The sequence below is a fragment of the Brevibacillus brevis genome, from assembly GCF_900637055.1.
GTDB lineage: Bacteria > Bacillota > Bacilli > Brevibacillales > Brevibacillaceae > Brevibacillus > Brevibacillus brevis.
In genome coordinates this window covers 1,983,267-2,040,937 of record NZ_LR134338.1, presented here as the reverse complement: position 1 = coordinate 2,040,937, position 57,671 = coordinate 1,983,267, and the positions used below count along the sequence as shown (strand labels likewise).

The window sequence follows — 57,671 nt, the reverse complement described above, 5'->3', positions numbered from 1 at the left end:
GCAGCCGTTAATTTCCGTCTCCTCCAGGAATACTTGAAGCATCGAAGGAACAAAGTGCATGGTGGTGATTTTCTCTTTTTTGATCAGGCGTGCCAGATAAGTCGTATCTTTATGACCTTCTGGACGAGCTACTACCATGCAGGCCCCCGTCATTAACGGCCAGAAAAATTCCCAAACCGACACATCAAAGCTGAAAGGCGTCTTTTGCATCACTCGATCGGTTTCATTCAGCTGATATTGTTCCTGCATCCATAAAAGTCGGTTGACGATACCGCGATGAACATTCATCGCACCTTTTGGCTTGCCAGTAGAGCCTGAGGTGTAAATCATGTACGCCAAATTGTCGCTGTTGACTCCACTTGCAGGTGCCACACGGCTCTCTATGCTGATTGTCTCCCAATCTGAATCGAGGCAAATGAGTTGGCCACCGTATTCAGGGAGCGTGTTCTTCAGCCCTACCGCAGTCAAGAGGAAAGAAGGATTCGCATCCGTGATCATAAAGGCGACCCGATCTTGCGGATAGCTTGGGTCTAGGGGAACGTAGGCGCCGCCTGCTTTGAGGATACCTAACAGGCCGATGACCATCTCAAAGGAGCGCTCCATATAAATGCCCACAAGCGTTTCCGCTCTTACACCCATTTTCCGGAGATAATTAGCCAGTTGATTCGACCGTTGATCCAATTCACGGTAAGTGAGTTGCTCCTCTTCAAAAATAACGGCTGGGGCATCTGGTGTTTTGGCAGCCTGCGCTTCAATAATTTGATGAAGGCACATATCTTGCTGTGGGTAGTACGTCTTCGTATCGTTCCATTCAACTAACAGCTTTTGCTCTTCAGCAGCGGTCAAAATCGGCAGATCTGAAATCGGCTTGTCCGGATTCGCGACAATCCCTGCCAGCACGATTGTAAAACTTTCTAACATACGACTGATTGTCGATTCATTAAAAATATCGGAATTGAACTCAACGTCTAGGTCAAGGATATCTCCTTTTTCTACAACCTGAATCCAGAGGTCAAACTTGGATGTGTTGTTACGGAACTCTTCAAATTTGACCAAGGAAAAGCCCAATGCAGACATGTCCGATTTTTTCGGCATAGGGAAGTTCTGCAACACAAAGCAGACTTCAAACAGTGGGTTTTGACTCATATTACGTTCAGGCTGCAATTCATCCACCAATCGTTCAAACGGTACGTCTTGATGCCTGTATGCGCTGTTCGCCGTTTCTCTCACACGTGACAGCAGCTCTCTAAAGCTTCGATTGCCGGAAACATCTGTTTTGAGGACCAACGTGTTTACAAAAAAGCCGACCAAATTCTCCATTTCCACTCGGTTGCGGTTCGCTACAGGCACTCCCACCCGGATATCATTTTGCCCGCTGTAACGATGCAGCAATATCTTTAATGCGGTGATCATCACCATATACAGGGTGGCGTTTTCTTGCTCGCTCAGCGCTTTTATGGCATGAGAAAGGGAAGAGGGAATTTGTAGTTTTAGGCTCCCTCCTTGAAACGTTTGGATGGGAGGTCGTGTACGGTCTACTGGCAGCTCTAACGCACTGCTTTCTTTTCCAAGGGTTTCTCTCCAGTAAGAAAGCTGTTTCTCAAGCACTTCACCTTGAAGCCACTCCCGTTGCCAAATGGAAAAATCAGCATACTGGATCGGAAGCTCAGGCAATGGTGACGGCTTGTCCGCGAGATAGGCCTGATAAAGCAGAACCATTTCTCTAAAGAAAACTCCGACTGACCATCCATCGATGATGATATGGTGAACGTTCAACAGCAGAATATTCAAATCCTCGCCGAGTTTGAATAAAGTAACACGCAGCAAGGGTCCCTTGGTTAGATCGAACACATACGTGCTTTCCTCTTTCGCGAGTCGGCGAAACTCATCTTCCCTCTCCGCCTCCGGATGGCCTGTAAGATCGACAATGGGAAAAGGAATTTGCAAGGCAGGAGCAATGAGCTGATACGGCTCTCCGTTCGCGACTTGAAAGGTGGTTCGCAGGGCTTCATGGCGCTTCACTATCTCATTAACGCACCGCTGCATGATGTTTGTGTGAAGCTCACCCGATAGATGGAAGGCGGCAACCACATTATAGGCTGGACTGTTTGGTACCAATTGGTCTAAGAACCATAATCTCTGCTGGGCAAAAGAGAGGGGCACGAAGCCCTCTCTTGAACGCCGCGGAATACCAGTCTTTTTCGTCTCCAATTTTGAGCCTTTCAGTTTCTCCAGCAATGCCAGTTTCTTCTCGGAAAGCTTCGATCTGCTCTCGGCAAGTATCTCATCTCTTGATTTAGATGATTCCTTATCGTTGATCATCGGATTGCTCCTTCCCACATGTTGATTCTGTTGCCTTTCTTAGAGATGAATGCATCAGCTTAATAGCTCCAAAATTGCCTCTTCCGGAAGTTCATCAATAACAGCAATCAGTTCCTCTTCAATCAGCTCCGCCATTCCTGCAACGGTTGGCGCCGAAAAGAGATTGTCTAGATTCAAATCAACCGGGAAGCTATTCTTCAATCTGGAAATAATCTGAGTGGCCATGATTGAATCACCGCCCAGGTCTTGGAAGTTTTTGTGGATGTCAACCTTTTTCACTCCAAGTACCTCTTCCCAAGCAGCAGCAATTTTTCTCACTAGCTCGTTACGTGGTGTATCGTCTTCGTCAGCCTGTATGGCATCATGATGGATAATGGAGTTTTGGATTTCTGTCTCCCTCCCATCAGCTTCTTCTGTCTGGACACGAGGTACCTCCGTTGATTTGGCTATGTCTGCTGCTCTGTGTTCTTTTTCTGCTGTCAGTTCGGAGGTGGCGGCTGCTTCTTGATGGGTACGGTTGCCTATGACAACTTTGGGTAAACGGTATCGTTCCTTGGCAAAAGGATAGCTTGGCAGACCTGATAGACGGCTCACCATTCCTTTTGAATAGAGAGCTTCCCACTCTATTTCGTTGCCATGAACCCATAGCTCCGCCAGCTTTTTGATCTTCTTGTTCAGAGCGAGATTGCGGATAAAATCTCTTCCCTCTTCTGTATCGCCGATCTTGATTCCGCCCGTTTTGTTTATTTCTCCGATAAACATATCTGCCGTTTTTGCCCCATTACCTTGTATGAATTGCTCTAGAAGCCCAATCAACTGTTCTTTCCTGTTGATCACGACTGCTAATCGATGAGACATGGATTCCCTTGCAGTCTGATAGGTATAAAGGAAATCTGCCAGTTTCACATCATGATGCCTTTCTATAAATGCCTTTGTTTTCTTGGCATAGGCCACTAATTGCTCGCGAGATTCGGCTGACAGCACGAAGACTCCCGTCGTTATCTCTTGCCCCTCAACAGGAGCAGCGGATCTGGTCTTGCTTCTATCCAACTCTTCGATCACCAGATGAGCATTGGTGCCACTGAAGCCAAAAGAGCTGACCGCAGCCAAACGAGAGCCTTTGGAATTGGTCTGCCAATCTTGCAGCTTGGTATTCACATAAACAGGGCTGTTTTCAAAATCAATGTGTTCATTCTCTTTGACAAAATGGATCGAAGGGGCCATCTTCTTGTTTTTCATGCTGAGCAAAACCTTGATGACACTCAACACCCCAGCCGCTGCTGTGGTATGCCCGATATTGGCCTTTAAAGAACCAATTGCGCAGAATCGTTTCTTCGGCGTGAATTGGCGGAACGATTCGCTAAGCGCATGAATCTCTACAGGGTCCCCTAATTTGGTTGCGGTTCCGTGCGCCTCGATATATTGAATGTCTTCCACATCAATCTGTTTCTTCGCGTAAATAGATTTTTGAAGGTCGCTTTGCGCTTGGAAGCTAGGCACGGTAATGCCCAATGTCCGTCCATCCTGATTGGTTCCACTGCCACGGATAACACCATAGATGTTGTCGTTATCCCGTAATGCATCTTGCAATCTTTTTAAAATCACAACGCCAACGCCATCCCCAACGACAATGCCATTGGCACCATTGTCAAACGGACGACACTCTCCTGTAGGAGAAAGCATCTTTGCGTTACTCATCGAGATAAACGGAGCAGGATGGGAATAAATCGTAATTCCTCCGGCGATGGCCAGATTGACCTCTTCTGTCTTCAGCTTTTGGCAAGCAATATCAATCGCAACCAAAGAGGATGAGCAAGCAGTGTTAACAGCCAAAGCTGGTCCTTTTAGATCAAGGAAATAAGCGATGCGCGAAGCAAGTATACTCGTATCCGATCCGAGCATGCCAAAATGAGAGAAATCTTGTTCTACCGTCATTCCCGCCATAGCGCCAATGATAGTTCCAACCGGTTGCCCTCTCAGCATGGATGGGGTGTAGCCTGCGTCCTCTAATGCTTTATAGCTCTCTTGTAAAAGGATGCGCTGCGTGACATCCATCGACTGGGCTTCAGTAGGAGAAATTTTGAAAAACGCTGGATCAAAATATTCAATATCCTCCATCGCCCCGTATTTAATTGGAATATCGACGAGTGCATTTTCTTTGAAAAAGGCGCGCCAGTCTGGGTTGGTCACTTCTTTGATGCAATCTTTGCCCTGACTGACAAGCTCCCAGAACTCATCTTGCCCCTTCGCACCTGCTGTGCGGCAGGAAATCCCAATGATCGCGATATCATCAGGAGCTACTTTAGGCGGCTCGTAGGCAATATTTGGCGTTGGGACTCTCTCTGTATATACAGGCTTCTCTTCAAGATTTCCGATTCTATGATTTTGGTTAAACGATTCTGTTTGCTCTACCTGTCGCTCTGGCAGATGAGTAGCGATGTAGCTCGCCAATGCTTCTAGCGTATTATGTTCAAATACAACGCTTGTCGGCAGTTTCAGATGGAACTTGCTATTGATGGCTTCGGACAATTGAACGGCATTGAGAGAGCCGATTCCCAAATCCTTTAGGGACTCCACTTCTTCCAACTCTTCTTGTCTCAAGCCTAAAACAGTAGAAAAGACCTCGATCAGGCTCGCTTTGATTTTTGTCCGATCTGGAATGGACTGATCTGCTGCCAAATTGCGTTTTGGTTCAGAATATTTAGATGACAGTGGTTGATTTTGAGCATCCGACATGAATGGTTTACTTGAATGGAGCTGGCTAGGCTCGACTTGCTGCAAATGGCTAGCAATATAACTTGCCAAAGCATCTAACGTATGATGTTCAAACACAACGCTGGTCGGTAGTTTCAGATTGAATTTGCTGTTAATCATTTCGGATAAGGCAACAGCGTTAAGTGAGCCAATTCCTATATCCTTCAAGGTCTCTACTTCTTCCAGTTCTTCTGGTTGAATACCTAAAACGGCGGCAAAAGACTCGACCAAGGATTCTTTGATTGTTTCCCTATTCCAATGAAAGCTGTGGTCAGGCTGATTTGGATTCGGGAGAGTTCTCGTTTGCTTTTTCGGATAAGGAATATAACCGCTGTTTACCATTTCCGCTAATGCTTCTGGATATGGTCTTTTCTTCGCTATTTTGCTGGCGTTCCATTCACAACGCTTCGTGTACGCAAGATGCGGAGCTTTTTTCAGCTTAAACAAGCAATAGCTGATCCACCCTCTTTCAAGAGAGATGGACTGATTCACCGTATTGATATACAAATCTTGAACGGCTTTAGGCAGATGCTTAATGTACTGTTCCACGTCAGGATCATGCAAGGCGTTCGCAATCTGTGGCGATACGTCGATGATTTCATCGATCACTAACTGATGCTCCGCTAAAAGCTCAATCCATTCCTGCACGGTGGGAATGCTGACTTCTACGTTCTGGTCTACGATCGGTCCTCGCGTATTGGCTATGTAATCGATCAGCAGAACGGTTCCCTCTTCGTTCAGAGAAGAGGAGATATTTTGAAATAATCCATGTTTATTTCGAATATGAAAGCTCACTTCAATTCCGACGATAATGTCGTAGAGAGCGGGAAAGGCATCCTTGGAGCTGTCTTTGTTGAAAATTTTCGCACGAGCCCCCAGGTTTTTCTGTGCGATTCGTTGATTGCCAAGCTCTGCTTGCGCCTTGGTAATCGTAAATCCATGGGTTTCAATATGCGGATAGAGCTCTGCTATTTGAATCACATCTGTCCCATGACCGCATCCGAAGTCCAACACTTTTTGCACACGAGAGAAATTTTCTTTGCAAAATAGTACTTGGCGCATCTCTACTTGCTTCTCTCTTACCATTTCTCTTTCCAACGGATATTTTTCAGGGTTCAATATGACACGGCTCATTGAAAAGCCTGGAATCTTCCTTTCAAATGGACATACGGTCAAGTAATCCTCTGAAAACTCCGCTTCGCTGCTGTTGGCGCTATATGTGTAAATCTCAACAGCTTTGTTTTCGAATTCTGGATGAGCGGATGTCATGCTCGTCTCCCTCCTAGAGCGATTCGTTTGATTGCGTTCTATCCAGCACGTTCTCCTCTTAAATGGATAGGTTGGGAGCTTAGCGACTCGGGATAACTCCTTCCCTTCATGCAGCTTCTGCCAAGGGATAGGATTGCCTAGAACCCATAATTTTGCCAGTTCACCTACATCTTTTGATTCGATTGCCCGCGTTACCCGGTCTGACAACAATTCTTTGTTTTCTTTGAGATCGCCAAAAAAGCAATGCTCCGTCTCTGCTTGATGTTCCAACCAGCGCTCTAGTTGCTGTAAAAGCTCTGTTTGACTATCGGTGATAACAGCCAAACGGCAAGGCATTTCTTCTCTTCCGTTTTGAAGGGTGTAGGCTGTATTCGCTACATCGATATGCCGGTTCTTATGCAAATAACCAATCCAGCGATGAATGTACGCTTGCAATCTCTCTTTATTCTTTGCCGAAAAGACAAACAGCTGAGGCTCTGAATCATTTACACTGCTTCGTGAAATTCGGTTGTATTCCTCAACGATAAGATGGGCATTCACTCCACCGCCGCCAAAGCTGGTAATGCCTGCTCGTCGGGGGACTGTCTGCCCATCTACTGTGACCTGCTTCCATTCCGATACCTCTCGCTGCAATTGAAACGGGAGTTGATCAAAATGAATATTCGGATTCCATTCGTCAGGAATCAGGGTTGGAACCAGCGTCTGATGCTGTAAGGACAATATCACTTTCATCAGCTGCGACATGCCGGAAGCCGATTCACAATGCCCGATATTCGGTTTGACCGAACCGAGTCGATAATCCCCATCTGCTCCTTGACGATTATGAAAAGCTTTCGTGACCGCTGTCATTTCCACGGCATCGACTATATCTGACCCATAGGCAGAAGCTTCCAGATAACTAATGGTTCGAGGGTCCAGTCCGTTTTCTTCCAACGCCTCTCCAATCACATCTGCAATTGGGTTGGGGCTTGGTGTCATGTAGCTATTGGCTTTGCCCTTATGATTGACAGCAGTTCCGCGTATCACGGCATAGATATAGTCTCCATCCCGCTCTGCCTGATCGTAATCCTTGAGAACAACAGCACCCACTCCCTCTCCAGGCACAAAACCTATTCCGCCCTTCCCAAAGGCAGCACTGTCTGAAGTATGAGAGATGAGCTGTCCCACTGTCAGCCCAAAGTAGGTAAGCGGATGGGTGTACAGATTCACTCCACCAGCAATCGCCATGCTTCCCTTCCCGTTTCGGATGTATTCACATGCTTCATGTATCGCTACTAATGCTGAGGAACACATCGTATCGATCGGGATACTCGGACCCTGCAAGTTTAGATAGTACGAAGCCCGATTTACCATCGATGAATACGAGGTTGTCGGAAAGTGATGGGTGGTTTCCGTGCTGTACAAATGAAATCCTTGTTTCGTAATGCCACCAAATACCCCTGTTCGCTTGCGCAGCTCCGCAGGCATCTTCGATGAGGCATAGCCTGCATCTTCTAACGCCTTCCAACACTCTTCTAAATACAGCCGCTCTTGGGGGTCTATGTTTTCCGCTTCTCGCGGAGTCATCTGAAAAAATAACGGATCAAACTGATCAAATTCCTCTAAGAAAGCACCCCATTTACTATAGCTTTTTCCTTGGGAAATGGCTTCCTCCCGATTTGGATGATAATACTCTGTCCAATCCCAACGCTCGGCTGGAATTTCTGAAATAGACTTTTTACCCTGTACCAAATTCTCCCAAAACTCGTCCAAGGTGTTCGCTTGAGCAAAGCGCCCACTCATGCCAATAATCGCTATTTTACCGGAGGACGCGGGCTTGGACGCCGTCATTTGCGAATGAGCAGATGACGCAAATGCTCTTGTTTTTCTTGGACTTTGTTTCCCTTCGGTTTTCGGCAATGGGGCAACCTCAACATGATCTTCCGTTCGATTTGGCTCCTGCTTGTGATTATCCAATCCTGTGAGTGAAATCAGCGCTTCTCTTTGTGTCTCTAGTAAATGCTCGACTAAGTCCTCTACCGTCTGATATTCAAACAACAAAGTACCGCTGATGGTTTCGCCGAAAATTTTCCGAAATTGATTGATCAGTTGTACAGATAAAATGGAATCCATACCATATGCCTCTAAAGGTTCGGAGGCATCCAATCGGTTACTCGGCATTTTTAGCGTTTCAGCGATCAGCTGTTTGATGTATTCCGTACTTTTTTCGCGCAGTACATCCTGGATTGCCCTTCCTTCAGGAGCGGAAGGTATTTCCACTCTCTTTGCTTTTGATTGTTCAGCATGTACGCTCGGCTTAGGTTTAGGCTGTTTTATTTGCTGTTGGCGGATCACGCCGTCGCTTTCGGTAACAATAATCTGCTGTCCCATCGCGTGCGCCTCTTCTGTCGGGAAAAAGACCGACTGAAACCCTTCTTCCTCCAATACTCTCTGCCACGTTGACGAAGATAACCCAGGGCAGCCTGAAAGGCGCAGCTCTGGGTCTTCGTACAGCCACCATCCCTCCAGCAAACCAAAGGTAAGATGGAGGAAGAGGGTGTTTTTACTCATTTCATTTAGAAGAAGCAAGCCGTTCTTCTTTAGAACGGCTTTCGCATTACGTACGGTCTGGCGAATATTTTTGGTGGCGTGCAGGACATTTGCTGCAATGACAATATCATAGCCGCCAAGATCAATTCCTTGTCCCGTCAACGGCTCTTCTACGTTAAAAATCTGATAGGTCAAATAAGGATTGCTTGGGCCATACTCTTTTTCTGCATGCATGAAAAAGGCTTTGGAGAGGTCAGTGTAGCAATATTCCTGGATATGCTCTTGATACGCCTTTATTTTTTGGAAAACGACGGCACTCGTTCCTCCCGTACCTGCACCAATCTCGAGAATGCGAATTCGGGCCGCAGAATCTTGGTTCAGCCGTTCCTCAACAAAAGCAACCACTGTATCAGCAAGCACTTCATTGAAGTAGTCGGAGACCGTGTTATTTTTGTAGACCTTCTCGACTAATGCCATCGACGAATTGGGAAAGATGACCTCCGTGGCCCGCACTTTTCCAGTGAGAATTTGTGGTAAAGCACGCAGGGTTGCCTCGACTAGCTTGACTTGCGCATTCGTATCCGCAATTTTTAGCCAGACTTCTTTTTCTTGCTCCCATTCCTGCCAGGCAGCAGCACTAGAAACGGGAGCAGTATCGATCACGGTAGATGTTGCGCTATCGTAAACGAGATAATCATTCCGGGCCAAAACAGAAGCCGTTTCTTCGAGCCACATGTCATATAAGTCAAGCAGACCGCCTTGTCTTTTGAGATCGCTGAGCGCTTGATTCTTTTCCGTAAAGCAGCCGAGCGACTGCATTTGACCCCACAGTAACTTTAAGAGAAGCTCGTCCATTTTGTTCATCCTAGGCACTCCTTCGGCTTACACGTATAGAACCGGTTTGTCCTGTTCTCTTGCTGATTGAGATTTCAGGGTGGTATTGACTAGAAATTCAGTGATGTGCTTAAGCGTTGGATAGTCCATCATCACAGCAGGTGTCAGTTCAAGCTGGTACTTCTGATTGATTTTGGTAGAAAACTCGGTGAGCTTGACTGGGTCGAATCCGTACTCCTTTAGTTCAATATCCGTATCGATTTCTTCGCTCTCTACCTTCAGGATTAGAGAGGCGAGTTGAATGATCGTTGCTTGTACGTCATCAAACAAGCTGTCCGTATCCATTTCTGATGCAAAATAGGCTGCTTTGGGCAAATCTTTTACTTTTAATTTATTTTTAATGCTTGCCATGCTGGAGGGAATTTTGTTTGAAACGACTGCAACAGATTCACTTGTATTGATTCCGTCCATCTCGAGTGGCTTGGTCGTTTTCATCAGCGCCACTTGATTCATCGGACCTGATAACAAGGCTTCCAATGCCTCCATCCCTTCTGAAGGTTCAATCGAGCCAATGCCGATCTGTTCCATTCGTTCCTGATAGCCTTTGGACGCAACGATTCCAACACTGCCCCAATATCCCCAGTTCATTACTTTCACCGCACACGTCCATTCCTTGGCAAGCTGATGGGCGAAAGCATCTTTAAAGGCGCAGCCTGAAGCATAATTGCTTTGTCCAGGCGATTTCGTAAACGAGTTAATCGAGGAGAAAAACAGGACGAAATCCAATGGCTCCTCACCAAACACTTGGCTCATCCGCACACTTACCTCTACTTTTGGTACAAGTCCAGCTCGGAAGGTCGTCTCGTCCATATTCGCCAGACTTCTATCAAGGAGAACAATGGCGGAATGAATCACCCCGTTAATCTTGCCAAATCGCTTCTTGCTCTCTTCGCAAGCAGATTGCAGCGACTCGCGATCCGTAGCATCGGCTTTGATGTAGAGCGGTGCAGGTCCTAGGGCAGCAAGTTGATTTATTTTGTTCTGAATCGACTCATCTTTGTTGCGGCGACCGATCCAAATGATTTGTGCTTGATAGGTGCGGATCATGTATTCGCTCCACGCTTGTCCAATACCGCCCGCGCCTCCAATCACAACATAGACTCCATGTTGCTTATAAACCGTTTGACTGATAGAAGGACTCTGCACGGGCATCAGCTGTTGGCGATACCACGCGTGTCCACGATATGCCCAAGCGTTTCCATGAGCGTCGGCAGGCAAAGCAACAATATCACGAAGCGGCCACTCGGCATGCGCCTCCAAATCGACGAGTCGTACCTTCCAGTTCGGATATTCCTTCGCCATCGATCCGATCAATCCGTGGATGCTGGCATGCGTTGGACGGACCGTATCTTTTTTGGAGATAGCCTGCGCCTGAACAGTAATGATCGTCCAGCCCAAGTCTCTCGTCTGATACCCCAACGCAAGCAAAGCCTTGATCAAGCGGAAAGCTTGAATAACGCCCCGTTCCTGCTCGATCATCAAGGACTCCTCTTTTACGGATTCCACAGAGCTGTCAGGAGCCACCCACATGATATGATCGATCACACCCTGCTCTTCCAGCTTTCTTGTGATTACCTCGATAGAATCCTTTGACTGAAGCGGCAAAACAGCAGCTTGAGGGTAATGACGTTGAAGGAGACTTCTGTCCCCTTCTTCGGCGCAAACGATGACTACCTTATCACTTGTTGCTGGAATGACTTCCCCTTTTTCTACAGACACGGCGTTCCATACTGGAGTGAGCATCGTGGTTCCCATCAGCGAAGGAGTGGAAGTCACTGTTTCCTGGGTCTCTCTCACCGTTACACCCAATTTTTCACTTCCAACTGCAAAACCTTTCATCCTCACGCCTATTCTGCCTGTCTCATCACATAAATCGATATCTACTTTAGCTGCCTCCGCCTCCGCTTTATCACTGGATCGAATGAGAGCATACATCACAGCAGGATGATTCTCGAAGATCTCCAGCTCTTCAAGCGTAAAACTACCATCTGGTTGGATGGAGCTGATGCTGTCAGATGATGTAGCCTCCGTGATGAGATAACGAGATGACTGCATCAGAGACTCCAGCAGGCTTGGATGGAGAACGAATTGTTCTGCTGTCTCCATGGCAATCGAAGGCAAGGAGAGTTTTACCAGAACTTGTCCCCGCGCCCTGTATACTTGGTCAATCCCTTGAAAATTCGGATGATCATCCATTCCACGTTCTTTTAACAGCTCGTAGCATTGTCGGGCAGTAAGCATCTCGCTGCTCTCGGCTTGCAAGGCAGGCAGATCCAAAATTGGTGCTTCAACAAGCGAAGTGAATTCGACCATACCTTGGCTATGTACAGACTTGGTATCATCTTCATTCGATTCGCTGTAGATTTCATAAGCAAGCACGCCAGTGTCCTTTGGATAGATACCTAGATGTACGTGAACCAGATCATCGCCCACAAATAGTGGATGATCTGTCGCAACATGGGTCATTCGAATTCCAGATAAACTCCTCTCTCTATCTCCTGCTGCCTGTTTCACTGCCGCCCGTGCCATTTCCAGATAAGCAGTGAGTGGAAAGAAGCGCTGCCCGTTTCCAAGAGGGTCAGCCAAGAACGGCTCTTGCCCTGTGAAACTTGAACTGTATCTCAGTTCATAGAGGTCAGAGGTGTTCTTGTGAAGCAATGGATGGAGGATATCCCCTCTAATCGAAGATGCTTCGGGCATACCTGTTGCCATTGGCTTTTGAACGTCTATCCAGTAACGCTCCTTGGCAAAAGGATAGGTAGGCAAACTGATGCGACGCGGCTTTTCGTTACTATATAGCTTATTCCAATCAAAAGAGACGCCTTTGACCCAAAGGTTCATCAGTTTTGCATATTTCCCCTTGGCAATCCATGTCTCCACGGTTTTCTTCATATCTTCATCAGCAAAAAGAGCTACCGTGTCATGGTTGCGTTTCACTCGCCCACGATACAGCTCGGCAATGTTCTCTGCGCCTTCTGCAAAATGCGTTAGCTTTTCCGCGAGCTCACCCACTGATCTGACGATAACAGCCAAGCGTTCTTCCAGCGCTTCACGCCCTACTTGAAGCGTAAAGGCGATATCACCCAAATGGGCATCGGTGAATGCTTCTTCTGTGATCGCCTTCAATAATCGATTCACTTGAGCGAACAGCCTCTCTTCGTTCTTCGCTGAGAGCACGATGATTTTAGGCTGCTGTGGCTGAATGCTGCTCTCGGGCTGTCTATCCTTTTCGTGATACTCTTCGATGACGATATGGACATTGGCTCCACCCGCCCCGAATGACGATAGCCCCGCGATTCTCGGATACTCCTTGGTTACTCCGTTGCTTTCAATGATGGGTCGTTTCCATTCTGCCAGCTTTTGTTGAACTTCAAAGGGGGTATCACTGAAATCAATGTTTGGATTCATTACCTCAGCGTGCAAGGATGGTGCGATTTGACCATATTTCATCTGAAGCAGTATTTTGGTCAAGCCTGCAATTCCTGCCGCGCTCTCCGTATGTCCAATGTTCGACTTGGCCGAGCCGATGGCGCAGAATTGTTTGTCTTTCGTATATTGTCCAAATGCGCGAGTCAGTCCCGCAATTTCGATTGGATCGCCCAAAGCGGTACCTGTACCGTGCGCTTCGATATAACTGACGGCACGAGCATCCACTCCCGCCCGCTGCAATGCCTCGTGGATTACCTGCGACTGCGCGATGGGGTTTGGTACGGTATATCCATTTGTTTTGCCGCCTGCATTGAGCATGCTTCCCTTGATCACGCCGTATATGTGGTCTCCGTCGGCAATCGCCTTTTGCAGAGGCTTCAATACGATAGCTCCCACACCTTCCCCATCTACAAAGCCATCCGCTTGATCGCCAAACGACTTGCAGCGGTCACCAGCAGATAGCATAGTCGCTCCCGACAGTCGAATATAGTGAAACGGATCGACAATGAAATTGACCCCGCCAGCAATGGCACATTCACTTGTACCGCTGTACAGGCTTTCCAAGGCTAAATGAATCGCCGTCAAAGAAGAGGAGCACGCCGTATCCACTGCCAGACTTGGTCCTTGGAAATTGAACAAGTAGGAAAGACGATTCGCAATCGACCAGTAGCTCGTTCCTGCTGGATAATTTCCGTTCATGACACCAACAAACACACCAATTTTTCTGCTGTCTCCTAAAGTGGCAGGAGTGTAGCCCGCATCTTCCATACTGGCGTATGCCGTTTGTAAAAATAAGCGCTCCTGAGGGTCCATCTGCTCCGCTTCGTTAGGCGAAATTTGGAAAAATAGCGGGTCGAATTTATCCATATCCTCGATGAAACCGCCCCATTTGGTGTACATGTATCCTCTTTTTCCTTTTTCTTCGCTGAAATATTCTTGCCAATTCCAACGATCCTTCGGCACTTCCGTGATGCAATTCTTCCCTTCTTTCAGGCGAGACCAAAACTCCCAGACATCCTCCGCTTGCGGATAACGGCCTGCAAGACCAATGATCGCGACATCCTGTCTGGACGGCGCTGTTTGTTTTTCCGCTTCCGTATCAAGAACTTGCAGGAAACGGCGGGACTTTGCCTTTCGAAATGTCGACCCGGCTTGCTCTCTGGTTGGCTTTGCAGAAGCTGCTGCGTTGGTTATTTGCTTTTGAACAGGCTGCTGTTCATCTATTCCTACTAATGCAAACAATTCATCCGCTTGTGTTGTCATGAAATGCTCGACCAGCGCATCGATCGTTTGATATTCAAAAAAGAGCGTCGTGCTGATCTGATGCAATTTTTTTCGTAAGACATTCGTCATTTGCACAATCATAATCGAATCAATGCCATACTCCTCGAGGGCGGCAGAAGAATCGATCTGGTCGAATGGAATTTTCAGTGTTTCTCCGACCAATTGCTTGAAATAGGCTATGCTTTTCTCCCGAAGCATATCCTCTGTGCTTGTTCCTCTGTCAGCATTTGAAGGAATGGGTAGAGGAGAAGCTGAGGTCCCCATTGATTTCTGCTGTTGTTTGGACTTGCGGACAACGCCGTCACTTTCAGCAATCATCAACTGTGGATAGGAGACAACTCGGTAGCCCTCATCTCTCAATACTTTCTGCCAAGCTTCCAGAGGTAGTGAAAGACCTGCTGCGAGGTCTTTCACTACGTTTTGAGCGGTCATCTCTTTTACTAGAAGCAGGCCATTCCTTTTTAAGAGATTCTTGCAGTTACGCAGGGTTTGGCGAATTTGTTGAGCGGTGTGCAGTTTATCAGCTGTGAGAATCAGGTCGTAATCACCAGCATTCATTCCTTGTTCACCTAACGCCGCTTCTGGATCAAAAACTTGGAAGCTCACAAAAGATTGATAGGCATGTAATTTTTGTAAAATCAAGGAACTGGCAGATTCTGTACCTGCTCCGATTTCGAGAATCCGGATTCGCGCTGATGGATCCTGCTTCAATCTCTCCTTGATAAAGGCAGCCACCACATCAGGAAGCCCTTCATTTTCATGGGCGGACAACTGTAGCAAGGAAGGATAACGTTCAGAGTGAATATCCACCCATTCTTCTACCTTCATCCCTTCAATGACAATAGGCTTTGTGATCTTCATGAAAGCAACGTGATCCATGGCTCCTGCGAGAAGTGTCTCTATCGCTTGCATTGCTTCTGGAGGCTGAATAAGGCCAATGCCGATTTGCTCCAAACGACGATACGTTTCTACCATCTCTTGATGAGACTCTTCCACTTGCCCACTGCTCCAATATCCCCAATTGATCAGTTTCACCGCACATGGCCATGCTTGGGTCAATTGATGAGCATAGGCATCCTTAAAGGTACATCCAGCCGCGTAGTTGCTTTGCTTCGGAGCTTTCGTAACTGCCATGAGCGATGAGAAGAATAAGACAAAACCCAAAGGCTCCTTCTCAAACACCAAAGCGATGTTCACACTCACATCTACCTTAGACGAAAGCACTGCTCGGAAACCTTCCTCTTGCATCGTTTCCAAGCTTTCCTCAACCAAGACCATGGCAGAATGAACAACTCCGTCAATCTGTGTATACGTTTGTTTTATCTGTTCATAAGCTTGTTGCAAAGCTTTCTGCTGCGTTGCATCCGCTGCTATATAGTCTGGTGCTGGCCCAAAAGCGGCAAGCCTATTAATCTTCGCTTGAATCTCTTCATTTTTTTGACGACGCCCCATCCATATGATCTGGGCTTGATAGGTACGAATCATATATTCGGTCCACGCTTCGCCGATGCCACCAGCACCGCCAATCACCAAATAAATGCCACCCTGCTTCATACGAGTCTGATTGATCGGAGGATGGTCGACGGTAAGCAACTGCTGGCGATACCATTCACCCTGGCGATAAACCCACGGACGCCCCTGACGATCTCTTGGCATCCTCAACATATCATCCAATGGCCATTCAGATTCGTCCTCTACATCCATGAGTCGAATCTTCCAGTTTGGATATTCCTTTGCCATCGAACCAATCAACCCATGAATACTGGCGTGGCAAGGATTCACAACATCTGTCTTACGAATGGGCTGGGATTGAACCGTGATGACACTCCACCCCAACTCCTTACTTCCGTATCCCAAGCGAAGCAAGGCTTTAATCGTTCGGAAGCATAGAATCACTCCCTGATCTTGCCCTGCGATTAATCGATGATCCGCCAAGGAATCTATCGCATCAAAAGGAGCGATCCACACCATATGATCAATGGAATCAAGCTCTTCCAGTCGGTGTACGATTTCCTCAATCGTATTCTCAGCCTGAATGGACAACACTTTTGCTCGTGGATAGTGTTGTTGAATGGCGCTCGCATTCTCTTCATTTCCGCCCACAATGACAACCTGCTCATCAGCAGCAGGGAAAAGCTCCCCCTTCTCAACTGGAGTCACATCCCACACAGCGGACAGCATGAGATTCCCCACCGGAGGTTCCAGTGAGGTTGCGGAGGAAGCGCTGCTTGAAGAGACGTGGCTCGCTGGCTTCCCGTCCTCCAGCACTCGCATGGAATATCCCTTTATTCGTACACAAACAGTTCCTTTTTCATCGCACAAATCAATATCCAGCTTCTGCACCTTGTCAGCTGCGCTGCTGTTGGCACTGTAGCGAACGTACGCCCACATCGAGGATGTGCACTTGTCGTGAATTTCGACTTCCTCCATGGCAAAAGGCAAGGAGGGCTTGCGGCTGGAATGATCATCCGCTGATGGTGTATCTTCCCCGACCATCATGATCCCGATAGATGCCTGCAATGCAGAATCCATTAGGCTTGGATGCAGGACAAAAGAGTTCTCCATTTCGGAGACGGAGGCTGGCATGGACAGCTTGGCTAATACTTTGCCCTCCCCTACATACAAGGTGTCAATTCCTTGATGTGCCGAACCATAATCCATTCCTATTGAATGAAAAATGCTGTAGCATTGTTCGGATGAAAACTCACGTTGACTGCACTCTGCTTGTAAGGACGGCAGATTCAACACATGTTTCTCAGCAACAGAATGAAGCATGACGCTGCCCTGACTGTGTACGACAGGTTCTGCATCCATAGCCTCCCACTCGCTATAGATTTCAAAAGTAATCTCACCATTCTCTTCGGGAACAAGACCGATATGTATCTGTGCAGGTTGGTCACCCACAACCATTGGCCGTGTCCAAACCACGTTTTTGAGTTGAATCTTGGCTGGTTCTTCTGTCAAGGCAGCCGTTGCTTGCTCTGCTGCTGCTCTTGCCATCTCCAGATAGGCAACTCCCGGCAAGATTCTCTGATTCTTCACAACATGATCTGATAGGAAAAACTCCTGACCTGTAAATGTCGAACTGAACCTCTGTTCAGAAAAGTCAGAAGTATTCCGCTGCAATAGTGGATGAATCGCAGTTTCGCTCGTGAATGGAGTGGCTGTCTTGCCGCTTACAGATTTATTTTTGCTCTCTGGAATCCAATAACGATTCTTCGCAAATGGGTACGTCGGCAGGGGAACACGTCTTGGTTTGTGATTCAGGTAAAGCTGCTCCCAATCCATTTCATAGCCTGTCACCCATAATTCAGCCATTTTTCTGATGTTGCCTTCTGCAATCCAGCTTTGGATAAGCTGTTGAGAGTCGTTGTTCGGCTTCAAGCTTCCTTCCCAACAATGATCGATCGTATTCTCGCCTTTCGAATAAGCTTCCAATTTTCCGATCAGCTCTGGTATATTCTCGACGACAAAGGCTACTCGTTCTTTCATCCCTTCTCGTCCAACTTGCAGGGTATACGCCACATTTTCCAGATCGAGTTGCGTTTCTGGATCAGCAAAAGACAAAACTTCTGCCTCTATATCATCTCGATGGTTATCCATGAGAGAAGCGATAACAGAAGCAATGGAGCTGCTTTGATCGAACTCCTTGATATCTAACTGAATTTGCAGCTCCTCTTGCATTTTTTGCTTGAGCTGTGTGAGTTGAACGAGGTCTACTCCGTATTCATGCCACTCTTGTTCGATCTCAATGCTGCTTTCTGCCACATGAATAATACTGGATAAAATATTGCGAAGCTTCTTCTCCAGCATTTCTTGAAGCTGATTTCGCTTCTCTTCCGCGCTTGGTTGAGGGGGATTGTCAGTTGATGCCCCTTTTAGAAACTCCGCTACTTTTTGCGCATAAGCTTGCAATCGTTCCTTATTTTTGGCAGATAGCGGAATCATCACTGGGTTATTTCTACCACCAATGGCTTGCGCTTTCGGCTTTGTTTCAGCTGGAATGTATTCTTCCAAAATAATATGGGCATTGGACCCCGAAGCACCAAACGAGCTTACCCCTGCTCGTCTCGGAACGGTGACTTCTTGGCCGTTTTCTATGATCACCGATTTCCATTCTTCTGTTTGTTGCTGTACATAAAAGGGTGATTGCGCAAAGTCAATAAACGGATTTAGTTCCTTGGCATGTAAGGAAGCAACGAGCGTTTTATGGTGAAGCTGAAGAACAGCTTTTTGCAGACCGCTGATACCCGCGGCAGATTCTGCATGCCCGATATTTGATTTCACCGAGCCAATTGCGCAAAACTGCTGATCCTCTGTATATTGACGAAACGCTTTCACCAATCCTTGAATTTCTATCGGATCGCCTAAAGAAGTTCCAGTCCCGTGCGCCTCTACATAACGAATCGTTCGCGCGTCCACACCGCTCTTTTCCAGGCATGCTGTAATCACTTCTGCCTGAGCAACAGGGCTTGGTACGGATGGCCCGCTCACCGATCCGACGTGGTTCACACTGCTTCCTTTTACCACGGCATAAATATGATCTCCATCCTCAATCGCTTTGCGCAATGGCTTCAACACGACCGTACCGACGCCTTCTCCAGAAACATACCCATCGCCATCCTTGCCAAAGGTATGACAATAGCCATCACTCGAGTGCATATCCATCATGCCGTATGACAAATATTTGCCAGGATGCAAGGATAAATTGACGCCCCCCGCCAATGCTACCTCACATTCACCGCGCTTGATGCTCTCCAGCGCCAAATGAACAGCCGTCAGCGAGGATGAGCATACCGTGTCAATCGCCATGCTCGGACCATGAAAATTGCAGAAATACGAAACGCGATTAGCAATCGGTGCATAGTTCAAGGATAGCGGGAACATTTCTCCCCGAGACATCGCTTCCGCTCCGATGAGGGAATAATCCTTGTGCATCACGCCAACAAAGACACCAACCTGCCGCCTGTTACTGCTCCCCCGCGGCGGAACAATCGTCTTCGGCGTATAACCCGCATCTTCCATCGCTTCCCAGCATGTTTCCAAAAACAAACGCTCCTGGGGGTCCATCGTTTCTGCTTCCCGCGGCGATATTCTGAAAAAGGGAGAATCAAAGCAATCAGGGTCTTCAATAAACCCTCCCCATCTCGACATCTGCTTCCCAGATGGGGATTTGAGTTCTCCAAACTGCTGCCAATCCCAGCGAGATTTCGGGACTTCTTTGATGCAGTCTTTGCCCTCTTTTAAATTCATCCAGAATTCATGGAGATTTCTTGCCTCTGGATAACGCCCTGCCATCCCAATGATCGCAATTTCTTCATCGGCATTCGCTGCATGACTCTCAGAGGTTGCTGATGAATCTACGACCCTGGCAGGTTGCGGCAGCTCTTGTCTGCCTTCCTGTTTCATCGAATCAAGCCCGCTGAATATGGAAGCATGATTCTCAGCAAGATAGGCGGCCAACTCAGCGATATTCGTATATTCAAACAATAAAGTAGGAGCCAGCGGCGTTCCTACTTTCTCTTCGACAGCCTTCACAACTTCCAACAAGCCCGGTGAATTAAGCCCCATTTCATAGTAACCAATCTGCGTATCAATCAACGCGGCGGGAACTTGTAATCGAGCTGCCAGCAGTTGTTGTAAAAACGTTTGTGCTTTACTCACTAAGGCAGATTGCGATTCATTCGCCTCTTGAACAGCTCCTTTTGACAGAGATACCGTTTGCTTCGATGGTTGGATCTCCGCTCGAAGCTGAGGTACTTCTTTTTTATTGGGATTGATCAGACCAGGATCACGAACTAACTTGCCCGCAAAATTTTGCAAATGTGCTATTTTTCTACCTGATCGATCAAAGAACTCCATCGTCATATACATCAGTTCATTTTTTCGTTGAATGGATGAAGTTTGTACTCTGGCAAAGCAATGCTGCTGTAATAGAGCTGTAGCACGAAAAGATTCATAAAAAAGCGGCAAAAATAGCCGTTGTTCTTCTTGGACTACCGAGGTGAACAATACCATCGAGCCGATCGCAGACCCATCGATCAGTGTCGGGTGAAACATGAACCCTTCCGCACTGGGAAGGGCATGTTTACCGAGTGAAATCTCCATTACCGCCGCTGAATCTGTTTCGTAAATCGTACCTTCTGCCTTCATAAAACCTGTGTGCACCAATTCCTGACGGCGGCATTGCTCATATACGTCATGCAGATTGACCTTTTTGGTTGCCGCCTGCTCTAGCATGAGAAGATCCAGCGTTTCATCGAACTGCGTAGAGGCACGTTGATGCATTTCAGCAGTGACATACAGTTTTTTCTCCGAGTCTACAATGCCGTTGCGCTGTGTCTGACCCTCCATCCGAATCTGCCACTGTCCTGCTTTGCCTTGCGTGCACCAAATGCTCAGCATGACATCATAATCTTTTCCCACCATGATCGGATGATAGATCGTTAGATTACGAAGCTCAAGCTCGCTGTAATCATGACCATTTTCTCGAAACATTTGATACAACAGATCAATATGGGCTAATCCGGGCAACAGCTCCTGACCGTGCGCTTTATGATTTTTGAGGATTGGATGGTTGATCGTTATGAGAAACTGATCATGCACTTTTATCCCTCCACTATTTGTCGCTTCCAAATACTGGTCGTATGATTTGGTTTCTGGCTCAGAAATGTCATTGTTTTTGTTGAACGACCTGCCTCTTCACGGTAGACGTCAAATCGGTTTAACGTCGGAGGTGCAATCGAATGTCGTTTGTTCGGGCGTGAGACTGCCTCCTCCCAGGATTGTAAAACGACGTTGGCGTTGGTTCCCCCATCTGCAAAACAATTAATCGCTGCTATTCTGGGCGAATCGTTCCATTCAGAAAGCTGTCGCTGAAAATAAAAAGGCGTTGACTCCATATGGAAATGGGTCATCGGCTCTTGCCCTGACAGGAACGGAACCAATTGTTGGTGTTTGAGCATCAGCACAACTTTTATCAAACTGGCAATCCCTTCTGCACATAATGGATGACCGATATTGGGTTTGATCGATCCCAATCCGCAAGCGGCCGTATGAGATGAGCGATAGACAGACTGAATGGCTTTTAGCTCAAGTAAATCTGTAACCTCTGAACCCGAACCATTTGCTTCAATATAGCTGATTTGTTCCGGCTTCACACCAGCTTTAGCCAGTGCTGACTGCATAACCTCTTTTTGGGCTTGCAAATTCGGAGTGGCAGGACCTGCCGTTCGTCCGTCATTGTTGACCGCTACTCCCTTGATGACGGCATGTATTTCATCACCATCAGCCAGTGCTTGCGCCACGGTCTTCAATAGAACCATTCCTACGCCTTCTCCCAATACGAGTCCGCCCGCACGCTTGTCAAAAATATGGAAGGCTGGCTCTTCGCTTAAAATTCCTCTTTGATGGAACATCCGATGCGCTTCATCACCACTTAACACGTTAACCCCGCCTACGATAGCAGCCTCAATCTCTCCACTGCGAAGGGAATGAATCGCCATATTCATCCCGACCAGCGCCGAAGAGCATGCGGTATCGATGACCATACTAGGACCTCTAAGATCGAAGTACTGGGAAATATTTGTGGCCAAATAGTTTTGTCCCACGGTCATAATCGGGTTTTGTGTTTGATGAAGACGATCTTCGCTTGGGCGGTGATTACTTCTTGCCCCGATGTAGACGCCTACCGCTTTTCCCTTGATTTCCTTCGGTGTGTATCCTGCCTGATGCCATAGATGAAGACTTTCCTCCAATACCAATAAGGCTTGCGGGTCCATGGCCTTGGCATCTTCTTTTGCTATCAGGAAGTAAGAAGGATCAAAAGCAGTAATGTTGTCCAGAAGTCCTGCATGATAGGAATTTTCATAACCCCAGCGTTCCTTGGGTACAGCACCAATGGCTGAACGGCCCTCCGCTAACAGCTTCCAATATTCTTCGACGTTACGCGCACCCGGAAAACGGCAAGAGAGCCCCACTACTGCAATGTCAGATGGATTTACCTCCCGATATTGGGTAGCCTGATTGCTCACCAACTGGCTTTTTACAGTTTCACGACTGATAGGCTGACTCTTCGGATGGTCGTTCATTTTAGGAAAAGTCAGCACGAGATCGTCAGCGATGGAATCGCCGTGATTGCTGGTCAGCCATTCTGCAAGTGTTTCGATGGTGGGATATTCATATAAAATCGTCGGCTCCAAGTCCTTGCCCAGCCATTTACTGATCTCATTCATGACTTGAGCCAGTAGCACCGAATCGATCCCATAGTCTGGAAACTCTTTGTCTATCTCCAATCTGGCAGGATCTATTTTCAACTCCTTCGCAAACAGCTCAATCAATCTTGTTTGCGCTGTCTTCACAAGATCCACCAAGTTTTGCGTCGGCTTGTCTGCTGTTGAACGATGAGACGACAGGTTCGCAGCAGAAACTTCTTGCTTTTTGTGTCGCATCAGCTGATGGGGTTCCCACAGCTCTTCGTTAATGGCTGCCGGGAAAACAACCGGACCAATCTTTTTCAAAAGAATGTGATCCAGTAATCGCAGTCCTTGCTCGTCAGTGATGTGTACGAGTCCTGTTTGTTGATAGGCTTTGGTCGCGACTGCACCGATTCCCGTTTCCTTCCAGCTCGGCCATTGAATGCTAATGATCGGGCAAGAATCAGCATGTGCTTCTGCAAAATAATCCATATAGGCATTGGCTAACGCATAATCACTCTGACCCGCAGCCAAGGATGGAATGATTGCCGAAACAGATGAAAAGAGAACGAAAAATTGTAAAGGCTCGTCCTTGCAGATTTGGTATAGCGTATGCAGCCCAGCCACTTTCGGTTGTACGACCTGCTGAATGCCATCCGTCGATTTCCGAATAAACGCAGGATTTTGATCATCGCTAAAACCAGCGCAATGAATCACCCCGCCAATCGGACCCATCGTCTGTTTCAATTCGTCCAAATGCCGTTGCCAAGCCTCTTCATCAGTTAAGGATACAGCTAAGACTCGAACCTGTACGCCTTGCGCTTCCAAAGCTTGTATCGCCTGAATTTTCTTTGCTACGGGAGTACCTTGCTGCTGATAGGCTTCCCATTGCTCGCGCGGCGGCAGACTTTCTCGCCCTGTGAGCACCAGTTTTTTGACACCATAGCGCTCTACAAAATGCTTGGCACATAAATACCCAAGCCCTCGTGTACCGCCAGTGATCAATAGAACATGGTTCTCAGGGAAAACAAGCGCTGGCTCCTGACTGTCTGTTACCAGCTCTTCCTGAAGATAAGCACTATAACGCCCACCTGATCGATAGCAAACCTCTGTTTCCTGATCATCAATGAGAAACTCTGCTGCAATCTGTTGCGCAAGTTGTTCTTCATCAGCCAATGGATCTAGATCCACATGGCGTGATTGCAGATGCTTATATTCACTTTGCAGCATACGGTACAAACCAACACGTGAGGCGCCCGCCAAATTGACAGAGTCATTCTCGAAAGACTCCAAGCCTCTTGTCACACCCAATAGCTTCAAGCCTTCCTTATGACCATTCTCAATAAGTTGTTGCAGCCATGGAATCCAACCCAGCAAATCGGTCTGCTGATATCCAGAACCGACCAAATCTACGATGCCATCATAGTTTTTCCACGCCGTCTCATCCTGATGGAATCGTGATTCGAGCTCGTTCAGCTCTAGGATTTCACTCTGAGCGAAATGGTTGGACAGTTGAATCGCCAATTGCTTCGTTTCATCCGTTGTGAAAATACCAATCGTTCGATGAGCTACCTTGGTTGGCATCGCTGGGCAAGCCTTCCATTGCTTTTTCACGATGCGCATGTCTGGCTGAGCAGGAATCTCCTCATAGGTGGATAGGGATGTTGCACCTGTAAATGACGTATAACCACCTGGCACCCAATACACTTCTCTGCTAAATGGATAGGTTGGAAGACTAATCCGTCGGGGCTTCCTCTCCCCATACAAGCTGTTCCAATCAATGTTCAGCCCTTTCACCCAAACGTCCAACAATTTGCCGTATTTTCCTTTGTTCATCCAGGAATCAATCATTTGCGGCATATCATCATCTGCTGCAAAGATGGCCAAGGTCTCTTTATGACGTTTTACCTGTCCGTGATACAGGTCCTCAATGTCCTTCTGTCTTCCTATGAATTGCTTCAATTTCTCTTCAAGTTCAGTCATCGAGCCCGCGATCACAGCCAAACGTTCTTCCATCGCTTCTCGTCCCACTTGAAGGGTATACGCCATTTCAGCTAAATCCGCATCGGACAATCCCTGTTCTTCAATGGCTCTGAGCAGTCGTTGTACCCGTTCATGAAGCTGTTCTTCATTCTTAGCCGATAAGAGGATCAATGCAGGATTTTTCGGACTTGCCATTACCGTAGGCTGCTCTTGCCTTTTTGGAATATATTCTTCAATCACTACATGGGCATTCGATCCACCCGCTCCAAAACTGCTCACACCTGCACGTCGTGGAACTTCCCGTCCGTCAATGACAGGGCGTTTCCACTCCGCCAGCTCTTGCTGAACAACAAACGGCGTCACGCTGAAATCTATATTCGGATTGAGCACTTCAGCATGCAGGGATGGTGCTAATTGTCCATGCTTGAGCTGCAATAAGACCTTTGTCACCCCAGCAATGCCCGCTGCACTCTCACAATGCCCGATATTCGACTTCGCCGATCCAATGGCACAAAACTGTTTGTCATTTGTATACGCTTGGAAAGCCTTCGTTAAGCCCGTCATTTCAATGGGATCGCCTAAAGAGGTCCCCGTACCGTGTGCTTCCAGATAGCTGATCGTCCGCGGATCGATTCCGGCTTTTTGGAAAGCACGTCCAATAACCCGAGCTTGGGCATTCGGGCTAGGTACATTGTATCCATTCGTTTTTCCTCCATGGTTAACGGCGGTTCCTTTTATCACACCATAAATTTGATCTCCATCGGCAATCGCTTTCGCCAGAGGCTTGAGCAGGACTGCTCCCACCCCCTCGCCAGGAACATACCCGTCGCCACCGATGCCAAAGCTCTCGCATCGTCCCTTGCTGGATGCGAATTTGCCTTGTCCAAGCATCAAGTATTTATTAGGGTGAATCGATACATTAACACCACCTGCAATCGCAGCCTCACATTCCCCTTGCTGTAGACTTTGGCAAGCCAAATGAATGGTTGTCAGGGAAGAAGAACACATGGTATCTACCGCCATGCTAGGTCCATGGAAGTTGCAGAAATAAGAAACCCGATTCGCAATGGAGGCTGGACTTCCTGCCAGCGCCATCGGTCTGCCAAGCATCGTTTCTTGGGCTCCGTAGAGCTGGTATTCTTCGTACATGACTCCGACATAAACCCCGACATTACCGCCCAGGCCCATGCCAGGTGTCGAGCCGAGAGATTCACGAGTATACCCGGCATCCTCTAACGTTTCATAGACGCATTCCAAGAACAAGCGCTCTTGCGGGTCCATGATTTCAGCCTCTCTTGGTGTGATATTGAAAAATAACGGGTCAAATTGATCAACACCGTCCAGGAATCCTCCCCACTTGCTGTAGGTTTTTCCTTGCTTTTTCTTATCTGCATCAAAAAACAGGCTGTGATCCCAACGCTCTTCGGGAATTTCTGTGACACAATCCTTGCCATCACGCAGGTTACGCCAGAACTCATTCATATTTCTAGCTTTCGGATAACGACCGGAAACCCCAATAATCGCAATGTCTAAGGCGTCGTTTGCTGGTTTGGTTTCTCTCGTCGTTTCTATCAATGCGTTGCCTCTGCTCCTGCGGTTGTTGATGATCGGTTTTGGTGTTGCTGCAACCATCGTTTGTGCAACGCTCGCCTTTTTAACAGGGGATGCCGCTGGTGCTTCTTTCTCATCCAAACCAAAGATACTCATCATTTGATCCGGGTGCGCTGCCAGGAAGTATTTTGCAATTTCTTCGATGGTTTGATATTCGAAAAATAATGTTTTCGACAACGAACCAAACGTTTTTTCTAATTCATTCGTTAATTGCATGACCATAATCGAGTCAATTCCGTACTTTTCCAACAAGGCGTCTGCTTCGATCCGGTCTATTGGCAGCTTGATGACGGAAGAGACAAGCTTTTTGAAATAATAGATCGCTTTTTCCTTTGGCAAATGATTACTTGATGGTTGTATGACGGGAGAAGCTTTGACTTCTTGTTCCATTGTCTGCGGTCTTCCCACCACTGCTGCGCGGAGGCGTTGTAAATTTCCTTCCATTACCATCACCTGATCTTTTCGAGAAGCTACGGCTTCGTAAAAAGCGCGAATACCCGTCGCGGTCTGCAAAGCGATCATTCCTACCCTTTGTTTCACCATCTCCTCAACCGCTTCATCTACTTGCATCCCGCCCTCTTTCCAGAGCGGCCAGTTGATGGAGACTGTTTGACCCTGACGTTGCTTTGCCTGCACCCGTTCATTTCGATCTTTCGCATAGCCATCCATAAAGGCATTCGCGCAAGCATAGTCTGCCTGACCAACATTTCCTATACTTCCTGCTATCGAAGAAAAAAGGACGAAGAAATCGAGAGGCTGATCTTTACTTGCCTCATCCAAATTCGTGAGACCGGCAACTTTTGGCGCTACCACTTGGTTCCATTCTTCTGTCGTTTTCTTGAGGATGAAGTTATCTCGCACGATACCCGCGCTATGGATGATGCCGTGAAGACCTCCGAATTCCTGTTGAATACTTTGGAAGAGCTGGAGTACTTCCTGCTTGTCCGTCACATCAACTTGACGGTAGACAACCCTTGCCCCTGACTTTTGCAAATCATGAAGCATCGCTTGTTTATCTGCTGGCAAAGGAGAACGTCCTGTGAGAATTAAGGTTGCCTGTTTCGCTTGACTCACGATTTCCCTTGCGAAAATCAACCCTAAACCGCCTGCTCCACCCGTAATCAGATAGGTTCCTTGATCTTTCCACGGAATGGTCACCTCATCATGCAATGGCTTGGTTTCGCACCAGCCCAGTACATAACGTTTGCCCGCTTGATAGCGAATTCGGTCATCCATAGGATGGCAGGCATTCTCTTGCAGCTTGTTTACGATTTCAGCTGCTTGTTCACCTGGGTTTATTTCAATGAATTGGCCGATTAGATTTGGATTCTCCTGCTGAGCTGTTTTCAGCAAGCCAGAAAGTCCGCTTAGGTATGCCTGCTCCGCTTTGTCGGGAACGACGACCTGCAACAGCACCTTGCCATGTATCTTTTGTTGGACAATGCTTTGGATTTCCAAAAATAATTGGGAAGCATAGGTCTCGAACCTCTCCGCAATGCCATCCTGTTGGGATTGCAAAGGAATCAAGCGCACTTCGTTCATCTGTGCTGATATGCTTGCAAGCGACGATTCAAAGCCTTCCGCAATCATCACGATATGCTGTGCATAGGCAGGAGTCTCTGTTTCCTGAGTACCTGCTTGTTCCTTCCAGCAAGGATGAACCATCAGCATTCCTTGTCTCTCTGTAGCTTCGAAGTCTACCGCTTTACCGTCCAGCTTACGAGAGGAAAATCGCTTCATTCTGACACAAACGTTTCCGTGCTCGTCACATAAGTCAATATCCAGCTTCTGCACATGATCAGATGCGTTGCTGCCATCACTGTAGCGAATATACGCCCACATCTGCGGCGTGCATGGATTGAAGATTTCCAGCTCATCCAGCGCAAAAGGCAAGATTGGCTTTAGTGAATCAAGATGATCGGAGAGACTCCAGTCATCTGCCCCCATAAATAAACCAATCGCAGCCTGCAAAGCAGAATCCATCATACTTGGATGCAGTAAAAACTGTTCTTCTGTCCCCAAAACAGCGAAAGGTATGGACAGCTTTGCCAACACCTGCTCCGTACCCTTATGCACTTGCTCAATTCCTTGCAGCGCTGGACCATACTGGATTCCCATTGCTTTATAAATCTCATAGCATTGGCTGCCACTCAAAATACGATGGCTGCACGCGGCTTGCAACATAGCAAGATCAAGCGTTGGAGTCTCGGCAACCGTATGGAAAACGGCACTTCCCTGACTATGCACAATCTCTTCTGCTTCATTTCCTGTAGGCTCACTGTAGATTCGATAGCCAATCTCCCCACTGTCTTCCAGCTGAAGACCAATGTGAACATCGACTGGCTGATCATCGACAGCAATCGGCTTGGCCCACACAATATTTTTGAGCGTCATGCCATTCTGTCCCGCTTTCAAGGCTCCCGCTGACTGATCGATTGCCTCGCGTGCCATTTCGAGATAGGCAACTCCCGGTAAGAGCTGCTGTCCATTCACAACATGATCTGCCAAGAAAAATTCCTGTCCACGGAAGGTAGAACTATACCGCTGTTCCAACAATTCAGACGTGTTTTTCTGGAGCAATGGGTGAAGGAAGAGCGTCCCTTCTGATGCTGCTGCCACTTCGCGTGCAAATTGCGTATCCATCTGAGGAATCCAATAACGTTCTCTTGCAAACGGATACGTAGGCAAGCTCATGCGACGAGGCTTCTTCTCACCGTAGAGCTTGTGCCAGTCAACCACGCCTCCACTTACCCACAGATCAAGCAGCTTGGCGTATTTTCTTTTGCTTATCCAAGCATCGATTGCCTTTTGCAAATCTTTATCCGCTTCAAACACGGCGATTGTCTTTTTATTGCTCTTCACCTGTCCTCGGAATACATCTGTGATGCTTTCCTGTCCATCTACAAATTGCGTCAGCTTTTCCTGAAGCTCTTCCATGGAGCTGGCCATCACAGCCAGGCGCTCTTCCATGGCTTCCCGCCCAATTTGAAGCGTGTAAGCAATATCTGCTAAGTCCAGGTCAGAAATGGACTGATCCCTAATCGCAGTTAACAAACGCTGTGCCTGTTCGTGGAGCTGGCTTTCGTTCTTCGCTGACAGGAGAATGATCGCTGGATTCGCGTGACTTACTTGGATAGCTGGATGTTTCTCATATTCTGGAATGTATTCTTCAATAACGACATGAGCATTCGAGCCACCCGCACCAAAGCTGCTCACACCGGAGCGTCTTGGCATTTCCTGACCGTCAATGACAGGACGTTTCCACTCCGCCAGCTCTTGCTGTACGACAAACGGAGTCGTGCTGAAATCAATATTTGGGTTTAGCACCTCCGCATGCAGTGATGGTACTAGTTGTCCGTGTTTGAGCTGCAACAGGATCTTCGTTATCCCGGCAATTCCCGCTGCACTCTCACAATGTCCGATATTGGACTTCGCTGATCCGATGGAGCAGAACTGCTTGTCTGATGTGTACGCTTGGAAGGCTTTTGTCAATCCCGCTATCTCTATGGGATCTCCTAAAGAAGTGCCTGTACCGTGCGCTTCCAAATAACTAATCGTCCGTGGATCAATTCCTGCCTCCTTCAAGGCACGCCCAATCACGCTCGCTTGTGCATTCGGGTTAGGTACGGTATAGCCATTTGTTTTGCCGCCATGGTTAATGGCGCTTCCTTTAATCACACCGTAAATTTGATCTCCATCGGCAATTGCTTTCGCCAGAGGTTTAAGCAGTACTGCTCCGACACCCTCGCCAGGCACATAGCCGTCACCGCCAAGCCCAAAGCTTTCGCATCGCCCTTTGCTGGAAGCAAATTTTCCCTGTCCGAGCATCAAATATTTATTCGGGTGAATGGAAACATTGACACCACCCGCAATCGCAACCTCGCATTCACCGCGCTGCAAGCTTTGGCAGGCAAAATGGATGCCTGTTAAAGAGGAGGAACACATGGTATCAACGGCTACGCTAGGACCATGGAAATTAAAGAAATAAGAAACCCGGTTCGCTACAGATGAGAAGCTTCCGCCAAGGGCCATTGGTCTGCCCATCAAGGTTTCTTGTGCGCCATACAGTTGATACTCTTCATACATGATGCCCACATAAACACCGACATTACCGCCCAGTCCGAAGCCTTGAGACGATCCGAGAGATTCGCGGGTATAGCCTGCATCCTCTAAGGTTTCATACACACACTCCAGGAATAAACGTTCCTGCGGGTCCATGATTTCTGCTTCCAGAGGCGAAATGTTGAAAAACAGCGGATCGAATTGATCAACACCGTCTATGAATCCGCCCCATTTGCTGTAGGTTTTCCCTCGTTTGTTCTTATCCTCATCAAAATACAGACTGTGGTTCCAGCGCTCTTTGGGGATTTCCGTAATGCAATCCTTGCCATCGCGCAGATTGTTCCAGAACTCTTGCGTATTCCGCGCTTTCGGATAACGTCCAGAAACCCCAATGATCGCAATGTCCAAAGCTCCTTTGACTGGTTGGGCTTCCTTCTGTGTCGAAATGAACCGCGAGCCTTTGCGACTGCTTCCGCGGTGGCTGTTCCTTTGCCTTTTCGACGTGTTTTCTTCTTTTGTCACGGATGCTGTTTCTTCGATAACAACTGTTTCCTGCTGTTCCTTTAGCCCCAAGATTTCAATCAATTTTTCGCGATAGGAATCCAAGAAATATCCAATCAATTCTTGAATCGTTTGGTACTCAAAAAATAACGTTTTCGGCAGCGAGCCAAAGCTTTTCTCTAATTGGTTGGTTAATTTCATGGATAGAATCGAATCAATTCCGTATGTCTCCATCGAGGCATCTTCTTCGATTCGATTCACGGGCAGTTGCAGAACCTCGGCAAATTCCTTTTTCACAAAATGAGCCGCTTTCTCTTGGAGGACATTATGTTCCACACTGGTGATCGCTTGTTTTTCATTTTGCTCTACCTTGGTTGGTGTAATCGATACCACTGGCTGCATCTGTTTAACCAGCATGTCTTCAAATTCTTCGAGTAAATAGGAAGCAAGCTCCTGAAGCGTCGGACACTCCACGAATATCGTCGGAATCAGCCCAATGTGATATTGCTGACTAAGCTTGTTGGCGAATTCAGTCAGGAGTACCTGATTAAATCCGAGTTCAGGCAGCTCCACTTTGACATCAATATCCGTGGTAGGAACCTGAAGCAGCTCTGACACGGTTTGCATCAAAGCCAGTTCCACTTTATGCAACAGGCTGCTGGTATCCACCGTTACCGAAGCTTCTGATCGGACAGGAGCATGCTTCGATTGAGAACTGTTGACTGGTGTTTGCAATAACAGTGTTTGCTTGAGCTTAGCCAGATCGCCTTCCATCACCATGACCTGAGCTTTTCCGGAGGCTAACCCCTGGTACATAGCTGCAATACCCGTCGAAGTCTGCATAGCGACTACTCCCCTGCTATGCTCCAACATGCCGCCAGCCTCTGCGTCCGCCTGCATTCCGCCCTCTTTCCACAACGGCCAATTCATGGACAAGGTCTGTCCGTGACGTTGCTGTAACGCAACCAATCCATTGCGATAGTGGGCAAATCCGTCCATAAAGGCGTTGGCGCAAGCATAGTCAGCTTGTCCGATATTCCCCAAGCTGCCTGCCACCGAGGAAAACAGCACCAGGAAATCCAGTTCTACATCTTTGCTGGCTTCATCCAGATTGATGAGACCCGTAACCTTCGGATCGAGAACCGCTTGGACTTCCTCCCTGTTCTTCTTGAGGATATAGCTGTCACGGAGCACGCCAGCACTGTGAATAATGCCATGAAGACACCCAAATTCCTGTTGAATCGTCTGGATCAAATCTGCCATTTCCTGTTTCTGCGTCACATCAACTTGGCGGTATTCAACTCTTGCTCCCGAGTTTTTCAATTCTTGGAGTTTACCTTGCTTCTCTTCATCCAATGGGGAACGTCCAGTCAGAATCAGGTTGGCATGTTGAACCTTCTGTACAATTTCGTTGGCAAAAATATAACCGAGTCCGCCTGCTCCGCCAGTGATGAGATAAACCCCACCGTCTTTCCATGGAATGCTCGCCCCTTGTGGAGCATCCAGTTCTACCCAGTCAGATACATATCTCTTTCCAGCTTGATATCGTATTTGAACATCAAATGGGCAGCGTTCATTCTCCTTTATTTTTTCAGCAATCTCGAATTCATCGTTGCCCGATTCTATCTCTATTACCTGTCCAATCAGGTTGGGATTCTCCAATTTGGCCGTTTTCAGCAATCCAGAGAAAGCGGTGAAAGACGGCTGTTCTGTTCGCAAGGGAACGACAAGCTGAATCAATACCTTGCCGCGTACTTTTTGCTTGAAAATCTCTTGAATTTCCTCAACTACCTGCTTCGTATAATCAATGAAACGCGCGGCAATACCTTCTTGTGCGGATCGCAAAGAAATGCAACGGACTCCATTCAAATAGGTTTGGAGATTATTCCAAGAAACGGGATCCGGTTCAACCATCATCACGACTCGCTGTGTATAGTCAGGGGCTTCGGCGTTGCTCACAACCGCTTGTTCCTTCCACGCAGGATGAAGCAGCAGTGTTCCGAGTTTCCCTTTGGAATCCACCGTCTCTACTTCGCCTTCCAGCACTCGTGCCGAGAAGCCCTGCATACGTACGCAAACCGTTCCTTGGTCGTCACACAAATCAATATTTACTTTCTGTACCTTGTTTCCCGTATTACTGCCGTCAGCCTGTCGAATCCATACCCACATCTGGGATGTAGTCTGGCTAAAAATGCTCAGCTTCTCCAGTGCAAAAGGCAGGATTGGCTTCAGAATCGCTGTATCGCCTGTGCCAAGCAATAATCCGATCGAGGATTGTAAGGCCGAATCCAGCATGCTCGGATGCAAGACGAATTCTCCTTGCGTCTCGGCAACTTTGGAAGGCATGGCTAACTTGGCCAATACTTGTCCCTCTCCCACGTACACTTGCTCAATTCCTTGCTGGGCTGGACCATAGACAAGTCCCATTGTTTGAAAGGCTTCATAACACTCACTTGCATGAAGCGTCCGATTGCTGCATTGTGCTTTGATCGCATCGAGATTATGTGTGGGTGCAGCAGAAATCGCTGCAAACACTATACTTCCTTGACTGTGTACTACCGATTCAGCCTGTTCTGCTTGCGGTTCGCTGTATATTTCATAACGAAGGTCGCCGTTATCCTCAGGATAAATGCCGATGTGTACCTGAACAGGCTTGTCTTCCACCACAATCGGTTGCGCCCAACCTACATTTTTCAGCTCCATCGTGAATTGCTCTTCTTCCAACGCTCCCGCTGCTAGATCGGCAGCAGCTCGAGCCATCTCAAGATAAGCAACCCCAGGCAGGATTCTCTTTCCTTTTACAACATGATCCGATAAAAAGAATTCCTGACCATCAAAAGTAGAGCTGAATCTTTGCTCACTGAGATCCGAAGTATTTTGGTGCAGCAAAGGATGAAGGGAAGCAGTCAGACCAAGCGTACCTTGTGTGTTAGTTGACGGCTGTATCTTCGGTTTTGGCAGCCAGTAATGCTCTCTGGCAAAAGGATACGCCGGCAAGCTAATCCGACGAGGCTTTTTGTCGTCATAAAGCTTATTCCAGTCAAAATTCAAGCCCTTCGCCCAGAAATCGAGAAGCTTGGAGAATTTTTTGCGTTGTATCCATTTTTCAATCGCTTCTTGCAATTCTTCATCGCCTGCGAAGATGTCTGCTGTTTCTCTGCCGCGTTTTACCTGACCACGATAGAGGTCGGCAACGCTGTCATCACCTGCAAGAAAGCTACGCAACTTCTCCACAAGTTCTGCAAGCGAGCTCGTCATCAGGGCCAGGCGTTCTTCCATTGCCTCGCGTCCCACTTGGAGCGTATAAGCAATATCAGCCAGGTCCGCATCTGTAAATGATTGCTCCTCAATCGACGCTAACAGTCTTTGCACTTGTTCGACGAGACGCTCCTTATTCTTCGCCGACAGAACGATGATCGCCGGATTTTGCGGACTGACCGTGATCAACGGGCGTTCCTTGACCTCAGGAATATATTCCTCAATCACAACGTGTGCATTGGACCCTCCTGCACCAAAAGAAGAAATTCCGGCAATTCTCGGGAATTCTCTCCTTTCTCCATTCACTTCTATTAGCGGTCGTTTCCACTCAGCCAAGTCTTGCTGAACGACAAAAGGCGTTTTCGAAAACGGAATATTCGGATTCAACTCTTTCGCATGTAGACTTGGTACCAGCTGCTGATGCTTCATTTGCAGCAATATTTTTGCCACTCCTGCTATCCCAGCCGCCGCTTCCAAGTGACCAATATTGGATTTAACGGAGCCAATTGCACAAAATCCCGTATCCTGCGTATCCTTGCGGAAGGCTTGGATAAGACCCGTAATTTCAATTGGATCGCCAAGCTCTGTGCCTGTTCCGTGCGCTTCTATATAGCTTACGGTTTTGGCATGAACGCCTGCCTTATCCAGTGCCTGGCGAATCAGCTCTCCTTGCGCAGTGGGATTCGGTACGGTATAGCCATTGGTTTTTCCGCCGTGATTCACGCTGGTTCCTCGAATCACCCCATAGATATGGTCGTCATCTGCAATGGCTTTTGACAGTGGTTTGAGCAGCACTGTACCTACGCCTTCTCCCGGTACAAAACCATTTCCGCCTTGCCCAAAGCTTTTGCATTGTCCATCCACGGAAAGCATATGCAGTGCTGACAAAAAGACATAGCTGGAAGGATGCAGATACAGGTTGACTCCGCCGGCAATCGCCAGTTCACAATCCCCGTTATACAGATGCTCGCACGCTTCATGTATCGCTGTGAGCGAAGCGGAACACATCGTATCAATCGGCATACTCGGACCTTGGAGATTGAGGAAATAGGAAACACGATTCGTCAGCGAGCTAAACGACGTGTGCGGGTAAATCCATTCACCCTGCTTCCATAAATCAGGTCCATACAAGCTGAACCCTGTTTTTGTAATCCCTCCAAACACTCCGACTCGTCGATTGTACTTTTCTGCAAGCAGTTGTCTCGTATAACCAGCATCCTCCAGCACTTCCCAGCAAGACTCCATAAACAACCGTTCCTGCGGATCGAAATGCATCGCTTCCCACGGTGACATATTGAAAAAGAGGGGGTCAAAGTCAGCGAATCCGTCTACAAAACCGCCCCATTTGCCATAGCTTTTTCCTTCTGCCACAGCTTTGTCTGGATCAGGCTCGAAAAAGCCATCCAATGACCAGCGTTCTTCCGGAATTTCTGTAATGCAATCCTTTCCAGACTTCAGATTCTCCCAATACTCGCTCAACGATCGCGCTTTTGGATAACGTCCGCTCATGCCGATAATGGCAATCGGCTCCCGCGCTATCTGATTTCCTGATTGCACCTCTACACTGCGAGTCGGTCCATGGGTGGCTGTATCACGTTCGTTACCCGCCAGTGGTGTTGGAACTCCGAGATTGACCGCCCCCTGACGGTCCAGCCCCGTCCATTTCATGCATTCCTGCAGATGATCCGCGACGAGATAATCGGCAAGGGTGTCAAGAGTCTGATATTCATACAGGATGGTCTTGGACAATTCGCTAAAGACATCCCCTAGCTTTTTATTCAGCTGGATCACCATAATCGAATCGATTCCGTATGTTTCGAACGGTTCATCGACAGCGATTTTACCTGCTCCAATCCTTGTTTCTTGACCGAACATCACTTTTAGCTGATAGAGCGTTTTCTCTTTTAACACACCTGCATCGACCGAAAGATTCGCATCCTGCATCGGTGTGGCATCGAACTGCGACACGGCAGGAGTACCTAGCAACTGTTCCTTGAGTGTTGGCAGATTGCCTTCGATAACCAGCATCTGCACAGAGCCAGAAGCCACCCCTTGATACAGCGCCTGAATGCCGCTTGCAGTCGGCATCGCGATCATGCCTCTGGCCTCCATGATCCTCTCTGTCGCTTCATCAACACGCATGCCGCCATCTTTCCACAGCGGCCAATTGATGGAGAGTGTTTGGCCCTGTCGTTCGCCTGCTTTCACCAAACCATTGCGATACTTGGCGTATTGATCCATAAAGGCATTGGCAGCAGCATAATCGGCTTGCCCTGCATTCCCGAAGCACCCCACCCCAGAGGAGAAGAGAATAAAGAAATCAAGCGCCATATCCTTGCTTGCCTCATCGAGATGCACCAGTCCCGAAACTTTTGGCGCTAGCACTTGCTCCAGTTCGTCCACCGTTTTTCTAATGATAAAACTGTCGCGAATGACACCCGCACCATGAATAATGCCCGTGAGGCTTCCAAACTCTTGCTTGATGGCTTGGAATAAGTCCTCTACCGCCTGCTTTTGTGTGATGTCAGCTTGACGATATTGAATATTGGCTCCCCGTGCTTTTAATTCGCTGCATTTGGCTGTCTTTTCTTCATCCAAGGGAGAACGACCCGTGATAATCACAGTCGCTCCCACAGTTCTCTGTGCGATTTCCTTGGCAAAAATCAAGCCTAATCCGCCAGCACCGCCAGTAATCAGATAAATGCCTTCATCTTTCCATACATGCTCCGCTGGCTGAGAGGATTCCATCCCTTTCCAGCCGCTCACCCATCGCTTGCCATCCCGATAACGAATATGCTTATTTTTCTCATCGGTGCTGTTTTGCTGCAGCTTATGAACCAATTCCGCTGGATTGTCCTCTGCTTGGACTTCAATAAGCTGTCCAATCAGCTTGGGATTCTCCAATTGCGCCGTTTTCAGCAAACCTGAGAGAGCGGAGAAGCATCGCTGTTCCTCTTTGTCAGGCACAACAAGCTGAAGCAGAACTTTTCCTTTTGGTTTATTGGCAAGGATTCGCCGGATTTCCGTGAATACCTGGACCGTGTAGGCTTGGAACCGTTCTGCTATATTTTCCTGCTGTGATTGTGGTTGTAGGACCAGGCAGCGCACTCCGTTCATTTCGGATTTGATACGCTCTCTGAATTCCTCTGCCCATTCACAAAGGATCACGAGATGCTCTGCAAAAGCAGGTGAACCAGCTTTTTGGCTGATCTCCTGCTCGTTCCAGCACGGTTGGAGAAGAAGCGTTTCTGGCGTTGGAGTTGTTGAAGGGATTGGCGAAATCTGTACAGAAGCCGCTCCCGACTCCGTGTATACATTCATGTTCATTTTCGTATGCATCTCAGGAACCCCATAGGACTCCTCCGCAAAAGGATAGGTAGGCAGGCTGATACGACGCGGTTTAGCATCGTTGTACAGGACCTCCCACTCGATATCCAGACCCTTGCTCCACAACTCGGCTGCTTTTTCTCCTTTGCCTTCTGCAAACAGCTTGGTAAATAGCTCACGATTCGTCCCATTCTTTTTCAATTGGGAGACTTCATGGTTTGCTTGTTTTACGTTTCCTCTAAAGCTACCTGCTGTTTGTTCCTCTCCGCTCAAAAAGTCACTCAGCTTTTGAATGAGTTCCGCTGTATCTTTGACAATAAAAATAGCCCTGCTCTCCATCGGTTCTCTTCCCACTTGGAGAGTATAGGCCAAATCTGCTATATGGACTCGTTCATGATTGTTGCTCAGGAAATCAACGAGTTGCTGGGCATACGCCAGGACTCGATCATCTTTTTGAGCTGATAACGGCACGAAATAAACGTGATGGCTGTTATCATCGCTCACGCTGACACGCTTAGCTTCTGCCCCAACCTTCCATTGTTCAAAAATGGCATGGGCATTCGTCCCGCCAAGACCAAATGAACTTAACGCCGCTCTGTGGGGAACAGGTGCGTCCTCCCATTTTTTGAGCGTATCAACCACATAAAACGGCGATTGATCCAAATTGATATTCGGATTCGGCTTTTCATAGTTTAACGATGGAGGAATTTCATTATGGTATAAGCTTAATGCTACTTTAATGCAACCTGCTAACCCTGCAGCTGTATCGAGATGTCCAATATTGGTTTTCACCGATCCAAGTCCGCAGTACTGTTTGTTGGAGGTGTATCTTGTATACACTTCATTGAGCGCCGCAAATTCTATCGGATCGCCTAAATAAGTGCCCGTTCCATGCGCTTCGATATAGCTGATCGTTTCAGGATGAACCTTGGTGTCATCTAATACTTGCTGAATCACCTCAGCCTGACCTTTTATACTTGGCGCATAAAATCCGACTTTATCTGCCCCATCATTATTGATGCGAATTCCTCTCATGAGGGCATAAATATGATCCCCGTCCTTGATCGCATCGGAAGCTTTTTTGAGAACAACCACGCCGACTCCTTCTCCACCGATCATGCCGTCTGCTGACGCATCAAACGTCTTGCAGTGACCATCACTGGAAAAGTTCAATCCGGCTTGATAGATATACCCTGTATAAGTCGTAGGGAAAATAGTTGCGCCCCCTACTAAAGCCACTTTCGATTCTCCCGATTGCAGGCTGCGATAAGCCAGATGCAATCCGACCAGCGAGGAAGAACAATTGGAATGGACGGCAAAGCTCGGTCCCTTCAGCCCCATTTTATGAGAAATCATCGTGGGAATGGTGCCACCTTGTGCCAAAACCCACGAGACATATTCATTGGGGTCTTTCATAACATTCGGTGATTCCTTGGTGAAATGCGGCAAGAGCGCTTGATAATAACTATTGCTCGCCGACATAAATACACCCGTCTGCGGTACTTGTTTCGGTGTATACCCTGCATCCTCCAATGCTTTCCATGAATGGGTCAATAGCAGTCGAAACTGCGGGTCCATAAATTCTGCGTCTCTGGCTGAAAGGTGAAAAAATCCTGGATCGAAGTGATCCTTCCCTTCAATGGTGGACTGCACCGGAATAAAGTTCGGATTCTGCAAGTATTCATCAGGCAGGTGTAATTGATCGATTTCCTCATCAGAAAAAAAACGTACACTTTCTACGCCGTTTCGTAAATTCTCCCAAAACTCTCTATGATTTTTCGCTCCCGGGAAGTGGCAGGAGATTCCAATAATCGCGATGCTATCCTCATAGTATTCAGGATAAGTCTCCTCCACTTGTCCTTCACTATACGTTGCCTGGCTCGGATTGGCAAAATCCGCTTGCTCATCCGATTCATTCTCTTTCCGTGCTGCGATATATTCGCTAATCTCTCGAATATTGACGTACTTAAATAGAGTGGTCACATTTAGATCGCACTGAAACTCTTCCGTCATTTTGGCGACAACCATAGTAGCGAGAATCGAGTCTCCGCCCACATCGAAAAAGCCATCTTCTGTACTGATCCCCTCTACATTCAGGACATCCTGCCAAATTTTCAAGGTCCTTTGCTCAATATCAGATTGCGGGAGGCTCTGTTTCTTCGGCTGTGTTACCACAAGCTTTTGATTCAGCAGCTCTGTACGATCCACTTTTCCATTAGCGGTTAACGGGATTTTATCCATGGCAACAAAAAATGCCGGGAGCATATACTCTGGCAAATTCTTCCTCAAATAATCCCGTAATTTTGAGGGCTCAAGCCGTTCGTGGTTCGCACCTGCTTTCGGAACATAATACGCAACCAACCGTTTATGATCTCCCTCTTCTTTCACCAACACGACAACGCTTTGGATTTGTGGATGAGCCATTAGTTGGCTCTCGATCTCACCCAATTCAATTCGAAACCCTCGAATTTTTACTTGATGATCGATTCGGCCTAAATACTCAATCGTTCCATCAGGCAGCCAACGTGTTACATCACCTGTTTTATACAGCTTGGTTCCGGGTGTAAACGGGTTATCTACAAACTTCTCTGCGGTAAGCTCTGGGCGATTCAAGTACCCACGAGCCAAGCCTTTTCCCGCAATGCAAAGCTCTCCTGGAACCCCAACTGGCACGGGATTCATATGGCGATCAACGATGTAGAGTTGCGTATTTGCGACAGGTCTACCAATCGGTGTATTGCTGCTGACCAGTTCATTTTCAGAGCAGGAAAACCATGCTGCATAAATGGAAGCTTCTGTTGGCCCGTAAATATTTTCAATCTTCGCCTTTGGAAAAGCAGCAACCGTCTTTTTCACCAACTCTTTTGGAAAGGCTTCACCCGCAACCATCACATATTCTAGCGGACAATGCTGCAAGAATGGCTGATTCGCTTCAACGCCGTTGACGAAGACATTCAGCATCGCTGGAACAAAATTGACATGAGTCACGCGATGCTTCACGATATATTCGGCTAACATTTCTGGTGACTTCTCCCCATGTGGCGGAAGAATGACCAGATGTCCTCTACCAATGAACCAACCAAACAGCTCGGACAAAGAAACATCAAACACATAGTTGGTTTTCAGCAGATAAACATCGTTCTCCATAACGGGATAACGAGATTCAAGGAAAAAGAGGGTGTTGATGATACTTTCATGACTAACCATGACCCCTTTGGGTTTCCCTGTGCTTCCGGATGTATAAATCACATAAGCTAGATGGGTTGAATTTACGATCCGGTTGAGCGTTTTTTGTCGCTGGGCTGTCTGTTCAACTTCTTCCCAATCCCTGTCTAGCACGATGCATTTCGTATTTTCTCCTGCGGCTGAAGATAACTTGTCCAAAAGGCGAGCTTGCGTAAGCACCAAAGTGATCTTGCTGTCTTCCACCATGTATGCCAATCGCTCTGTGGAATAGGTTGGGTCCAATGGAACATACGCTGCGCCAGCTTTCAGAATGCCTAAAATGCCGATGACCATTTCCAAGGAGCGTTCGACACAAATCCCTACTGTAGCTTCAGGAACTGCTCCCTTGGCCTGCAAATAGATCGCCAGCTTGGTAATCCGTTCATCCAGTTCACGGTAGGTCAACGACTGCTTTTCATAAACAACAGCCACAGCATCTGGTGTTTGTTGGACTCGCTTCTCGAACAAATCATGGATGCATAAAGCCTGTGGGAATGCCGCATCAGTCGCATTCCACTCAACGAGCAGCATGTTTCCTTCTTCAGCAGAAATAAGTGGTATCTCATCCAAAGCGATGTCAGGATTTTTGATGACTTCGTTTGCGATATTTTGATAATGCTCTGCCATCCGTTGTATCGTCGCTTGATCAAATACGTGCGGATTGTATTTCAGATTCAATACAAACTCGGCTTCCTGCTCAAACACCTCTAACTCAAATTCATACTCACCCTCTTGATGAACACCCTCAATTAATTCGATGGCAAGCTTGTTTTGACATTCATCATAAAACCGCTGCAAATTTTGCGATTGCAGAAAATTTTGGTACGTAAAGATGATATCGAATACAGGTGAATTTCCATGAAGTCGAGGAATGTTTGCCTCGCGAACCATCGCTGGAAAAGGATAGACAGCGTGATCCATCCCGTCAATCAGCGTAAGCTGCAATTCTCGAATGAACTGGGAGAAAGACTTTTCTCCTGTTACCTGACTGCGAATGGGAATCATATTGACAAAATAACCGATTACTGAATCGAATCTCTCTTCTGGACGTCCCATCGTCGGCATGCCGACAATCACATCTGTTTGACCTGTATAGCGATACAATAAGGCTTTACATATCCCTAATAAGAGAACAGATGGGTTCATGCGGTAATGCTTGGAGAGCTTCTTCACCTGTTGACTCAATTCTCGTGAAAATACGTGCGTAAAAACCTGCCCCTCAAAGCTTGGTGCCGAAGAACGCGGGCGATCAGTAGGAAGCTCCAGTTGCGGTAGCGTCCCTGACAATTGCTCCAGCCAGTAAGAACGATGTTCCCCACCTTCCGGGCTCGCCATCATGTCCTGTTCCCACTTTACGAAGTCAGCGTAAACGGTTGAATCCGGTGTTGCTTTCGGCTGCTTTCCTTCAACTAGCTCGATATATGTATGGACCAATGCTTGTAGTAATAGCAAGGAAGAATGTCCGTCAAATATCATATGATGGATCGTAATCAGGACAAAATGCTCTTCTTCCGAACGTGACAATAGATGAATGCGAAGCAAAGAACCCTTTTCCAATGAAAAGGGCTCTTTTACTTTCTGCCTGAGATATGGCAAAACATCCTGGGACGTTAGGTTTGAGATGTCCTCCTGCTCAATGGCAAGCGATTGCTCCAGGCGTTGAAGCAGATACGGAACACCATGCTTTTCCATAATCGAACTCTGTAAAATCGGATGCTGTTTAAGTACAAGGTGGCAAGCCTGTTTAAATAAGACCACGTCCCATTTCTGGCGGATGCAAAAGCATAACGGAACATTATAAGCACTCATCGTAGGAGACATTTTTTGCAACATCCACAATCCCTGCTGCCCGATGGACAGAGGACTTGTAAACGATGGGTTTTCCAGCTCCAGAAGCTTCTCTTGGACTTCCACAGCAGACAGCTTACCTTCTTTGTAAGCCATGAGAATTTCCCGTCGCATCATATCATCCCTCCTTTGTCGATTAACTGTTCGATCTCTTCTAAGCTTAGCAGGCCTTCTTTGAATTTCTGCAACATATCGACTGCGAGATTTTCTGTCCGTTCACCGCTATCCGGAGACATTGTTTCGAAATCTGTAGTGGAAGCGATCTCTTTATGACTCCACTCTTTTATTTTTATCGCCAGTAGATGAGCCAACGACTTCATCGTCGGGTTCTCCAGCACTTCCCGCCCTCTGATTTTGATGTTCCAGCGCTGCTCTAAATGACGAATCAACTTGGTAACCATGATCGAATCCATGCCATAGTCCAAGAAATATTTGTTTATCTTGATTTGCCCCTCAGAAAGGTGTAATTCCCGTGAGATAAATTGTGCCATATCACGCAGAATGTTTTCCTCTGTTGGGCTGTCCGGGTCGATATCAATCGCTAACGTCGCTTTTTCCACAGGTTGACGGATCGCTTCAGATCCAAGCTGCGCCTGCTCACCCTCGGAAGTGGAGAGCCAATAGCGTTCTCTGGCAAAAGGGTAGGTAGGCAGAGATAGCGTGCGTCGCTCTTGTGGATGCAAGGATTCCCAAGGAATTTTGCCTCCCTGCGTCCAATGAAGGGCAAGCTTTTCCAGATTATTTTCTGCGAAAAGAACCTGCAATACGGTATCTCCTACTTTGCCTGAAAGAAGATTTCTCACTCCTGCATGGTCTTCTTCAAGATCTCCTGTATAGATAGGAATCGATGCAGTTGGCTCGCTGCCTTGTTCGACCGCTTCCAAATACGCCTGTAATCCATGAATCAGTTCATCTCGATTTTGAACCACCATAGCCAGCCTGCATTCCATAGCTTCTCGTTTCACTTGAAGCGTATAGGCAAAATCCGCCAAGGAAAACGCTTGCTGCTTGGCAAATGCTAGCATCTGCTGGACAACGGCACGCAATCGCTCCGTATTTTTTGCCGAGAAAACCACGATCTGAGGTGAAGTGGCAGAAGAAATGGATTTCATCTCTGTCTGCGGCGGAATATACTCTTCGAGAATCAAATGAACATTTGACCCGCCTGCTCCAAACGAACTGATCGTCGCCCGGCGTGGAACCTCTCGTTCTTCTCCATTGATTCTCACCACAGGTCGATCCCACTTTTGTCGATCTTTTTGCAAATAAAAAGGCGTTTCTGCAAAATTGACATGCGGGTTCAACGGCTCCGCTTTTATAGAGGGAACCAACTCCTGATGCTGTAGCTGCAAAATCACCTTTGTCAGCTGAGAAATACCAGAAGCTGCCTCGGCGTGACCGATATTCGATTTCACCGACCCAATCGCACAAAACTGAACATCGTCCGTCTGCTTCGAAAAAGCATTCGTTAACGCCTTCAACTCAATCGGATCTCCCAGCAGCGAACCATTCGCGGCGGCTTCCACATAACTGATCGTCCGGGGATCAATGCCCGCTCTAGCAAAATTTTCTTCTATCAATTGCGCTTGTGCTTGGGGATTAGGCACGGAAAACCCATTGGTACGTCCGCCATGATTGGTCGCAGCTGATTTGATGACGGCTAAGATGGAATCTCCATCTTCCATCGCTTTGGCCAAAGGCTTCAATAGTACAGCGCCTACGCCTTCTGCTGGTAAATATCCGTCTCCATCTCCAAAGCTTCTGCTGTCCGCATGGCTTCCAATCATTTGGGCCTGACTTAAGCCCAGGTATTTCTTCGGATGAATCGAAACATTCACGCCACCCGCGATAGCAAGCGAGCTTTCTCCCTTAATCAAGCTTTCGCAGGCATGATAAATGGCAATGGCAGATGAAGAACACGCTGTATCAATCGCCATGCTTGGACCTTGCAGATTAAAGAAGTAAGAGACTCGGTTGGCAATCGAATGGTAGGAAGACAGGGAAATGATAGCGCCCTTTTCCATATCCGCATCAAAGGCGTGATACGGCTGATACATCGCCCCTACATAGACGCCGACTCGATTATCATATTGACGTTGTAATACCTCTCGCGTGTGTCCTGCCTCTTCGAGCAGATTCCACACGGTTTCCAGGAAAAGGCGTTCTTGAGGGTCCATCATTTCCGCTTCCCGAGGAGAAATATGGAAGAACAGCGGATCGAATTGATCGACACCGTCAATGAAGCCGCCCCATTTGCTGTAGGCTTTTCCTTGGCTGTTCCGAGCCTCGTCAAAATACAAGCTGTGATCCCAGCGCTCTTGCGGAATTTCTGTAATGCAATCCTTGCCTTCCCGCAAATTGTTCCAGAACTCTTGTATATGGGAAGCCTGCGGATAGCGACCCGAAACACCAATAATGGCAATGTCTAGCTCAGATGTTGTTTGTTTCTTTGCCTGTTCACGCGTAACAAACTGCGAGAAACGACGGCGATGGTCTGTGATGGAGGCAGAAGTAGGCAGTACATTAGCAACATTCACTGCTGTACTTGTCTCTGCGGTTTTCCCAGCCCCCATGATCTCGATGATTTTGTCTCGATGATGTGCAAAAAGATAGTCTGTCAAATCCCCAATGTTTTGGTATTCATAGAGTAACGTTTTCGACAGTGAACCGAATGCTTTTTCCAATTGAGTGGTCAATTGCATCGCCATGACCGAATCGATCCCGTATTTGTCCAACGGAGCATCCTCATCAATTTTATAAACTGGGAGCTTGAGAACAGCAGAAATTTCCTTTTTCAGATACTCCCTTACTTTTGCCCGAAGCACATCTGGTTGCCCAACGGAAACAAGCTGTTCTTTCTCCATTTTTGCAGGGGTACTTGGGCTCTCTGCTGGTTGGAACTGTTGTATGAGTCGATCCCGGTATGCATCCATCAAGTGTTGCGAGACAGCAAAAAGCGTCGGGTACTCTACCAATACAGAGGGAGTCAGTTCAAGCTCATAGGCTTGATTCAGCTTGTTTGTAAATTCGGTCAGCTTAATCTGGTCAAAGCCGTACTCATGGAGCTCAGCGTGGATATCCATATCATCGCTATCAACCTTGAGCAATTCAGCGACCATTTTCAGCAAAGACGCCTGAACCTCGCTTTGCAAGCTGCTCGAATGAACTGTTGAGGTCAAGGAGGTTGCCGTTGCCCCCATCAGTCTTTGCTTCATTCGTACAAGATCACCTTCCATGACCATCAACTGATCTTGTCCCGAAGCTAACCCCCGATACAAGCAGTTGATACCCGAAGCCGTCTGCATAGCCACCATGCCAAGGTCGTCCCACAATCTCTTTTCTGTCTCTTCATCTACCTGCATTCCGCCCTCTTTCCACAGCGGCCAATTGATGGAGATGGTCTGACCCTGCCGTTCGCCTCGTGCGATTTGTTCGTTACGGTAAGCGGAGTAGTTATCCATAAAAGCGTTGGCAGTCGCATAATCTGCTTGGCCCATATTGCCCAAGCTACCAGCCGCTGAAGAAAAGAGCACAAAGAAATCCAGATTCAGTCCCTTAGTCGCTTCGTCTAAACGAATCAGTCCCGCAACCTTTGGCGCGAGAACTGCTTGTACCTCTTCTTTGGTTTTCTTCAGGATAAAGTTGTCGCGAGTCACGCCCGCACTGTGAATGATCCCGTGAAGATCGCCAAACTCGGATTGAATACCTTGGATCAAATCCTCCACGGCCTGTTTCTGCGTGACATCCACTTGGCGATATTCGACTCTGGTCCCGTTGTCCGCAAGCTTGCGAAGCTTTGCTTGCTTCTCCTCAGTCAGCTCAGAGCGTCCCGTCAGAATCAAGGTGATGCCACGGGCTTTCTCCGCCATTTCTTCGGCAAAAATAAGTCCCAAGCCACCTGCTCCGCCTGTGATCAGGTAAATCCCGTTGTCTTTCCACGGCATGCTTGCTTCATCCTGTGGAACTGCAACTTCACTCCATCCCGCCATATATCTTTTCCCGAACTGATAGCGAATCTGGCTGTCGGTTGGGCAAAGACTGTTTGCTTTCAGCTTCTCCGCCAATCCCGCTGAATCTCCGGTTGAATCGATTTGGATTAACTGTCCGATTACTTTCGGGTTTTCGATCTGTGCCGTTTTCAACAGACCCGCAATTCCAGCGAACAGCCGTTGTTCCGATTGGAGAGGAGTAACGATCTGAATCAGGACCTTCCCCTTTGGCTTTGCTTGAAGAAGGGCTTTTATTTCTTCAAATGCCTGAACAGCATACGCTTGGAATCGTTCCGCTATGCCTTGCTGATCGGATTGCAACACTAGGAATTTCGCACCGTTTATCTGAGATGAAATGCTTTCCCATGAAATATGACCGAGTTCGCAGAGCATCACTACATGCTGTTCATATTCAGGAGCTTCGGTTTCCTTAGGAATGGCTTGTTCGATCCAAGCAGGCTGCAGCATCAACGTACTAGTGATTTTGCTTGATTCCCCTGTACTTTTGCTGCCTTTTGCAGCTCCAGCAGCTTTTTCACCTTCGAGCACCCTTGTTGTGAATCCCTTCATACTTACACAAACCTTGCCTTGCTCATCACACAAATCAATGTCGAGCTTCTGCACTTTTTGTGTAGCGGCATTGCCGTCACTGTAGCGAACCAAAGCCCATACAACCGTTGTAGAAGCACTGTAAATGTTCAATTGCTCCAAGGCAAAAGGCAGGGACGGCTGAAGGTCGGCAGTGCCCATCATGAAACCAAGCGATCCCTGTAATGCGGCGTCCATGATACTCGGATGGAGGACAAATTTTCCTGCTGTATCCGAAACGGAAGAAGGCAAGATCAGCTTTGCCAGCACTTGGTCTGGCCCGACAAACAGCTTCTCAATTCCTTGGTGTGATGGACCGTATGCCAGTCCTATCCCACGAAGCGTTTCGTAGCATTGGCTATTGCTATAACTATTCGCTGTGCACTGTGCTTGAATGGCAGAAAGGTCGAGCGTTGGCGCTTTCATAGCTGATCGTAGTACTGCTCTTCCCTGGCTATGTACTACTAGATTCTCCTCGGCTTCTCTTGGCTGGCTGTAGATTTCAAAAGCGATTTCACCATTTTCTTCCGGATATAGTCCCGTGTGTACTTGGATCGGTGCATCTTCGACAATAACTGGTTTCGCCCACACAATATTTTTCAATTGAATCGCTGACTGGTTATCAGGTCGGACACCTGCTGCCAAATCCACAGCCACTCGTGCCATCTCCAGATAAGCTACCCCAGGCAAAACCTTTTGCCCCTTCACGACATGATCTCTTAGGAAAAACTCCTGCCCTGTAAACGTCGAACTGTGCCGTTGTTCCGAAAGGGTAGACGTATTTTGATGCAGCATGGGATGCAGGGTAGCCAGTGCTCCTGCTGCGGTAAAACCATCGGCTTGTGACTCCATCTTTGGCAGCCAATAACGCTCTCTTGCAAAAGGATAAGCAGGCAAGCTGATTCGACGAGGCTTCGTATCCCCGTAGAGCTTGTTCCAGTCAAAAATCAGTCCCTGTACCCACATCTGCAAAATCTTTGCGTATTTCCCTTTGGTGATCCATGTATCGATTGCCTGTTGCAAATCCTCATCTGCTGCGAAAACATCCATCGTTTCTTTATTCCGCTTTACCTGACCCGTAAACAGGTCTTGTCTATCATCCTCATCTTCCAGATAACCCGTTAGCTTTGCTTCCAACTCGGAGATCGACTTGACGATCACAGCGAGCCGCTCTTCCATCGCCTCACGTCCTACTTGGAGCGTGTAGGCAATCTCTGCTAGATCGTTGTCCGTCAGCACTTGCTCCCGAATAGCAGACAACAACTGCTGCACCTGCTCCCGAAGACGGTCTTTATTCTTCGCTGACAATACGATGACAGCTGGATGTTTTGCCGAGATGCGGATTTGTGGGCGGTGTTCCTCTTCGAAGTATTCTTCAATGACGAGATGAGCATTTGCTCCTCCCGCTCCAAAGGAGGATATTCCCGCAATCCTTGGATATTCTCTCGTTACCCCATTGATTTCAATCACCGGTCGCTTCCATTCCGCCAGCTCTTGCTGTACCACAAATGGAGTCTTGCTGAAATCAATGTTTGGATTCAGTGTGCGGGAATGCAGGGACGGAACTAGCCTCTTGTATTTCATTTGCAGCAATATCTTGGTCAACCCTGCAATCCCTGCCGCACTCTCCCCATGCCCGATATTTGACTTGGCCGAACCAATCGCGCAGAACTGATTCTCCTTCGTGTATTCCTGAAAAGTCTTCGTCAATCCGGCAATTTCAATAGGGTCCCCCAAGGAAGTTCCTGTACCATGTGCCTCTATATAGCTGACCGTTCTCGGATGAATTCCTGCTTCTTCAAAAGCCCGGCGAATCACCCTTGATTGAGCATGAGGATTGGGAACCGTATACCCGTTCGTTTTTCCACCATGATTAATGGCGCTTCCTTTGATCACGCCATAGATGTGGTCTCCATCAGCGATTGCTCTTGCCAGAGGTTTGAGCAATACCGCTCCAACCCCTTCGCCAGGTACATATCCGTCGCCGCCTTCCCCAAAGCTTTCGCATCGTCCTTTGCTGGAGGCGAACTTGCCCTGCGACAAATACAGATATTTGTTTGGATGTATAGAAACATTCACACCACCTGCGATCGCAACCTCACATTCTCCGCGCTGCAAGCTGTGACACGCCAAATGGATTCCCGTCAACGAAGAAGAGCACATCGTATCGACCGCCATGCTCGGACCGTGAAAATTGCAAAAATAGGAGACGCGATTAGCGATGGAAGCTGGACTTCCCGCAATCGTAAGCGCTCTGCCCAACGCCTGTTCAGCGGACGCATAGAGCTGGTATTCCTCGTACATAACGCCTACGTAAACACCGACATTGCCTCCCAAGCCTTCGTGCTTGCCAAGAGCATCGCGCGTATACCCTGCATCCTCTATCGTTTCATAGACGCACTGCAAAAATAACCGCTCCTGCGGGTCCATCAGTTCTGCTTCCCGTGGGGAGATATGGAAGAACAACGGATCAAATTGATCGACACCGGCTATGAAGCCACCCCATTTGGAATACGACTTACCAATCTTGTCCTTCGCTTCATCAAAGTACAGACTGTGATCCCAACGCTCTTTTGGTATTTCGGTAATACAATCCTTGCCGTCGCGCAGATTTTTCCAAAAGTCTTGTATATTCCGTGCTTGCGGATAGCGTCCAGAAACACCAATAATGGCAATGTCCAACGCTCCATTTTGTCGTTGGGTTTCCATGCGCAGGGATGCGAATCGTTGAGACTTGCGTTTTTTGCTCCTGCGCTCTGACTGTACTGTCCTCTCGTCCACAATCGTTGCTTCTGGTTCTTGCGTGAGGGGGGCTTCCGCATTTTCCCCCATCCCCAGGATGCGCATCAGGCTTTCACGGTAGTTTTCAAGGAAATACCCTGTTAATTCTTTTATCGTTTGGTATTCAAAAAATAGCGTTTTTGGTAACGAGCCAAATCGCTTTTCCAACTCCTTGGTCATCTGCATCGCCACAATGGAATCGACACCGTATTTTTCCAACGAGGCTTCTGCTTCCATTTTATTGGCTGGCAATTTGATGACGGAGGAAAGCAGTTTTTTAAAATAATGGGTTGCCTGTTCCATCAGTGAGGAGGAATCCAAGGCCTTCTCCTCTTCGAAAGTAACGGAAGCTTTTGGCGCTTCTGCTCCTGATCCAACAGATTCATTTGCGATCTTGCGCGTAGAAAAGCCCTTCATCCGTACCTGGACATTTCCGTTCTCGTCACACAAGTCGATATCAAACTTCTCCACTTTATCTCCAGCTTTATGGCCCTCACTGTAACGAATGAGGGCCCACATAGAAGCGGAGCAAGCACCTACGATCTCCAATTCCTCAATAGCAAAGGGAAGGATCAGCGCAAAATCACTGGTTGCCATCATCAAGCCCAGCGACGACTGTAGGGCTGCGTCGAGCAGACTCGGATGCAGACCAAATTGTCCTTGGGTCTTCGCCACGGAAGAAGGCAGAGACAGCTTCGCCAGCACCTGCCCCTGACCGATCAAAATTTGCTCGATCCCACGATGTGCAGGCCCATAGTCGACTCCCATCTTTTTGAAAGCCTCATAGCATTGTTCAGCGCTGAGTGTGCTTTGGTTGCACTGTTCCTGCAATGCGGTGAGATCGAGAGGTGAAATATTTGGAATGGAACACAACACGGCACTTCCCTGACTGTGTACAATCTCCGCCCTTTGCTCCTGGTCTTGCATGCTATCGCTATAAATTTCAAAAACAATCTCACCATTCGCCTCAGGATAGAGTTCGATATGTGCCTGAACGGGCTCTGACCCAACAGCCAACGGTTGAGTCCAGACCATATTTTTGAAACGAAGTCCTTCCTGTTCTTGCTCCGAACCAAGCCCTCCCGTCGCCAGCTCTATCGCTGCCCGTGCCATCTCCAGATAAGCCGCACTTGGCAAGACACGTTTTCCTTTGATGACATGGTCACTCAGGAAAAACTCCTGTCCCGTAAACGTGGAGCTAAACCGTTGCTCCAAGAAATCGGATGTATTTTGGTGCAAGAAAGGATGAATCGAACCCACTCCTGCGCTGCTGCCAACAGACTTGGCTTCGATCCAGTAAGATTCCTTGGCAAAAGGATACGTCGGCAAACTGATACGATTCGGTTGCTCTTCCTGATAAAGCTTGTTCCAATCGATAGGTAAGCCCTTCACCCACAGATCGAGAAGCTTGCTGTATTTACCGCGTTCCATCCATCTCGCAATCGTTTCTTCTAATTCATCATCGGACGTCAGAATATCCAGCATTTCCTGATTTCGGTTTACCTGACCACGATACAAATCAGCAATATGCTCTTGCCCTTCTACATAAGCGGTTAGTTTTTGTTGCAACTCCTCCATAGAGCCAGCAAGGACAGCAAGACGCTCTTCCATGGCTACACGTCCTACCTGAAGCGTGTACGCCATGTCGGCTAAGTTCGCATCGGATAAGGAGTGTTCTTGGATAAAGGCTACCAACTGCTCTGCTTTCTCATACAACCTCTCCGTATTCTTTGCTGACAAAACAAGAATAGCCGGATTCTGAGGTGTAATCTTCCTACTGGATTGCTGTTGCTCTTCCGGAATATATTCTTCTATAATCACGTGGGCATTGCTTCCCCCTGCACCAAACGAGGAAATCCCTGCAATGCGTGGATATTCATTGGTTGTGCCATTGAGCTCAACGATCGGTCGTTTCCATTCCGCCAACTCTTGCTGAACCACAAACGGAGTCTTGCTAAAATCAATATTGGGATTGAGCGTACTGGAATGTAAGGATGGCACTAATTGCGCGTGCTTCAGCTGCAATAATATTTTCGTTACGCCAGCAATCCCTGCCGCACTCTCACAATGTCCAATATTCGACTTCGCTGATCCCAATGCACAGAACTGTTTGTCCTGTGTGTCTTTTTCAAAGGCGCGAGTAAGTCCAGCAACCTCGATCGGGTCTCCCAGCTCCGTTCCTGTTCCGTGTGCTTCCAGGTAACTGACCGTTCTTGCATGTACGTTGGCACGTTGCAAGGCATCTGCCACTAACTGCGCCTGCGCCTGCGGATTCGGGACGGTATAGCCATTCGTTTTCCCACCGGCATTCATCATGCTTCCTTTGATGACTCCATAAATATGGTCGCCATCAGCAATCGCCTTATCCAAAGGCTTTAAGACGATTGCGCCCACACCCTCTCCATCCACAAAGCCATCCGCTTGATCGCCGAAGGACTTGCATTGATTCGTAGGAGAGAGCATCGTCAAAGCTGACAATTTCATATAGTGGACGGGATCGACAATGAGATTGACTCCCCCTGCGATTGCACACTCGCTTGTACCGCTGTACAAGCTCTCCAAGGCTAAATGAATCGCTGTGAGCGAAGCGGAGCAAGCCGTATCCACCGCCACACTCGGACCTTGGAAGTTTAATAGATAAGAGAGTCGATTCGCGATCGACCAATAAGTGGCTCCCGTCGGATAATTGCCATTCATCACGCCGACAAAAACGCCTACTTTTCTGCTTTCACACAGAGTTGTAGGCGTATATCCAGCGTCCTCGATACTCGCATAGGCTTCTTGTAAAAATAACCGTTCTTGCGGGTCCATCTCCTCGGCTTCTTTTGGAGAGATTTGAAAAAATAAGGGATCGAATTTATCCATATCATCGATAAATCCGCCCCATTTTGTATACATAGCTTCCTTTTTGCCTTTTTCCTCGTCAAAATAGTTCTTCCAATCCCAGCGATCCTTAGGGATTTCTGAAATGCAGTTTTTCCCCTCTTTTAAACGCTTCCAGAATTCTTCCACATTTTTCGCCTGCGGATAGCGCCCGGAAAGACCGATGATCGCCACATCCCGCACCACAGATGAAGGCGAATCGGCTTCCTTGCTCTCTTGTTCCCGAACGGATAAAAAGCGTCTCGTTTTTCTCACAGGAAGATCGGTGCACGCTGATGAAGCAGAGGCGGTCATTTCCACATTCTCTATCTCGTTCTGGGATGTTTCGTCAACTGCTTCTTGTGCTTCTAATCCTATTACCTTGATCAATGCTTCCTTTTGCGTCTCTATGAGATGCTCTATCAAGGCATCAATCGTTTGATACTCGAAAAATATCGTACTGCTCATATTTGCAAAATCTTTGCGAAGCGAATTGGTCAATTGCACAACCAGAATCGAATCAATCCCATATTGCTCTAATGGCGCAGATGATTTAATTTGATGGGTCGGTATTCTAAGTGTTTCACCAATTAGTCTTTTGATATAAGCCGTGCTTTTCTCGCGAAGCAATTCCTCGGTGACTCTGCCTGACTTTTTCGCTGGTGTTGTGCGTACAGGCACTTGTTTTTTGACTGGCATCGCCTTCAACTTTTCGGTTTGCTTTTTTACAGGCGAATACGCAACTGTAACCGAAGACTGCCTCGGCTTACTGCTGCGGCGAATAACCCCATCGCTTTCCGCCACAATAATCTGTTGGCATAAATCCAGATGCTCTTCTGCTGGCAAGAAAACAGATCGGTATCCTGCCTTCTTCAACACCTTTTGCCATGTTTCAACCGTTAACAAAGGGCAGCCAGGAATACGCCATTCTGGATCATCATAGCGCCACCAACCATCCAGCAAGCCAAACGTCAAGTGAGCAAACAAGGTATTGCTTGTCAACTCATTCAGAATCAGCAAGCCATTTTTCTGCAAAGCAGTTTTGGCGTGGAGCAAGGTTTGGCTAATATTTTTTGTCGCATGCAATACGTTTGTGGCAATCACCAGATCATAGGTGTCCGCAGCGATCCCCTGTTCCTCAACAGGTTTTTCCACGTTAAAAATCCGATACGTGAGATATGGATTTTCGGCTCCGTATTCCTTTTCGGCGTGAAGTAAAAAGGCTTGCGAAAGATCGGTATAACAATATTCCTCGATATGCTTCTGAAAGGGTTTTAACCTTGGCAGTACAATCGCACTCGTTCCACCTGTACCCGCCCCGATTTCCAAAATTCGAATCCGTGCAGAAGCATCTTGCTCCGTACGCTGCTTCACGTAGGTAACAATCGTATTGGCGAGCACTTCGTTAAAGTAGTCCGCAACCTCGTTGTGTTTATAAATCCCTTCCACCAATTCCATCGAGGAATTAGGGAACATGATCTCTGTAGCTGGAATCTTTCCTAGCAAAATCTCTGGCAGTACACGCATGGTTGCCTCTACCAGAATCACCTGAGCTTTACTATTCGGGCCGTTGAGCCATGCAGTTTTTTCTTCGTCCCATTTTTTCCATGCTGTATCGAGATCGATAGGAGTGGCATCGTTTGCGATGAGTGACTCTCCATCGTACGCAAGATATTGGTTTTGCACGAGAACGGCTATACTTTCTTCCAGCCATTTTCCATACCTGTCATGCAATTTGGCTTTGAGTTCTGCTATTGTCTGTTTTTTTACCGTGAACAGCCCGATTGACTGTAGTTGACCATAGAGTAGTTCACTGAGAAGCTTATCCATTGTATTCATTTATAAGCCTCCATTTCAGATTGTCTGCGTTGAGACGAAAACTCTAGTTTGGGCATATCATTCTTTACACTTTCGATATGTGATACCAGTTTTTCAGGATAGATGTGAATCGATTTATCCGGATTTATCGTAAGCATAGCCTGTGATTTCGTTGTTTTCACCAACGCGACTTGATTCATCGGTCCAGCAAGCAGGCTTTCCAAGGCCGCCATCGCTTCGCGAGGTTCTATAGAGCCTAGTCCTGCCTGTGCCATCCTCTCCTGATAGTCCTTGGTAGCAACAATGCCTACGTTCGCCCAGTATCCCCAATTCATCACCTTCACTGCACTAAGGCTATGCAACGAAAGCTGGTGTGCGAATATATCTTTAAACGTACAACCTGACGCATAATTGCTTTGTCCAGGCGACTTGGTAAATGAATTGATCGACGAGAAGAACATGACAAAATCCAACGGCTCCCGATCAAATACTTGCGCAATCCGCACGCTTACATCTACCTTTGCCGAAAGTCCGGCACGGAAGCGCTCTTCATCCATATTCGCGAGGCTTTTGTCTAGCAGGACAATCGCGGAATGAATGACTCCGTTCACTTGTTTGTATCGCTTTTTGATCTCTTCATAGGCAAAATACAAGGACTTGCGATTCGTTGCATCCGCTGCAATATAGACAGGAGCAGGTCCAAGCTTAGCAAGCCGATCCACTTTGGCTTGAATCTCTGCATTCTTTTCTCGGCGTCCAATCCAGATGATTTGCGCTTGATACGTGCTGATCATGTATTCGCTCCAGACTTCGCCAATACCGCCAGCACCTCCAATCACAACATAGACTCCCCCCTGCCTGTAGGAAGCCTGTTCCCATTGCGGTTGACGCAATGGAATCAATTCCTGGCGATACCATTTCCCTCCGCGATAAACGGATGCATTCCCCTCAGCATCTGGCGGAAGTGTGAAAACTTCTTCCATTGGCCAAGCACGACCAGCTTCCAGATCAACAAGCCGAATACGCCAGTTCGTATATTCTTTTGCCATCGAACCGACTAAACCATAAAGACTGGCATGAATAGGGTTGACCACATCATTTGGATGAATCGGTTGGGTCTGGAAGGTTACGAGACTCCATCCTAGCTCCTTGGTATCGTAGCCCAGCTTGAGCAGGGCTTTTAGCAAGCGAAACACATGAAATACACCGCGCTCCTGCTCGATGATGAGTGCCTCTTCTGCCAGGTATTCCAAATCAATCCACGGCGCGATCCAGATGATATGATCAATCGAACCAACCTGCGCAAGCTTCACCGCTATTTCATCTATACTTTCTGCGGGCGTAATCTCCATAACAGATGCCTGAGGATAGCGTTGTTGAACAAGGCTTCGGTTCTCGTCATCTGCACAAACAATCAGAATACGATCGCTTCCAAGTGGGCTTTCCGAACGACGGTCCATTGCAGCCTCTTCCCATACAGGGCTCAGCAGCATGGTTCCAATCAGCGATTCGCTTGCGGTGTCAACTGGCGCTTTTGTTGCTGTACGATCGGTTTGAATCTCTCTTTCCAGTACCCGAGATGTGAATCCCTTCATTCGTACACAAATCGTTCCTGTGTCGTCACAGAGATCCATATCGTATTTTTCTACCTTATCCCCTGCTTGGCTGCCGTCGCTGTAGCGCACGTATGCCCACATCTCAGAGGTGCACGGTCTGATGATTTCAATCTCCTCCAGAGCAAAAGGCATCACTGGCTTGCGTTTTCCCATACTATCCGACGACATCACGTGGCGGGAAGAGAGTGTCAACTCCACAGATGCCTGCAAAGCTGAATCCATCAAGCTTGGATGCAAGACAAACTGTTCCTCTGAGCCGGTGACCGATAACGGTAGAACCAGCTTTGCCAAGACTTGTCCAGGCCCGACATATACCTTGTCTATTCCTTTATGTCCGAATCCATAATCAATCTGAATCGCTTTGAAGAACTCATAAAATTCCTCGGATAAAATCACATGCTCGCTGCACTGCTCTTGCAAAACGGGCAAATCAAGCATTTGCAACTCCGAAAGAGGAGAAAGCACAGCATTTCCTTGACTGTGTACCACGATCTCGGAATCACTGCCCTCTATCTCACTATAGATTTGGTAAGATACCTCACCATCTTCTTCAAGAACGAGACCCGTATGTACCTGAACAGGATTATCGCCTACAACAATCGGACGAGCCCATACAACATTTTGTAGTGTAATCGCCGTATCCCCGTGGACTCTCTCTCCTACAGCCTGCTCCATCGCGGTTCTTGCCATCTCAAGATAGGCAACTCCCGGTAACACCCGCTGCCCTTTGACTACGTGATCCGCCAAGAAAAACTCTTCTCCCGTGAAGGTGGAGCTAAACCGTTGCTCGGAGAAAGTAGAAGTGTTCTGATGTAACATCGGATGGATCACGGACGTTGTGGTGTTTTTTGCCGCTACCCTTGCATTTGCTTTTGTTTCACTATCAAGTACCCAATGGCGTTCCTTGGCAAAAGGATACGTGGGAAGTGAAATACGAGAATACTGATCGTTTGCAAACAGCTTGTCGTAATCCAATCCATATCCCTGCACAAACAATTCCGCGATTACAGACAGCTGTTCCAAATATTCGTTCGCCTGACTCGTTGCATGCAGATTCTCGATGCTTTGATTTCCGTAACGTTTCAATGCGGTTTGTTCACGATGATCTTTTTCATGTAACTCGGAAACAAAAGCCTGAGATGCTTTTCCTGTTTCCAGCCACTTTTTCAAAAGCTGGACAAGCTCGGCTGTATGTTGAACAATGCAAGAGAAGCGGTGATGGAAATGCTTTCTGCCTACTAACAGCGTATAGCTGATATTTCCACAATCCGTCTCCGGTGCTTTTTCACAAAACGACAGCAATTGGGCAACCTGTTGACGCAACTGTTCAAAAGTACGCGCCGACAGCACAAGCAAATAGCCCGGCTTTTTCGCATGACTCCGCTCAACCTGAGGCGCCTCTTCGATTACCATATGCGCATTTGTACCGCTGGCTCCAAAGGAACTGATCGCAGCGCAACGTTTGGCTTGCGGCTCCACTGACCATTCCTTCAGGCTTGTATTGACATAAAAGGGGCTGCCTTCAA

At 47.6% G+C, this 57,671-nt stretch carries 6 protein-coding genes (2 of these 6 cut by a window edge); all 6 read right to left on the bottom strand.

Going from position 1 to position 57,671, the window contains the following annotated elements:
* Tightly spaced (at most 54 nt apart), the 6 genes in view from EL268_RS10220 to EL268_RS10195 form a layout consistent with a single transcriptional unit that may run on beyond the window.
* Positions 1–2,322, bottom strand: partial view of a non-ribosomal peptide synthetase gene (locus tag EL268_RS10220; protein WP_106653680.1) — the beginning only. 3,696 nt of this gene lie to the left of the window's left edge; the window shows 2,322 of its 6,018 coding nt (coding positions 1–2,322); it begins with the start codon at positions 2,320–2,322; its stop codon lies beyond the left edge, outside the window.
* A gap of 54 nt (positions 2,323–2,376) precedes the next feature.
* Positions 2,377–9,738, bottom strand: coding sequence for a beta-ketoacyl synthase N-terminal-like domain-containing protein (locus EL268_RS10215; RefSeq protein ID WP_106653681.1), 7,362 nt, complete (start codon positions 9,736–9,738; stop codon positions 2,377–2,379).
* Between the two features lie 18 nt (positions 9,739–9,756).
* Positions 9,757–21,087, bottom strand: coding sequence for an SDR family NAD(P)-dependent oxidoreductase (locus tag EL268_RS10210; RefSeq protein WP_106653682.1), 11,331 nt, complete (start codon positions 21,085–21,087; stop codon positions 9,757–9,759).
* Positions 21,088–21,089: 2 nt separating this feature from the next.
* Positions 21,090–42,608 carry a non-ribosomal peptide synthetase gene (locus tag EL268_RS10205; protein ID WP_106653683.1) on the bottom strand — a complete coding sequence of 7,173 codons (21,519 nt, stop codon included), beginning with the start codon at positions 42,606–42,608 and terminating at the stop codon, positions 21,090–21,092.
* Positions 42,605–54,550 carry an SDR family NAD(P)-dependent oxidoreductase gene (locus EL268_RS10200; RefSeq protein ID WP_106653684.1) on the bottom strand — a complete coding sequence of 3,982 codons (11,946 nt, stop codon included), beginning with the start codon at positions 54,548–54,550 and terminating at the stop codon, positions 42,605–42,607. Before EL268_RS10200 ends, EL268_RS10205 begins: the two co-directional genes overlap by 4 nt.
* Positions 54,547–57,671, bottom strand: the final stretch of a protein-coding gene (locus tag EL268_RS10195) for an SDR family NAD(P)-dependent oxidoreductase (RefSeq protein ID WP_106653685.1). 5,119 nt of this gene lie beyond the right edge of the window; the window shows 3,125 of its 8,244 coding nt (coding positions 5,120–8,244); its start codon lies beyond the right edge, outside the window; the stop codon is at positions 54,547–54,549. Before EL268_RS10195 ends, EL268_RS10200 begins: the two co-directional genes overlap by 4 nt.

What these genes read in the sequence shown, in the direction of transcription:
- EL268_RS10215 (WP_106653681.1), bottom strand. Translation starts at nt 9,738, where the DNA reads ATGAACAAAATGGACGAGCTTCTCTTAAAGTTACTGTGGGGTCAAATG.
- EL268_RS10205 (WP_106653683.1), bottom strand. Translation starts at nt 42,608, where the DNA reads ATGATGCGACGGGAAATTCTCATGGCTTACAAAGAAGGTAAGCTGTCT.
- EL268_RS10200 (WP_106653684.1), bottom strand. Translation starts at nt 54,550, where the DNA reads ATGAATACAATGGATAAGCTTCTCAGTGAACTACTCTATGGTCAACTA.